General features: G+C 65.5%; 43 protein-coding genes and 2 riboswitches (1 of these 45 running past the window's edge). Of the genes, 16 read left to right on the plus strand and 27 right to left on the minus strand.

Going from position 1 to position 57,671, the window contains the following annotated elements:
* Positions 1 to 763 precede the first annotated feature (763 nt).
* A complete protein-coding gene (locus H0485_RS11735) occupies positions 764 to 2,065 on the plus strand; it encodes an enoyl ACP reductase FabMG family protein (protein ID WP_226935764.1) in 1,302 nt (433 codons plus the stop codon).
* A 168-nt stretch (positions 2,066 to 2,233) separates the two neighbouring features.
* Here H0485_RS11735 and H0485_RS11740 read toward each other — a convergent pair whose 3' ends face one another.
* From H0485_RS11740 to H0485_RS11760, 5 genes are read right to left on the minus strand one after another with little or no spacing between them, the layout of a single operon-like run.
* Positions 2,234 to 2,998, minus strand: coding sequence for a class I SAM-dependent methyltransferase (locus tag H0485_RS11740; protein WP_226935766.1), 765 nt, complete (start codon positions 2,996 to 2,998; stop codon positions 2,234 to 2,236).
* Positions 2,995 to 3,423 carry a pseudoazurin gene (locus H0485_RS11745; RefSeq protein ID WP_226935768.1) on the minus strand — a complete coding sequence of 143 codons (429 nt, stop codon included), beginning with the start codon at positions 3,421 to 3,423 and terminating at the stop codon, positions 2,995 to 2,997. Before H0485_RS11745 ends, H0485_RS11740 begins: the two co-directional genes overlap by 4 nt.
* The gene (locus H0485_RS11750) at positions 3,423 to 4,190 is read right to left on the minus strand and encodes an ABC transporter ATP-binding protein (protein WP_226935770.1); all 768 of its coding nucleotides are present in this window, start codon (positions 4,188 to 4,190) and stop codon (positions 3,423 to 3,425) included. The genes H0485_RS11745 and H0485_RS11750 overlap by 1 nt, the downstream gene beginning before the upstream one ends.
* The gene (locus H0485_RS11755) at positions 4,187 to 5,227 is read right to left on the minus strand and encodes a FecCD family ABC transporter permease (RefSeq protein WP_226935772.1); all 1,041 of its coding nucleotides are present in this window, start codon (positions 5,225 to 5,227) and stop codon (positions 4,187 to 4,189) included. The genes H0485_RS11750 and H0485_RS11755 overlap by 4 nt, the downstream gene beginning before the upstream one ends.
* Positions 5,224 to 6,246, minus strand: coding sequence for an ABC transporter substrate-binding protein (locus tag H0485_RS11760; protein ID WP_226935774.1), 1,023 nt, complete (start codon positions 6,244 to 6,246; stop codon positions 5,224 to 5,226). The genes H0485_RS11755 and H0485_RS11760 overlap by 4 nt, the downstream gene beginning before the upstream one ends.
* Before the next feature lie 170 nt (positions 6,247 to 6,416).
* Positions 6,417 to 6,627, minus strand: a riboswitch (cobalamin riboswitch).
* A 78-nt stretch (positions 6,628 to 6,705) separates the two neighbouring features.
* On the opposite strand from H0485_RS11760, the gene cobF reads away from it, so the two are divergent.
* Entirely contained in the window at positions 6,706 to 7,443 is a 738-nt protein-coding gene (cobF, locus tag H0485_RS11765; RefSeq protein ID WP_226935776.1) for a precorrin-6A synthase (deacetylating), read from the plus strand.
* On the opposite strand, the gene cobA is transcribed toward cobF, so the two are convergent.
* Genes cobA through cbiT form a run of 5 tightly spaced genes read right to left on the minus strand, consistent with a single transcriptional unit; the run spans position 7,440 to position 11,809 of the window.
* On the minus strand, positions 7,440 to 8,180 hold the full coding sequence (gene cobA, locus H0485_RS11770; protein WP_226935778.1) for a uroporphyrinogen-III C-methyltransferase: 741 nt from the start codon (positions 8,178 to 8,180) through the stop codon (positions 7,440 to 7,442). The genes cobF and cobA overlap by 4 nt on opposite strands.
* Positions 8,177 to 9,487: a cobyrinic acid a,c-diamide synthase CobB gene (locus H0485_RS11775; protein WP_226935780.1), complete on the minus strand. Its 1,311-nt coding sequence runs from the start codon at positions 9,485 to 9,487 to the stop codon at positions 8,177 to 8,179. The genes cobA and H0485_RS11775 overlap by 4 nt, the downstream gene beginning before the upstream one ends.
* A complete protein-coding gene (cobM, locus tag H0485_RS11780; RefSeq protein ID WP_226935782.1) occupies positions 9,484 to 10,257 on the minus strand; it encodes a precorrin-4 C(11)-methyltransferase in 774 nt (257 codons plus the stop codon). Before cobM ends, H0485_RS11775 begins: the two co-directional genes overlap by 4 nt.
* Entirely contained in the window at positions 10,254 to 10,652 is a 399-nt protein-coding gene (locus tag H0485_RS11785) for a cobalamin biosynthesis protein (protein ID WP_226935784.1), read from the minus strand. The genes cobM and H0485_RS11785 overlap by 4 nt, the downstream gene beginning before the upstream one ends.
* Entirely contained in the window at positions 10,634 to 11,809 is a 1,176-nt protein-coding gene (gene cbiT, locus H0485_RS11790; protein ID WP_226935786.1) for a precorrin-6Y C5,15-methyltransferase (decarboxylating) subunit CbiT, read from the minus strand. The genes H0485_RS11785 and cbiT overlap by 19 nt, the downstream gene beginning before the upstream one ends.
* On the opposite strand from cbiT, the gene H0485_RS11795 reads away from it, so the two are divergent.
* Positions 11,808 to 12,548, plus strand: coding sequence for a cobalt-precorrin-6A reductase (locus tag H0485_RS11795; RefSeq protein ID WP_226935787.1), 741 nt, complete (start codon positions 11,808 to 11,810; stop codon positions 12,546 to 12,548). The genes cbiT and H0485_RS11795 overlap by 2 nt on opposite strands.
* On the opposite strand, the gene cobJ is transcribed toward H0485_RS11795, so the two are convergent.
* The 7 genes from cobJ to H0485_RS11830 are packed head-to-tail and all read right to left on the minus strand — an operon-like array spanning position 12,527 to position 20,253.
* Positions 12,527 to 13,261, minus strand: coding sequence for a precorrin-3B C(17)-methyltransferase (cobJ, locus tag H0485_RS11800; protein WP_226935789.1), 735 nt, complete (start codon positions 13,259 to 13,261; stop codon positions 12,527 to 12,529). The two genes, H0485_RS11795 and cobJ, sit on opposite strands and share 22 nt — an antisense overlap.
* Positions 13,258 to 14,004 (minus strand): precorrin-2 C(20)-methyltransferase, encoded by a 747-nt coding sequence (gene cobI / locus H0485_RS11805; RefSeq protein WP_226935791.1) that lies wholly within the window; start codon positions 14,002 to 14,004, stop codon positions 13,258 to 13,260. Before cobI ends, cobJ begins: the two co-directional genes overlap by 4 nt.
* Positions 13,979 to 14,608, minus strand: a complete 630-nt coding sequence (locus H0485_RS11810) for a precorrin-8X methylmutase (RefSeq protein WP_226935793.1) — start codon at positions 14,606 to 14,608, stop codon at positions 13,979 to 13,981. The genes cobI and H0485_RS11810 overlap by 26 nt, the downstream gene beginning before the upstream one ends.
* Positions 14,592 to 15,710 (minus strand): ferredoxin-like domain-containing protein, encoded by a 1,119-nt coding sequence (locus H0485_RS11815; protein WP_226935796.1) that lies wholly within the window; start codon positions 15,708 to 15,710, stop codon positions 14,592 to 14,594. The genes H0485_RS11810 and H0485_RS11815 overlap by 17 nt, the downstream gene beginning before the upstream one ends.
* The gene (gene cobN / locus H0485_RS11820) at positions 15,707 to 18,886 is read right to left on the minus strand and encodes a cobaltochelatase subunit CobN (protein WP_226935798.1); all 3,180 of its coding nucleotides are present in this window, start codon (positions 18,884 to 18,886) and stop codon (positions 15,707 to 15,709) included. Before cobN ends, H0485_RS11815 begins: the two co-directional genes overlap by 4 nt.
* Entirely contained in the window at positions 18,886 to 19,902 is a 1,017-nt protein-coding gene (gene cobW / locus H0485_RS11825; RefSeq protein WP_226935800.1) for a cobalamin biosynthesis protein CobW, read from the minus strand. The genes cobN and cobW overlap by 1 nt, the downstream gene beginning before the upstream one ends.
* The gene (locus H0485_RS11830; RefSeq protein ID WP_226935802.1) at positions 19,903 to 20,253 is read right to left on the minus strand and encodes a DUF1636 family protein; all 351 of its coding nucleotides are present in this window, start codon (positions 20,251 to 20,253) and stop codon (positions 19,903 to 19,905) included.
* 119 nt (positions 20,254 to 20,372) lie between these two features.
* Positions 20,373 to 20,580: riboswitch (cobalamin riboswitch) on the minus strand.
* A gap of 35 nt (positions 20,581 to 20,615) precedes the next feature.
* Here H0485_RS11830 and cobO point away from each other — a divergent pair.
* Both cobO and H0485_RS11840 read left to right on the plus strand, forming a co-directional pair.
* Positions 20,616 to 21,242 (plus strand): cob(I)yrinic acid a,c-diamide adenosyltransferase, encoded by a 627-nt coding sequence (cobO, locus tag H0485_RS11835; RefSeq protein WP_226935804.1) that lies wholly within the window; start codon positions 20,616 to 20,618, stop codon positions 21,240 to 21,242.
* Positions 21,242 to 22,702: a cobyric acid synthase gene (locus H0485_RS11840; protein WP_226935805.1), complete on the plus strand. Its 1,461-nt coding sequence runs from the start codon at positions 21,242 to 21,244 to the stop codon at positions 22,700 to 22,702. Before cobO ends, H0485_RS11840 begins: the two co-directional genes overlap by 1 nt.
* A 99-nt stretch (positions 22,703 to 22,801) precedes the next feature.
* Here H0485_RS11840 and H0485_RS11845 read toward each other — a convergent pair whose 3' ends face one another.
* Entirely contained in the window at positions 22,802 to 23,416 is a 615-nt protein-coding gene (locus H0485_RS11845; RefSeq protein ID WP_226935806.1) for a class I SAM-dependent methyltransferase, read from the minus strand.
* A gap of 276 nt (positions 23,417 to 23,692) precedes the next feature.
* Here H0485_RS11845 and H0485_RS11850 point away from each other — a divergent pair, with 276 nt between their 5' ends.
* The 7 genes from H0485_RS11850 (at position 23,693) to H0485_RS11880 (ending at position 30,714) form a co-directional block, all read left to right on the plus strand.
* Entirely contained in the window at positions 23,693 to 25,669 is a 1,977-nt protein-coding gene (locus H0485_RS11850; protein ID WP_226935807.1) for an oxidoreductase, read from the plus strand.
* A gap of 60 nt (positions 25,670 to 25,729) precedes the next feature.
* Positions 25,730 to 26,812, plus strand: a complete 1,083-nt coding sequence (locus tag H0485_RS11855; protein ID WP_226935808.1) for an extracellular solute-binding protein — start codon at positions 25,730 to 25,732, stop codon at positions 26,810 to 26,812.
* 96 nt (positions 26,813 to 26,908) lie between these two features.
* Entirely contained in the window at positions 26,909 to 27,868 is a 960-nt protein-coding gene (locus H0485_RS11860; protein WP_226935809.1) for a LysR family transcriptional regulator, read from the plus strand.
* 324 nt (positions 27,869 to 28,192) lie between these two features.
* On the plus strand, positions 28,193 to 28,636 hold the full coding sequence (locus H0485_RS11865; RefSeq protein WP_226935810.1) for a hypothetical protein: 444 nt from the start codon (positions 28,193 to 28,195) through the stop codon (positions 28,634 to 28,636).
* Positions 28,637 to 28,647: 11 nt separating this feature from the next.
* Positions 28,648 to 29,229, plus strand: coding sequence for a hypothetical protein (locus H0485_RS11870; RefSeq protein WP_226935811.1), 582 nt, complete (start codon positions 28,648 to 28,650; stop codon positions 29,227 to 29,229).
* A 143-nt stretch (positions 29,230 to 29,372) separates the two neighbouring features.
* The gene (locus tag H0485_RS11875) at positions 29,373 to 30,065 is read left to right on the plus strand and encodes a L,D-transpeptidase (RefSeq protein WP_226935812.1); all 693 of its coding nucleotides are present in this window, start codon (positions 29,373 to 29,375) and stop codon (positions 30,063 to 30,065) included.
* Positions 30,066 to 30,147: 82 nt separating this feature from the next.
* Positions 30,148 to 30,714, plus strand: coding sequence for a L,D-transpeptidase (locus H0485_RS11880; protein ID WP_226935813.1), 567 nt, complete (start codon positions 30,148 to 30,150; stop codon positions 30,712 to 30,714).
* A gap of 254 nt (positions 30,715 to 30,968) precedes the next feature.
* On the opposite strand, the gene H0485_RS11885 is transcribed toward H0485_RS11880, so the two are convergent.
* Positions 30,969 to 32,330 (minus strand): ATP-binding protein, encoded by a 1,362-nt coding sequence (locus H0485_RS11885; protein ID WP_226935814.1) that lies wholly within the window; start codon positions 32,328 to 32,330, stop codon positions 30,969 to 30,971.
* Positions 32,327 to 33,004 carry a response regulator gene (locus H0485_RS11890; protein WP_226936028.1) on the minus strand — a complete coding sequence of 226 codons (678 nt, stop codon included), beginning with the start codon at positions 33,002 to 33,004 and terminating at the stop codon, positions 32,327 to 32,329. The genes H0485_RS11885 and H0485_RS11890 overlap by 4 nt, the downstream gene beginning before the upstream one ends.
* 158 nt (positions 33,005 to 33,162) lie before the next feature.
* Between H0485_RS11890 and H0485_RS11895 the strand changes: the two genes are divergently transcribed.
* The 3 genes from H0485_RS11895 to H0485_RS11905 all read left to right on the plus strand — a co-directional run bounded on the left by H0485_RS11895 (position 33,163) and on the right by H0485_RS11905 (position 36,551).
* The gene (locus tag H0485_RS11895) at positions 33,163 to 33,795 is read left to right on the plus strand and encodes a DsbA family protein (RefSeq protein WP_226935815.1); all 633 of its coding nucleotides are present in this window, start codon (positions 33,163 to 33,165) and stop codon (positions 33,793 to 33,795) included.
* Positions 33,796 to 33,870: 75 nt separating this feature from the next.
* On the plus strand, positions 33,871 to 35,748 hold the full coding sequence (dsbD, locus tag H0485_RS11900) for a protein-disulfide reductase DsbD (protein WP_226935816.1): 1,878 nt from the start codon (positions 33,871 to 33,873) through the stop codon (positions 35,746 to 35,748).
* Positions 35,748 to 36,551, plus strand: a complete 804-nt coding sequence (locus H0485_RS11905) for a TlpA disulfide reductase family protein (protein ID WP_226935817.1) — start codon at positions 35,748 to 35,750, stop codon at positions 36,549 to 36,551. Before dsbD ends, H0485_RS11905 begins: the two co-directional genes overlap by 1 nt.
* Positions 36,552 to 36,606: 55 nt before the next feature.
* On the opposite strand, the gene H0485_RS11910 is transcribed toward H0485_RS11905, so the two are convergent.
* Together H0485_RS11910 and H0485_RS11915 are read right to left on the minus strand one after the other, a co-directional pair.
* Positions 36,607 to 37,323, minus strand: a complete 717-nt coding sequence (locus tag H0485_RS11910) for a response regulator transcription factor (protein ID WP_226935818.1) — start codon at positions 37,321 to 37,323, stop codon at positions 36,607 to 36,609.
* The gene (locus tag H0485_RS11915) at positions 37,320 to 38,849 is read right to left on the minus strand and encodes a DUF4118 domain-containing protein (protein WP_226935819.1); all 1,530 of its coding nucleotides are present in this window, start codon (positions 38,847 to 38,849) and stop codon (positions 37,320 to 37,322) included. The genes H0485_RS11910 and H0485_RS11915 overlap by 4 nt, the downstream gene beginning before the upstream one ends.
* Positions 38,850 to 39,037: 188 nt before the next feature.
* Here H0485_RS11915 and H0485_RS11920 point away from each other — a divergent pair, with 188 nt between their 5' ends.
* Positions 39,038 to 40,933, plus strand: coding sequence for a potassium transporter Kup (locus H0485_RS11920; protein ID WP_226935820.1), 1,896 nt, complete (start codon positions 39,038 to 39,040; stop codon positions 40,931 to 40,933).
* 79 nt (positions 40,934 to 41,012) lie between these two features.
* Here the strand turns inward: H0485_RS11920 and H0485_RS11925 are convergent, their stop codons facing one another.
* The 5 genes from H0485_RS11925 to H0485_RS11945 all read right to left on the minus strand — a co-directional run.
* Positions 41,013 to 42,659, minus strand: coding sequence for a phosphoethanolamine transferase (locus H0485_RS11925; RefSeq protein WP_226935821.1), 1,647 nt, complete (start codon positions 42,657 to 42,659; stop codon positions 41,013 to 41,015).
* A gap of 333 nt (positions 42,660 to 42,992) precedes the next feature.
* Positions 42,993 to 43,640, minus strand: coding sequence for a response regulator transcription factor (locus tag H0485_RS11930; RefSeq protein ID WP_226935822.1), 648 nt, complete (start codon positions 43,638 to 43,640; stop codon positions 42,993 to 42,995).
* A complete protein-coding gene (locus tag H0485_RS11935; RefSeq protein WP_226935823.1) occupies positions 43,627 to 45,027 on the minus strand; it encodes a sensor histidine kinase in 1,401 nt (466 codons plus the stop codon). Before H0485_RS11935 ends, H0485_RS11930 begins: the two co-directional genes overlap by 14 nt.
* Positions 45,028 to 45,033: 6 nt before the next feature.
* Entirely contained in the window at positions 45,034 to 45,546 is a 513-nt protein-coding gene (locus tag H0485_RS11940) for a putative pterin-binding protein (protein WP_226935825.1), read from the minus strand.
* Positions 45,547 to 45,760: 214 nt separating this feature from the next.
* Positions 45,761 to 57,671, minus strand: the 3' portion of a protein-coding gene (locus tag H0485_RS11945; RefSeq protein WP_226935827.1) for a leukotoxin LktA family filamentous adhesin. Its footprint extends 5,309 nt past the window's final position; 11,911 of the gene's 17,220 nt are visible here — the last part of the coding sequence; its start codon lies beyond the right edge, outside the window — the gene reads right to left on this strand; the stop codon is at positions 45,761 to 45,763.

Raw genomic sequence — 57,671 nt, forward strand, 5'->3', positions numbered from 1 at the left:
TCATCGTCCGCCTGTCCGAAAACAGACTTCCTAGAGAGCCGATATGCTGCGTGTTAGACGCCGATTGCGCCCAAACCGCCCACATATCCCTTCATTTCCATCAATGTCAAAGAGCAGAGACAAAAAAATACAAACCCGCCAGTACTCTGGCTGATCCGCAACCTTGTCAGAATGTCGTTCCGGCAGCTTCCACCGCCTCCCTCAACCTCCCGCCGACGTTTCCGTCTGCGTTCCGTTTCGGTGAGCCGGTATCTAGGACCCAATCACAGAACCTGCAAGCACATAAATGTAAAAAAATGGCCACAGCCCAAACCAGACCAGCAAAATAAGGGAAATAAACGTGCGAAGGGCCCCGGGCGTCTCGGGATGACCCGCAGCTTATCCACAGCCTCCGGCGCTAAATGGGGATAAGATCAGCACAATCAGCGCGCTGCGATTCTTAAGCCCCCCGAATCCATCCCCTGGAAGACCACGCCGATTCTCCGAGGCGCCACACCCGGTCATAACCCTCGCGCGCGCAAGCTATATAATGCGGAGAAAACACATGAACCAGTGATGCAGGTCTCTGCTGTAATCCCGCCCGCTTTTCCTGTAGGGCTGGGGCGATGATGAGAGACAGTTTCAGCGCTGAAGCCAGGATGCGGGCCGATCTTTTCGCCCCCTCCCCGCCTGCCGTGGGTTTTGCCCCTGGCCGGAGCGGGGATCCCGGGCCTGAGGCCTCGGACTGCTCTCCCCTCCCTGTGAGCTCAGACGAAGGCGAACCATGAACGCAGCATCCGATCCCGGCACCCTCTTCAAAAAAGATGATGTGCTTGTCCTCTTTGGTGAACTCTTTGGCCGGGGCTATGCTTCGGGCGTGGTTGAGGCGGCAAAACGCGCCGGCATGCAGCTGATCGGTGTGACCGTCGGCCGCCGCGATAAGAACAACCAGCTGCGCGCCCTGACCGCAGAAGAACTGGCGACGGCCGAGGCCGGTCTCGGCGGCAAGATCATCAATGTGCCGATGATGGCCGGGTGTGATCTCGACGCGCCGGAAGGCCAGCCGACCCCGACCGATCTGCTGAATGAAATGACCATCGACACCTGGCAGGAGCACAAGCTCGACTGGGATTATATCGCGCAATGCCGCGAGATCGGCACCGCCCGCTTCAAGGCCGCCGTGACCGAGGCCATGACGCAGATCGATGCGCTGATCCCCGCGGGCAAGAATGTCATCTTCCTGCATACGATGGCGGGCGGCATTCCCAAGGCCAAAGTCTTCCTCGTGCTGGCCAACCGCATCTATAAGGGCCGCGGCGCAAGGCATATGAAATCGCAGGATCTGCTCGACAGCGATCTGGGCAAGTTCATCTTGCAGAATTTCGACGAGGTTTCCGCCAATACCTTTGATCACCTGCTGCAGGCCAGCGCTCCGATCCGCAGCCGGATTGAGGCCGCAGGCGGCGAGGTGCGCTATGGCGCCTATGGCTATCACGGCACCAAAGTACTGATCGATGGCGAATACCGCTGGCAGACCTATACCAATTATACCCAGGGCTATGCCAAGATGCGCCTGGAAGATTTCGCCAAGGCCGCATGGGCCGGGGGCGTGAAGGCCACTGTCTTCAACTGCCCGGAGATTCGCACCAATTCCTCGGATGTTTTCGCCGGGATCGAACTGTCGCTGCTGCCGCTGCTGAGCGCGCTGCAGCGCGAGGGGGCGGGCAGCTTCACCGATGCGATCTGGGCGCAGTCGGCGGCGCTGCTGAAAGAGGGCATTTCAGTTCAGGATATGCTCGACCGCGTCTCGGCCTATCAGGCCAGCGAAGCGATGCAGCCCTATTACGATTTCGCCGCCTGGCCAAAGCCGAACAGCGCCGATCAGGTCGAGCAGACCGTCGGCACTTCGCAGGATGTTTTGCAAATGCACCGGGACCCGAAAGCGCTGATCAGCGATCTGCTCAGCCAGCATGTGGTTTCGGCCACCGGCGCGCTGATCTTTGACAAGCTGGCCGCCCCGACGGCTCCGGTCGAATGGCTGAACCATGACGTGGTTGCGCGCCAGCTGGCCGAAGACAAGGCCTGATCTGCCCTGGCAGCAAGGCCCCGGTAAAACGGGCGGGTGCCAGGCGCGCCCGCCCGTTTTCTGTTCTGCTTCCCCCCCGGATCAGATCCGGGCGCGCGCTGGGGGTTCAAAACTCCTACCGGCACAATAGCAGGCGCCCTCCCCGGACAACGCCCGGAGGGCAAAGCGTCACGGTTTGCGCGCCGTCAGGATAAAGCGCTGGTAGACCCGGGTTCTGAGCCGGTTGCGCAGCCCGGTGACCCGGCGCTGCGCCCGGGCAATCGGCTCATGATCATGGCAGCGGATATCGGTAAAACCGGCGCTGTGCAAAAGCGGCGCGAGCTTTTCAAAGGTCAGCCCTGCGCCGAAGGGCAGCTTCTGCATGATCGCGGCATGGCGGCCGGAAAGCGCGCCATCGTAATCAGGATCGGGCGCGAGCCGGTCCCACCAGGACAGCAGCCGCGCCGCCAGACGACCAGAAGGGCGTGGCCCGGACCAGTCACCGTCATAGACCAGCAAAATCCCCCCGGGCCGCAGGATCCGCATCCAGTCGGCGAAAGCCTGCTCGGGCCGGGTCAGGGTCCAGACCAGATGGCGACAGACCACCGCATCATACTGCCCGGCAGGCTCCATCGTCGCCTGGGCATCGGCTTCAAGAAAGCGCAGCCCTGGCCTGCCTGCATGTTTGCGCCGCGCCCGCGCCAGCATAGCGGCGGAAAAATCCAGAGCGGTGAGCTGATACCCGAGATCCAGCAGCAATTGCGTTACCTCGCCGGTGCCACAGGCCAGTTCCAGAACCTTTGCCGGGGCTGCGGGCAGATGGCGGCGCATCGGCTCGGCCCAGGCCGCAGCCTCAGCCCCGGGCTGGATACGATGGCCAAAAGCCAGATCGAAGCTCTCGGAGCGCTTTGACCAATAGTCGCGGATCTCTTCGGTCAGATCGTGATTTCTCATGGGGCGATATCGGCCAGGATCGCCTCAAACCGCTCACGCGCGCGGGCGGGCAGGCTTTCGGGCAGCGCGGTCTCCCCGACCTCGCCGACATGGATCAGCATCACCATCCCCATAGCATAATGCGGCGAGCATCTGATGCCATAGGCACCTGGCAGGGTGAATGTCACGGTGAAATCCTCGTTAATCCCCGATCTGAAGGGCGTGGCGCCTTCTGGCAGCATGTCCTCAATCGTTGCCGCATTATGGCTGGGCTGGGTCGGGATGAAGCGCACGGAATCCCCCGGCGCGATGGCGAGGAAAGAGGGCTCATAGATCATCGGGCCGTTTTCCGAGCGGTTGTACATGCCCACCTCATGCACTTCGGCCAGAGCAAAACCCGGCACCAGCGCCAGGGCAATTGCAGCAAGACAGGGGTTCAGCATCATCAGCTCTCCAGGGCAAGAAATCGAAATTGTCCGGCCGCATCGGCCGGGTCGGTCAGACGGCGCGCGCCGACACGAAACACCCCGGCCAGCCTTGGCAGGGTCAGCACCTTTTCGGGGGGGCCGCAGGCGACCAGCCTGCCCCCCTCCATCACCGCCAGCTGGTCACAGCCCATCGCCTGGTTCAGATCATGCAGAGCAATGACCACCGTCACCGGCAGATCTGAGATCAGCCGCAGCAGGGCCAGCTGGTGGTGAATATCAAGATGATTTGTCGGCTCATCGAGCAGCAGGATCTGCGGCTGCTGCGCCAGGGCACGGGCCAGCTGCACCCTTTGCTGCTCGCCGCCCGAAAGGCTGCGCCAGCTCTGAGCGGCCAGATGCTCCACCCCCATCCGGGCCAGAGCCTGATCGCAGATCAGCCGGTCGCTGGCACTGAAGGGCGCAAGCGGCGAAAGCCAGGGTGTGCGGCCCAGCTCAACCACGTCGCACACTTTCAGCGCCTCGCTGGTCTCTGACTGCTGCTCGACAAAGGCGATCTGCCGCGCCACATCCCGGCGGCTCATCCGGGCCATGGCCTGATCCCCCAGCTGCACCGCGCCCCGGGCTTTGGGCTGCAATCCGGCCAGCAGCCGCAGCAGGGTGGATTTCCCCGAGCCATTCGGCCCGATCAGGCCAAGGGTGGTATTGCTCGCCACGCTCAGGCTGACATCGGCAAGGATATTACGCCCGCGGATGGTAAGCCCGAGATTTTGGGCCGAAAGTCTCATCTCTGTCCCCTTCCCCGGATCAGGATCAGCGCAAATCCGGGCGCGCCGACCAGTGCCGTGACCACACCAATCGGCACCACCTGGCCCGGGATCAGCAGCCGTGAGGCGACATCGGCGGCGATCATGAAGACCGCTCCGATCAGGGCCGAGGCCGGCAGAAGCCGCGCATGGCGCGGACCGGCCAGAAAGCGCGCCGCATGCGGGATCACCAGGCCCACAAAGCCGATCGCCCCCACCAGGCTGACCATGCATGCCGTCATCAGCGTCACCGCCGCGATCAGGGTCAGCTGCACGCGGCGCACCGCCACCCCGAGCGAGGCCGCGGTGCCAGTGCCAAAGGTAAAGGCATCAAGTGCCCGAATATGCCACAGACAGGCGATCAGCCCGGCAACCGCCACCGGAACCGCAAGGGTCACATCCGGCCAGCGCACGCCGGAGAGATTGCCCATCAGCCAGAACATAATGCCCCGCGCCTGTTCCGCATTGGCCGATTTCGCAATGAAGAATGAGGTCAGGGCATTAAAAAGCTGCGATCCGGCAATACCGGCAAGCACCATCTGCGCCGGTCCGCCCCCGGCGGCGCGCGCCAGCAGCGCCACCAGAGTAAAGGCCAGGGCCGCGCCCAGGAAGGCCCCGCCCGAAATACCAATCGCCCCTGCCCCAAGGCCCAGAATGGTCACCGCAACCGCACCGGCCGAAGCCCCTGCCGACACGCCCAGCAGATAGGGATCGGCAAGGGAATTGCGCACCAGCGACTGCAGCACCACCCCGGAAAGCGCCAGCGCCGCACCGCAAGAGGCCGCCACAAGCGTGCGCGGCACGCGATAGGACCAGATGATGCCCTGATCTATCGCATCCACCGGCCAGCCTGCCTGCCAGAGATGATTTGCCAGCGCCGCAAAGACCGTCCTGGCCGGGAGCGGCGTCTCGCCGAGACTGATCCCGGCGATGAGCGCGATCATGAGCAGCCCTGCCCCGAGGGACAGGCGACGCAAAAGGCCCAGCGTCTGTTCCGCCAGAGACAGGGAGCCGCTCATTTCAGATCAAGATCCGCGAGGGCCGCTGCAAGCGCCTCAAGCGCGGCAATATTGCGGATCAAAGGATCCATCGCATGTGCATCTATGATGACGATATTGCCGTTTCTGACCGCTTTCATCTGGCTGGCAACCGGGTCACTTTGCAGAAATGCGAGCTTTTTGAGATGATCATCCGCCTCAAACCGGCGCCGGTCCATCCGGGCAATGACGATCACATCAGGATCGGCGCGGGCAATCGTCTCCCAGGAGACAACCGGCCATTCCTCGGCGCTTTCAACCACATTGCGCAGCCCCAGCGAGGCCATCATCCAGGCCGGAGCGCCGCCATTTCCGGCCACATAGGGGTCGATATCCATCTCGGCTGAAGAGAACCAGAACACGGCCGAAGTGCCGTCCAGCTGCAGAGCTTCCGCCTGCGCCACCGCCGCGGCCTCGCGCTCCCTGAGGGCGGCAACCAGCGCCTGGCCCCGGTCGGTCACGTCAAAAATCCGGGCCAGCTCGGTAATGCCCTGATAGATCCCTGCCATATCATAGGGCTGAAGGCGCGTGCCGTCCGAGCCCGCGCTGTTATCCTTGCCGATACAATCTGAGGGCAGGATATAGGTCGGGATCTGCAGATCCGCGAATTGCTCGCGGGTGGCGATAATGCCCTGGGGGCCGATATGCCATTCATATTGCGCCGTCACGAGGCCGGGGCGCTTAGCAACGATGCTTTCAAACGAGGCATCATTATCGGCCAGCCGCTCAATCCCGGCATTCAGCCCGGCGAATTCCGGCAGCACTTCGGTAAACCAGACCGAGGTGCCGGTGACCTTCTCTCCCAGACCAAGGCTGTAGAGGATCTCGGTGCTCGCCTGGCCGGCGCTCACAACCGATTCCGGCGCGGCCAGGAAGGTCTGGGTCACACCACAATTCTCAAGGATCAGCGGATAATCCGTCTGCGCCAGAACCGGGGCGGCGGGCCAGAGCGCGATCAGGGCCGCGCCGGCGGAAAAGTAAAACTTCAGTCTGGGCTGCATCTGTGAGGTCCTTTGCGCAGGAGCAAGGGACCGGTCTCAGGGCTGCGAATTCGGCTGGGCGGCATACAGAACAACGCCGCAGCCCCAGGCTGCGGATCGTCAGATGCACTCCATTTCGGAACAGTCGGTCCGGCCACATATCTCGCCTCCCCGGACTTCCCCGCCCGGGTCAAGTTACAAATGTGCCGGCAGGTCTCCTGACTGACGGGTCACAGGTTCTGGCGCTGCCTTCCCATGGGTAAAACCCACAGTGGCCTGTCGCGCCCGTTCCTCGCCGCCTACAGTTGCGGGGGCAGTTCCGGTTCACCTTTCGCCTGATCAGGCTCGGGGTGACGGATTCCCTTTGAATTCCTCTCGGAAACCGACACCCGATCTTTGTCTGATCGCGCGGGCGAGAGCAATAGCTATAGCTCCGCCTTTCACACCGCAGTAAGAAAGCCGCCAGAGAAGGAGCCGGATATGCAGATCAGCCTGATTGGGATCGGTTCGGGGGATCCGCAGCAGCTGACCGGCGAGGCCGTCGCGGCCCTTAGCGCCGCAGATTACATCCTGATGCCGGTCAAATCGGGCGAGCGCAGGGAATTGTCGCACCTGCGTGAGATCATCTGCGCGCGTTTTGCGCCCGGGGCGCGGATCCTTGCTTTTGATATGCCCGAGCGCGATCCGCTGATCGCGGATTACCGCGCCAGGGTTGAGGCCTGGCATGATGAGATCAACCGGCGCTGGCTGGCGGCCCTCGATCAGGTGCCGGAAGGCGCCGGGGTGGCCTGTCTGGTCTGGGGCGATCCGGCGCTTTACGACAGCACTTTGCGCATTGCCGGGCGGGCCCGGCAGAGCAGGGCTTTCAGCCTGCGGGTGCTGCCCGGGATCATGTCGCTGCAAAGCCTGACGGCCGCGCATCGCATCACGCTCAATGAGCTGACCGAGCCCTTCCTGGTCACCACCGGCCGCCATCTGCGCGAGCAGGGCTGGCCCGCGGGAATCAGCACCCTGGTGGTGATGCTCGATGGTGAGAATTCCTTCATGAGCCTGCCCGCCGAGGGCGTCACCATCTGGTGGGGGGCCTATCTTGGCATGGAGGGCGAGCTGCTCGACCACGGCGCGCTGGCGCTGGCCGGGCCGCGCATCCTGCAAAGCCGCGCCCAGGCCCGGGCGGCCCGGGGCTGGATCATGGATATCTATATTCTGCGCCGCTAAGCCTGCCGTTCGGCCAGGGCGCCATAAAGGATCAGCGTCGGAGCCTCGCTTTTCGGACAGTCCCGCAGCCTTGCGGCCAGGCTCTGCACCGTCTCAAAGTACAGCCGCTGCTGAGGCGTCGCAACACCTTCGGCCAGCAGGGCCGGACAATCCCCGGCCAGCCCGGCGCGGAGCAGCATGGCGGCAAACTGCGCAAAGGTACCGCGCGCCATATAGACCGCTGTAACCGCCCCGGGATCGGCCAGGGCCTGCCAGTTCAGCTGCCCGGGCAATGCGCCGGTAACATCATGGCCGGTGACAAACTGCAGCCGGCGTGCCTTAAGCCGCCGGGTCAGCGGTATCCCTGCCGCCGCTGCCGCCGCCGAAGGCGCGCTCACCCCGGGCACGATCTCATAGCCGATCCCTGCCGCCGCCAGCGCGGTGATTTCCTCTTCCAGGCGGCCAAAAATCCCGGCATCGCCGGATTTCAGCCGGACAACCTTGGCGCCGGTCAGGGCGTGTTCCACCAACAACCGGCTGACATGATCCTGGCGCGGCGAGGCGCGCCCGGCGCGTTTCCCGACCGAGACCAGATCCGCTCCCGGCGCTGCCAGATCCAGTAATGGCCCGGCACTGAGATCATCATAAAGCACCACCTCCGCCGCTTCGAGACGACGCAGCGCGCGCAGCGTCAGCAGTTCCGGATCACCAGGGCCCGAGGAGACGAAGCTGACGAAAGGGGTAAGCTCACTGTTCATGACGCCTCGGCAATCAGATGGAAAAACGTGCCGCTGACCAGCCCACGGCAAGAGCCGGTCTCGGCAACCAGTGCCCCTTCTGCATCCCGGACCCGCGCCAGCGGCGCGTCGGGCTGGGCAAGGATGGTCGAGTAGTGAAACTCATGGCCGCGCAGCGACTGGCCCGGCGCATAGCCCGGCATGGCTTGCAGCAGTTCGGCCTTCCGGTAGCCCAGATGCATGCGCCGGGTCTGATAGCTGGTCTCAAGCCCCAGAAGCCCGGTCATCGCATGGCGCTGGCCCGAAGCATCGGTCAGCCCCGCGCCAAGCACCATATAGCCCCCACATTCACCATGCACCCGCCGCGTTCGGGCAAAGTGCTGCAGGCTGGAGCGGAACTGTGCGGCAGCAGCAAGTCTGCCGGCATGCAGCTCAGGGTAGCCCCCTGGCAGCCAGCACAGATCGGCCTCCGGCACCCTCTGATCTGCCAGCGGCGAGAAGGGCAGGATTTCGGCCCCGGCCGCGCGCCAGGCGCTGAGCTGATGCGGATAAAGGAATGAGAAAGCCTCATCGCGGGCAATCGCGATACGCTGTGCCGGTGGCGCTGGCATCCGGGGCGCGGCCAGAGGCCTGCCGCCGCGCGCTGCTGCAAGCAAAGCGGCGAGATCGACATTTTCGCCCAGGAAGGCCGCATAGAGACGGATCGCCGCTTCCAGATCGGGATGTTCCACCGCCTGAACCAGGCCCAGATGCCGTTCCGGCAGGGTCAGATCGCCACGCCGGGGCAGCGCGCCAAACACCGTGATCCCCGCCTCTTCCAGCGCGAGGCGGCACAGCCGCTCATGGCGGGGCGAGGCGACGCGGTTCAGGATCACCCCGGCCAGGGAAATATCCGGGCGATAGGAGGCAAGCCCCAGCGCCAGCGCGGCCACGGTCTGGGCATGGCCCGAAACATCCAGCACCATGACAACCGGCCAGCCGGTCAGTGCCGCAATATCGGCGCTGGCCCCGGTGCCGCAAGCGCCTTGGCTGGCCACGCCGTCAAACAGCCCCATCGAACCCTCGGCCAGGGCAAGAGCTGCTGGCGGCTGCAGCTGCGCCGCCAGCAGCTCCGGCGTCATCGCCCAGCTGTCGAGATTGCACGAGGCCGAACCGCTCGCGGCCAGGTGAAACGCCGGATCAATGTAATCGGGGCCGCATTTATAGGGCCGGATCTGCAGCCCGGCCCCGGCAAAACAGCGCAAGAGCCCCAGCATCACCGTGGTCTTGCCCGCCCCCGAACGCGGGGCCGAGATCACAAGACCCGGACTGGTCTTGCCCGGGATCATGGCTTGACCGCCCCGACCCGGCCCGCCCGGAACCGGCGGTCATAATCCCGGGCATAGAGGCGGCTATCCTCAAATTCCCCGGCACCCAGCCCGGGGCCAACAAAGATCAGCGCGGTGCGCTCCATCTCTGCCGGGACCAGCCCGGCAATCTCAGAAAGCGGCGCGCGCAGGATCTGCTCGCCCGGCCAGCTGGCCTGCCAGACCACGGCCGCAGGGCAATCTGCGCCATAAAACGGGGTCAGCTCTGCAACCAGATCCTCAATACGGTGCACCGAGAGATGCAAAGCGAGCGTCGCGCCGGTGGCGGCAAAACCGGCAAGAGTTTCACGCTCCGGCATTTTCGACGCCCTGCCGCCCATCCTGGTCAGCACCAGGCTCTGCGCCACGCCGGGCAGGGTCAGCTCCTGGCCAAGGCTGGCCGCCGCTGCGGCAAAAGCCGGAACCCCCGGGGTCACATCATAGGGGATCTGCAAGGCCCGCAGACGCCGCAACTGCTCGCCCATTGCCGACCAGATCGACAGATCCCCCGATTGCAGCCGCGCAATATCATGCCCCGCCGCATGGGCCTCGGCGATGGCGGCGATGATCTGATCCAGATCCATCGATGCGGTGTTGATAATCTTTGCGCCCGGCGGGCAATGCGCCAGCAGCGCCTCGGGGATCAGCGATCCGGCATAGAGGCAAACCGGGCTGGCGGCGATCAGATCGCGGCCGCGCAAAGTGATCAGATCGGCCGCCCCCGGCCCTGCGCCGATGAAGTGAACTGTCATGCCATAGCTTCCTGTCTGTCTTTCGGATGGTGCGGGACGGCCAGGGCCGCGGTGATATGTCCCTCGGGCGACAGCCGGCGCGTGATGGCAAGCTCGGCCCCGGGGCCGCAGGCACAAAGCGCGCAGGCCTCGGCCAGGCAGCCGGTGCCATAGAGGGCAAGGATCCGGTCACTCTGACTGGGCGTCACAACCCCTTTCAGCTGCACCGGATGCAGCGCGATCAGCGCATGGCCAGCCCGCCAGAGCCAGTCGGCCACCCGGTGGCTGGCGCGAAAGGCCGGCAGAGCAATCGCGGTTCCGGGCGGGATCTGCATAGCCGCAAGCAAAGCCTGTGCTTCTTCCGGGCTCGCCCTGAAATTCAGTCCGATGCCAAGGATCACAGCTGCACCCTCCACTGCGTCACCGGATAGGCGGCCTTCCAGGCATGACGCTGACCCAGCGTCGTGACCTCGGAAAGCCCGATCCGCAACAGATCGCCGCCAAAGCGCAGGCGGGCCGCGATCAGCAGGGCTTCGGTCTCCAGCGTCACCCCATGCGCCACCAGCCGGGTGCCAGGCGCCAGGATCGCGGTCAGGCGCTCCAGCAGGGCCTGATCTAGCCCCCCGCCGATAAAGACCGCGGCCGGCGGCTCCATCTGGCCGATCAGCGCCGCGCTTTTGCCCTCAATCAGCCGGTAATGCACACAGCCGAGCGCGGCAGCATTGCGCCGCGCCCGCGCCGCGCGAAGCGGGTCCTGCTCGACCGCAATCACCCGGTTGCGGCCCTCGGCCAGCAGCCATTCGATGCCGACCGATCCCGAACCCGCCCCCAGATCCCAGAGCAGCTCGCCGCCCCGGGGCGCGAGGGCTGACAGGGCCAGCGCCCGGATCGGGCGCCGCGTAATCTGTCCGTCATGCTCGAATATCTCATCGGGCCGGCCCGCCGCGTGGCTCAGCACCGGCCCCTCGCCCACCTCCAGCGCACAGCTGACCAGATCAGCGGTCACCGGCAGCGGATCGGCGGCCCGGAACAGACGGATCTGCTGCTCAGCCCCGCCCAGCCGTTCCATGACATGCAAAAGCGTATCGCCAAAGCCGAGGCCGGTCAGCCAGGCCGCCAACGCGGCCGGGGCCTGGCCATCACGCAGCGTGACAATCAGCCTTGCCCCGGGGGAAAGCGCGGGTCTGAGCCGGGCAAAGGGCGCGGCATGCAGGCCAAGGGCCGTCACCTCCTCAAGCCGCCAGCCAAGCGCCGCCGCCGCCAAAGACAGCACCGAAGGCGCGGGCCAGGCCCGCCATTCGCCCTGGGGCAGCTGATCGGCAATGGCCCCGCCCGCGCCATGCCAGAACGGATCGCCGGAAACCAGCGCCGCCACCTTTCTGCCGCGCAGCGCCAGCAAAGGCGCAATCGAAAACGGCACCGGCCAGGGGCGCTTATCCGCATGGGTCAGTTGCGCCAGAAGCCGGGGGCTGCCAAAAACCACCTCGGCCCGGGAGAGGGCAACCAGGCTTGCTTCCGCCAGACCCGGCAGTCCATCTTCGCCCAGCCCGACAACAGAGAGCCATTCAGCCATGAAGCCTGTCCTTTTGCTTGGCGGCACCACCGAGGCCAGTGCCCTGGCCCGGGAGCTTGCAGAGCATGGCATTGCCGCGATTTTTTCCTATGCGGGCCGGGTTGAGAGCCCGAAACCCCAGCCACTGCCCACCCGCACCGGCGGCTTTGGCGGCGCAGAGGGGCTGGCGGACTGGCTGCAGGCCGAGGGCATCAGCGCGGTGATTGACGCGACCCATCCTTTCGCCGCCCGGATGAGCCAGAATGCGGCCCGGGCCTGTGCCGGGCTGAATCTGCCGCTCTGCCGGCTGGAACGCGCGCCCTGGCGGCCCGGTCCGGGCGATCTGTGGCATCAGGTGCCGGATCTGAGCGCCGCACATGCCCTGCTGCAGGGACCGCCGCGCCGGGTGTTTCTGGCCATTGGCCGCCAGCATATCGGGCAGTTTCGCGACCTGCCGCAGCATCACTACCTGCTGCGGCTGATTGATCCGCCCGATGAGCAGCCACTGCCACAAGCGGAAATGGTGATTTCGCGCGGCCCCTTCAGCGTTGCAGAGGATCTGGCTTTGCTGCGCGCGCATCGTACCGGGATTATCCTGTGCAAGAATGCCGGGGGCAGCGGTGCCAGCGCCAAGCTCGAGGCGGCCCGGCAGCTGCAGGTGCCGGTGATCATGATCGCGCGGCCAGAGCTGCCCGAGGCCCTGGTGTTTCACCAGCCCGATCAGGTGATTGCCTGGCTTCATACCCGCCTCGGCGTATAGAGCCAGCGCCCGGCTTCGCGCGTCCGGGAGGAGCCGAGAATGACCAGGCTGCGCATATCTGCCATCTCCGGCCTGGCATCTTTCAGCGCCACAACGCGCAGCTGCTGCTGCGGGGTTGAGACCGCACGGGCGAAGAGGATCAGCCGCTCGGGTCCGGCCAGATCCTGCATCAGCGCCAGCGCCTCGGCGAACTGATGCGGACGCGCAAGCGAGCGCGGATTGTAGAATGCAGTCACGAAATCAGCCTCAATGGCGAGGGCGATCCGGCGCCGGATCAGCTCAAAGGGTTTGAGGTTGTCGGACAGGTTGATCGCGCAGAAATCATGGCCGAGCGGTGCCCCGGCCGCCGCCGCCGCCGCGAACATCGCGCTGATCCCCGGCAGCACCCGGATATCAAGGTCAAGCCAGGCGCGCGGCCCCTGCTCAGCCGCCTCAAAGACCGCAGCAGCCATCGCGAAGACGCCCGGATCGCCGGAGGAGACCACCACCACCTGCGCCCCCTCGCTCGCCAGCTGCAAAGCATGACGGGCGCGCTCAGTCTCGACGCGATTGTCACTCGGATGCAGACGCAGCCCCTCACGCGGTGCGATCCGCGCCACATAGGGGATATAGCCGATCACATCACTGGCCTGTTCCAGCGCCGCCCGGACCTCAGGCGTTACCATAGCTTCCGCCCCCGGCCCGAGGCCGGCGATCACCAGAGAACCGCTCATGGCCGGCGCCCCTCTCCATGCAACAACAGGATCGAGAAATAGGGCACCGGGCCGCTGACCTCGGTCAGGCGGCGGATCCGCTGCCCCGGCATGGTGCCATATTCAACCAGCCAGGCCTGCTCGAGCCGCCCCGCCAGGATCAGTGCCTGGCGCAGCTTTTCAAGATTGCGCCCGATCTTCATCACTGCCACCGCATCGCTTGTACGCAACCGCCCGGCGAGTTCTTCCTGCGGCAGGGTGGCGGGAAGAACAGTCAGGATATCATCGCCCCATGTCACCGGGCGCTGCAGCGCCCCCCAGCAGCCGACCATACCGGGGATACCCGGCACCACCTCAACCCGCTCGGCGGGCAGGCGGATCATCAGATGCATGAACGAGCCATAAAACAGCGGATCCCCCTCGCAGAGCACCAGCACATCGCCTTCTTGCGCCGCCGCCAGCAGCCGGTTGCTCTCGGTGGCATAAAAGGCCGAAAGCGCCTGGTTATAGCGCGGATCCGCCACCGGAATTTCGGTGGTGACGGGATATTCCATCGCAATTTCAGTGGCGCGCGGCGACAGGATGCCCTCGACCATGCTGCGGGCCTGGCCTCTGGAGCCAGCCTTGCGGAAATAGGCGACCCGCTGCGCTCCACGCAGCAGCCGGTCGGCACGGACCGACATCAGATCGGGATCTCCCGGCCCGAGGCCGATACAGATAATTTTGCCGCTCACGCTGTTATTCCTTTCGTGAGGCCAGCGCATTCACCGCCGCCACCGTGATGGCCGAGCCACCCAGCCTGCCCTCGGTGATGCACCAGGGCAGCGGATCATCTGCGGCCAGCGCCGCTTTGGATTCCGCCGCGCCGATAAAACCTACCGGGCAGCCAATGATCGCGGCCGGGCGCGGAAAATCAGGCTCCTGCAGCCGGTTCAGCAGATGAAACAGCGCGGTCGGTGCATTGCCGATCGCCACCACTGCGCCCTCAAGATGCGGACGCCACAGCTCGATTGCCGCCGCCGAACGGGTATTGCCCAGCCTGGCGGCCAGATCGGCCACGCCGGGATCATTCAGGGTGCAGATCACCTGATTGCCGGCCGGCAGACGCGCGCGGGTGATGCCCTCGGACACCATCCGCGCATCACAAAGGATCGGCGCACCATCCTCCAGCGCCCGGCGCGCCGTGACGGCGAAACCGGGCGAGAAGCGGATATGGCGGGCCAGCCCGACCTCGCCGCAGGCATGGATCATCCGCACCGCCACGACCTCTTCCTCGGGCGAAAAGCGCCGCAGATCGGCCTCGGCCCGGATCGTGGCAAAAGAGGCAAGATAGATCGCTGCCCCGTCTTTTTCATAGCTGTGCCGCATAGGGGCCTCGTATAAGTTCAGTGATTTCATCGGCTTCCAACCCCTGCCTGCGCGCAGGATCCGAGGCTTTTGCATTCTCAATCAGATCAAAGCAGCCCTCTCGCCCGGTCAGGGTCAGTGCGGCAGGGCCCGGATGGGCGCAGCCCCTGGCACAGCCCGAGATATGGATCTGCGCCCCTTCTTTGGGCAGCAAGGGCGCAAGCGCGCGCGCGAGGTCGCGCGTGGCCACACTCGCCGCGCTGCAGCCAGGCGCGCCGGTACAGGCGCTGATCCTCAGCACCGGGCTGGCGGGATCGCACAGCCAGTCAGCCGTGACCTCTTTCGGCAGGCCCTCGGGCAGAACCGCGCGCCAGGGGGTCAGGCGCAAGCCAGTGTCCAGCCCGGCCAGAGCGGCAGCCGTGCTCGCCCCGAAAGCCGCGAAGAGGAAAGGCTCGCGGCGCAGGAACACGGCAGGGGGCACCGGATCCGGCTTTGCAATCTCCTGGCGCAGCGGCGGCAGCTGGCCCCGGGCGACCAGATCGCGCATCCGCCTGGCGCCGCTCTGACGCGAAAACCAGTCCGCGATCTGCAAAGCCCGGCGGGCGGCGGTTTGCGGTTTGACCGCCTCGCCCCTTTCCATCCCATCCGCGCGCAGGATCAGCCCCTCGGGGCTTTGCTCAAGGCGCAGATCTGCCGATGCGTCCTGCAGGGCCGAAAACGGGCCGGTATCAATGGCAAAGCCGAATTTTGCCGGCAGATCCGGCCCGCGCCGCAGCCCTGTTTCAAGCGCCGACAGCAGATCAGAGCCCAGAGCACCCTCTGCCTCAAAGGGGGTGAGGATGATATTGCGCCGCGCCTCTGCCGCCTGATCCCCATCGAGCAGATCTGCCTCGGCCAGCGCCGCCTGCAGCTCTGGCAGGCGGGCCTCTCTCACCCCGCGCAGCTGCAGATTTGCCCGCGATCCCAGATCGATCTGGCCATTGCCATATTCAGAGGCCAGGTCCGCGATCAGCGCAACCTGGCTTTGCGACAGCCGCCCGCCATGCGGCCTGATCCGCAGCAGCAGGCCATCGCCCGCAGGCATGGGGCGCAGCGCGCCCGGGCACCAGCCGCGCCGGGTCATTGCAGCGCCTCATCGGCCCGGGCATTGCGCCGCTCAGGGCCGAGATAGCGTGCAAACACCGCCTCCATCGCCTGCAAAGCGCCTGGATTGGTCTCGGCGAGGAAGCTGCGCACCTCAGCACGCCCCAGCGTCGCGGCGTGACAGAGATCGAACAGACTGTCCGGCACCGCCCCCGCCCATTCGGCAAAAGCCGCCATATGCTCCAGCGTGGCCGCGATCTCGGCCGCGCCGCGAAAGCCATGCCGCATCATCGCGGCAATCCAGACCGGATTGCTGGCCCGGCCCCGCACGATCCGGGCAATATCCTCGCGCAAAAGCCGCGCCCGGGGCCGCTCGGGCCGGGTGTTATCGAGAATATAAAGCGGGACATTCCCGCCCCGGGCTGCGGCAAAGCCTGCCGCATGGGCGGCGTAATCCATCGCCAGCAAAATGTCTGATTCCGGCAGATCCTGGGTCAGGACAAAGCCATCACTGGCGGCAAGGCGCGCGGCCAGCGCCAGGGGATCCCCCCCGGCAGTCCCGGTCCAGGCCGAATGCGCCAGCCAGGCCTGCCCCGCCTCTGCGGCCGTCATCTCATCCAGGATACCGGTGCCATACCGGCCGGGAGCGGGCGAGAAGACCCGCGCGCCGCCACTGGCCGGATAGGGGTTCATATCCACCAGCTCATCGCGCGCTGCCAGGGCGGCGGCACCGGCCTCGAACAGGGTCACAAGCTCGGGGAAAGTATCGCGAAACAGCCCCGAGATCCGCAGCGTCACGTCAATCCGTGGCCGGTCCAGCAAGGCCAGAGGTGTCACCTCAAAGCCTGAAACCCGGCCGCTGGCACTGTCCCAGACCGGCGCGAGCCCGGCCAGGTGCAGCGCCATGGCATAATCCTCGCCCGCCGTGCGCATCGTCGCCGAACCCCAGAGATTAAGCACCAGCGCGCGCGGATAATCACCGTGATCCTGCAGATGGCGGCGCAGCACTTCCCCGGCCAGCCGGACCCCCTGGGCCCAGGCGGTCTGCGAGGGCACGGCGCGCGGATCAAGGCCATAGAGATTGCGCCCGGTCGGCAGCACATCGCTGCGCCCGCGCCAGGGCGAGCCCGAGGGGCCGGGGGCGATAAACCGGCCCGACAGGGCGAGGACAACCGATTGCCGCTCTGCCGCCAGCGAGGCGGGATCGCCGCGCAAGGTGCCGCTCTCATCCGGCCAGCCCCGGCCCCAGATATGCAGACCCTCGGCAAACTGACTTTCCTTCAGATCGCACAGAAAGCGGTCGATGGCGGTAATGGCCTCGGCGGGCGAGGCATCCGGGCCCAGATTGAGCTCATCCTCCAGCCCCTGGGCCCTGGCCTCGGTCCGGATCACTCCGGCCAGCCGCTCGCGCCGCGCCGGGTCCAGCCCCTCCGCCACCGAGAATTCATCAAGCAGCCCCTCCAGCCGCACCAGTCCTTCGGGCAAGGCCGCCGCCGCGAGCGGGGGCGGCAGATGGCCCAGCGTCAGCGCGCCAAGCCGCCTGCGGGCCTGGGCCGCCTCGCCGGGATCGCTGACGATAAAGGGATAAATCACCGGCAGGCCGGCGGTCAGCGCCTCGGGCCAGCATTCTGCAGACAGGGCCGCCGCCTTGCCCGGCAGCCATTCCAGCGTGCCATGCGCCCCGATATGGATGATGGCATCCACCGCCGCGCCCTGGCGCAGCCAGAGATAAAACGCGATATAATCGCGCGAGGGGGCGAGGCTCAGATCATGATACTCAGCCTCGCGGGCTTCGGGCTGGCCTCGTTCGGGCTGCAGGGCGATCAGCAGATTTCCCTGCCAGAATGCCTGAAACTGACAGGGGCCGGGGGCCGGGGCGGGACCGGGCTGCAAACCGCCTGGCAGGCTGGCCAGCGCCCGTTCAAAACCAGATCCGGGCCATGTAAGCCGGCTCGCCTGCAAAGAGGCCAGCAGCTCTTCCGGGGTAATCTCTTCGCCCAGCCCGGCCGCGATTGCCGCCGCCGAAGCAATGGCATCCAGCCCGACCGCATGGGCCAGGCGCCATTCCTTGCCGGGATAGTTCGACAGCACCAGCGCGACGCGCGCCCCTGCCCCCTTTGCCGCCAGCGCGAGCCAGGCCATCACCCGTCTGACCAGCGCCGCGATCCGCTCTGCATCGGGGCGGTGGCGCCGCAGGCGAAACTGCAGCTGCGGATCGGTTTCGGCCTCTTCCTTGAACGAGATCACGCCGCCGGAAATCCGGCCATCCATCTCGGGCAGGGCCACATGCATCGCCAGATCCGCCGCCGAAAGCCCGGCCTCCGCCTCCGCCCAGGCGGCGCGCGTCGAGCTGGCATGCAGGGCCTGAAACACCGGCACCCCGGCCAGATCGAGCACCGAACCACCGCTCTCGCGCCCCGAGAAGGCCGTGGTATTCACAATCGCCGCCGGGCGCAGCGCGGGCAGAATATCCCGCAGCCAGGCCGCAGCCTGATCATTTTTCAACCCCGGCAGAAAGGCCCCGACCGCCTGAAAGCCCTGGGCCTCAAAGGCGCGGATCAGCGCGCCGATCGCCGCCGTATCGGCAGCCACCGCCCAGGAACGGTAAAACGGGATCAGGATCAGCGCTTTGCTCTCATCGCGGGTGAAGCAGCTGAGCTGCCCCTGATCCGGATGCCAGAACCCGTGATTATCCAGCCGCTTCAGCCCCTGCACCGGCCCGGCATAAAGCCCGGCAGCCAGCGCCAGCTGCGCCAGTGCTGCCTGGGCTGCGATCTCGCCGCCCGCCTCACACAGCGCTGTCAGGCGGCGCAAAGTGGCGAGGGGCAGGGTAGAAAGCCCGTCAAGCTGCGGATCTTCTGCGCCATCCCCCGGCAGGACCGCAAGGGCGATCCCCCGCTCTCTCGCCAGCCGGCTGACCTGTTCAGCCCCATAGGACCAGTAGGATTTTCCGCCGATCATCCGGATCAGAATGCCCCGGGCGCCGCTGAGCGTCTGCGCCAGATAGGTATCGACCGAAACCGGATGGCGCAGCCGCGCGAGGTTCAGCAGACGCAGCGAGGGCAGCGCCTGCCGCCCCCGCTGCCATCCGGCCACGAAAGCGCCGAGGTCACTGTCGGAAAAGCTGAGCACCACCAGATCTGCCGGGCTCTGCCCGGGATCCTCCGGCACCGCCGTCTCTTCAAGACCATGACTTTCGCGAAACAGGACATGCATCAGGCAAGCGCCGCCCGGATCGCCTCAGGATTGATGTGGTCATGCTCTGCAATCACCACCAGACGCCCCTGGCGCGGCTGCGCCCCCCAGGGGCGGTCATACTGATGGCGCACCCGCGCGCCCACCGCCTGGATCAGCAGCCGCATAGGCCGGCCTGTTACCGCCACATGGCCTTTCACCCGCAGGATATTCTGGCTTTCTGCCAGCTGTTTAACCTTTGCAGCAAAGGCTTCGGCTTCCTGTTGCTCGGGCAGATCGATGACGATCGTGTCAAAATCATCATGATCATGATCCTCATGGCCATCATGATGCGAGGGCCGCGCCCCGAGACTGTCTTCAGCGGCAGCATTCAGCCCCAGCACCAGGCGGGCATCAATCACCCCTTCGGTAAGCGCGAGCATGGGCAAAGCGCGCGGGGCCGCGGCCAGGATGATCTCGCGGGCCCGGGCCAGGCCCGGCGCTCCGGCCAGATCGGCCTTTGACAGCAGTACCATATCGGCGCAGGCGATCTGATCCTCAAACACTTCAGACAGCGGCGTCTCGTGATCGGCCTCGCCGGTCTCGCCCGGCCGGGCCGGATCAGGGGCAAAACGGCCCGCCGCCACCGCTTCGGCATCGGCCAGCGCAATCACCCCGTCAATGGTGATGCGCGAGCGCAGATCCGGCCAGTCAAAGGCCTTGAGCAGGGGTTTCGGCAGCGCCAGACCTGAGGTCTCAATCACGATATGGTCAGGCTTCGGATCGAGGGCGAGCAGGCGCTCAATCGAGGGGATGAACTCATCCGCGACGGTGCAGCAGATGCAGCCATTGGTCAGCTCAACGATGCTGGCCTCCGGGCAGTTGCTGTCAGCGCAGGCGCGGATCAGATCGCCATCCACCCCGACATCGCCAAATTCATTGACCAGAACCGCCAGCCGCCGCCCCTCGGGATTTTGCAGCAGATGCCGGATCAGCGTGGTTTTGCCTGCACCGAGAAAGCCGGTGATGACGGTAACAGGGGTTTTTTCCAGTGACATTCAGTCCTCCAGCGGCGGGATACGGGCGATGGTGTTTTTGCGGATCACCTCCGGGCGCTCGCGCCAGGGCACGATCCCATCCGCGCTGGCCTGATAGGCCCTGGCAAAAGCGATCACCTCTTCCAGATCATGATCGGGATCGAGACCGCCCTGGACATAGGTCCAGCGCCCCGGCCCGCGTAAAGTCACCACGCAGCTGTTGCTGCAGGCCGAAAAGCATTCCTGAATATCATGGGCGACGCCGCGTTGCGTCAGCGCTGCCGAAAGCCTTGCGCCATCGCGCAGCTCATCCGGCAGCCATCCCTCGCGGCGACAGGTGGTACAGACCACCAGTCTTTCCTGTCCGGCCATATGCCCTCCCGGCATGCCAGGATGCGGAAATGAGGAAGCGGGACAGACTGCACGGAACAAGAGAGGCCCGCGCATGGCTGACCTGCGGCTCCTCCCGACCGCATCGATCCGCGCTGCGATAATCGCAACGCACGCTGGCAGGTCTCCCGGCTTGCGGATCCCGGGGTTTCCCCCTGCGGTCTTTCGCCCTTCCCGGGATTTCTCCCAGTGGCTTTCGAAAGACCTCTCCGGTCACGGTCGCGGGGGCGGCTGCGCTTCACCGGAACTCCGGCTATCGCATTCCCTCTTCGCCTGCCCTAAGCAGGAACCAACGATGGTTCAGCAGAGCCATGTTCCTGCCCGCATTGTCAAGGGAGCACACCATGGCTGACCCCGTTTCTATGGAAGCTGAAGCCGCCCGCCACGCTGCCAAAAAGGCAAAGATCAAAGCCGCGCGCGATAAAATCATGGCCGAGAAGACCGGCGAAAAAGGTCTGATCCTGGTGCTGACCGGGCCGGGTAAGGGCAAATCCTCATCGGGCTTTGGCATGGTGATGCGGGCGATCTCGCATCAGATGCCGGTCGCGGTGGTGCAGTTCATCAAAGGCGCCATGGCCACGGGCGAGCGGGATTTTCTGATCCGGCATTTCCCCGATCTGTGCCAGTTTTATACGATGGGAGAAGGCTTTACCTGGGAGACCCAGGATCTTGCCCGCGATAAAGCCGCCGCTGCCGCCGCCTGGGAAAAGGCCAAATCATTGATCCGTGACAGCAATAACCGGCTGGTGCTGCTCGATGAAATCAATATCGCACTGCGCTATGATTATCTCGATATTGCCGAAGTGGTGGCGTTTTTGCGCGATGAAAAGCCAGCGATGACCCATGTGCTGCTCACCGGACGCAATGCGAAGCCCGAACTGATCGAATCGGCCGATCTGGTGACCGAAATGACGGCGCTGAAACATCCGTTCCGCGCCGGGATCAAAGCCCAGCCAGGGATTGAATTCTGATGCCGGGGCTGATGATCCAGGGCACCGGCTCGAATGTCGGCAAATCGCTGCTGGTCGCCGGGCTGTGCCGGGTCTTCCGGCAGCGCGGGCTGAGCGTCGCGCCATTCAAGCCGCAGAATATGTCGAATAATGCCGCGGTCACTGCCGATGGCGGCGAGATCGGCCGGGCTCAGGCGCTGCAGGCCTGGGCTGCCGGGCTTGAGCCGCATTCGGATATGAACCCGGTGCTGCTGAAGCCCGAAAGTGATCGCGGCGCCCAGGTGATCGTGCAGGGCAGACGCCTGACCTCCACCCGGGCCCGTGATTATGCGGCGCTGAAGCCCCGGCTGATGGAAGCGGTCCTCGAGAGCTATCGCCGTCTCGAGGCAAAGGCTGATCTGGTGATGGTTGAAGGCGCCGGCAGCCCGGCCGAAATCAATCTGCGCGCCAATGATATTGCCAATATGGGCTTTGCCCGGGCGGCAGGCCTGCCGGTGGTGCTGGTGGGCGATATTGATCGCGGTGGGGTCATCGCCCAGATTGTCGGCAGCCAGGCGGTGATGGATCCGGCCGATAATGCGCTGATCCGGGGCTTTATCGTCAACCGCTTCCGCGGTGATCCCGCCCTGTTCGAGGATGGCTACCGCTATATCGCCGAACGCACCGCCTGGCCCGGCTTTGGCCTGGTGCCCTGGTTTACCGGCGCAGGTGCGCTGCCTGCCGAAGATGCCCTGGATCTGACGCCTTCCGGATCCGGGCCGGTGAAAATTGCCTGCCTCGCTTTCTCACGGATCGCCAATTTTGACGATCTCGATCCGCTGAAAATGGACCCTTCGGTGCGGCTCGAGATGGTCTGGCCCGGCAGGCCGATCCCCGGCGATGCCGCCCTGGTCATTCTGCCGGGCAGCAAATCGACCCGCGCTGATCTGGCCTTTCTGCGCCAGCAGGGCTGGGATATTGATCTCGAGGCACATCACCGCCGCGGCGGGCGTATTCTCGGGATCTGCGGCGGCTATCAGATGCTGGGCGAGGTTATTGCCGATCCGCTTGGCCTTGAGGGCGATCCCGGCGAGACCCGGGGCCTGGGCTACCTGCGGCTGCAGACCGTGATGTCGGCCGAAAAGACCCTCGCCCCGGTGACTGCCCGCCATGCCCGCACCGGGTTTGAGGTCAGCGGCTATGAGATCCATCTGGGCCGCAGCGAAGGGGCCGACACCGCCCGGCCCTTTGCTATGATCGCAGATCGCCCCGAGGGCGCCGTCTCGGCCGACGGGCTGGTCGAGGGCAGCTATCTGCACGGCCTCTTTACCGCCGATGCTTTCCGCGCCGCCTGGCTACAGGGGCTCGGGGCGCAGCCGCTGACCTTTTCCTATGCGAAAAAGGTCGATCAGACCCTCGATGATCTGGCCGCCCATCTTGAAGCGCATCTGCAGATTGACGCGCTGCTGGAGCTGGCCCGCCAGACCTCCCGCCCGGGCTGATATCCCTGCCCCGGTGCGGGCAGCGGCCCGGTGGCTAAGACGAGGCAGCGGCCGAGGATACGACTCAGGCCGCCGTCGATGCCCGGCAGAGTTGAGGTTTCAGCCCGGCCCGGCCTCGGCTGGCAGCGGGCTGATGAAGACATCATAGCGCGTTGATTTACCAAGGATCTGGTGCGAGGGCTTGCGGATGCCCTCGATATACGCGCCCTTCAGCGGCCATTTCAGCACCACACGTTTGCGCGCGCTGGCCAGCGCCACCCGCATCAGCTCGGGGGAATCGTCATCGCTGCCGACAATCTCCCGCACCTGGCGCAATGGCAGTTTCACAAGGGCCGAGCCTTTGCGCGCCGGATGCATCGGATCGACATAGATCACTTCCGGCGCCAGCTGCGGCAGCAGATCTTTCGCATCACCGCAGAGAAGCGTCATCCGATCTGCGATCCCGGCATATTCCCCACCCGCCTGGCGGCATTGCTCCAGACCCTCGGCCAGCATCAGCTGCATCTCTTCCGAGCGCTCGATCAGGGTGACCCGCGCCCCGAGCGAGGCCATGATGAAAGCATCCCGGCCGAGGCCCGCAGTCGCATCCACGACATGCAGCTCTTCTTTGCCCCGGATCCCGATGGCGCGGCCAATGGTCTGCTGGCGGCCCCCGCCATATTTCAGACGATGCGCCATCGCGCCGCTCAGATAATCAACGCGTAGGCTGCTCATGGCCTTGTCCTTTCACGAGAGCTTCCCGGCGCGTCCGTCATTGAACCGGCCTGCAGCACTCATAAATCTCCGCCCAATCCTGGACAAGCCGGGCATGTCCGCCTCTGGCCCCTCTTGCCCGGCCTCAGCCCCGGCTCTGCCCCCGGAAGATGGGCGCGGGATCGACCCGGTGCATTACCTGTGGTTATGCCTGGCTCACTTTTTGTGAGATACCCGCTCTGGTCCCACTCCCCTATCCTCCTCTCAAAGATATTTTCGCCCCGCCCGGAGGAAGAAATGGGTTCTCAGTCCTTTGAGAGGCTTTTCAGCCCCCTCACCATTCGCGGACATGTCATCCGCAATCGCATCCTGTCGAGCGGGCATCAGACCTATCTGGCGGAACAGAACCTGCCCGGGCCGAAGATGATTGCCTATCATGAGGCGCGGGCGCGCGGCGGGGCCGGGCTGATCATCACGGAATCGGCCCGTTTTCATGCCTCGAGCAGTTCCGCCGCCCCGGATCTGGTTATCCTGGAAGATGACCAGATCGCGCCTTATGCCGCGCTGGCCGAGGCCGTGCACCGCCATGGCAGCAAGATTATCGGCCAGCTCTCGCATTCCGGACGGGTGACCCGGCGCATGGCCCAGGGGATGCGGGGCGTGGTCTACGCCCCCTCTCCGGTGCCCGATCACCGCTTCCATACCCTGCCCCGGGAAATGCCCTCTGAAATGGTGGCCGAGATCATCCGAGCCGCAGGCGCGGGCGCGCGGCGCTATGCCGAGGCCGGCTATGACGGGGTCGAGCTCATGGCCAGCCATGGGCTGCTGTTCGCCCAGTTCCTCAACCCGCACAGCAATCTGCGCCAGGATCTCTATGGTGGCTCGTTCGAAAATCGTCTGCGGCCGCTGCGCGAGGCGCTGATCCTCGCCCGCCAGGCCATCGGGCCGGATAAAATCCTTGGGCTGCGGATTTCGGCGGCCGAGGATGAGATCTCGGGGCTTGAGGAAGATGAGGTCATCCGGATCTGCGCGGCCCTGAGCAGCGAGGGGCTGATTGATTATGTGAATACCAGCTATGGCAGCATGGCTGCGCTGGGTGCCTCGGTTCATGTGGTCCCACCGATGGAGATTGAGGCCGCCTATCTGGCTTCAAAATCCCAGGCAATCCGGGCGGCGGTCTCTGTTCCGGTCTTTCTGGCCGGGCGGATCAATCAGCCGCAGCTGGCCGAAGCAGTGCTCGCAGCTGGCCAGGCCGATCTCTGCGCCATGACCCGGGCCATGATCACCGATCCGGAGCTTGCGAATAAGGCCCGGCTTGGCAGGACCGACGATATCCGGGCCTGTATCGGCTGCAATCAGGCCTGTATCGGCCATTACCATGCCGGCAATCCGATTTCCTGCATCCAGAACCCAGTGACCGGGCGCGAAACCATTTTCGCGGCACCGCCGGTCAGGGCGAAGGTGGCAAAACAGGTTCTGGTGATCGGAGGCGGTCCCGCAGGGATGAAAGCCGCGCTGACAGCCGCCGAACTCGGCCATAAAGTCACCCTTGCCGAAGCCAGGGCGCAAACCGGCGGCCAGGCCCTGCTGGCGCAGCTTTTACCCGAGCGCGCTGAATTTGGCGGGCTGATCACCAATCTGCAGGCCGAACTGGCGCGTCACGCCGTGACCCTCCGGCTGAACACCCGGGTCGATGCGGCCCTGCTGGCCGAAATCGCCCCCGAAGCTGTCGTTCTGGCCACCGGTGCCACGCCTTACCGGCCGCAGATCGAGGGGGCAGAGGCCGGAGATCTGATTGATATTGCAGATCTGCTGAAGGGCGCGGCAAAGCCTGGCAAGCGGGTGGTGATCGCCGACTGGCGCTGCGACTGGCAGGGGATTGGCGCGGCGGTCATGCTGGCCCGCGCCGGACATCACGTCCGCCTCGCCGTTGACGGGATCTGCGCCGGTCAGAACCTGCAGCAATATGTCCGTGATCTCTGGGCCGGCAGGCTACATCAGCTCGGGATTGAGGTCATCCCCTATGCCCGGCTGTTCGGCGTGGATACCGACACTGCCTATTTCCTGCATGGGGCCAGCGGCCAGCCGATCATCCTTGAAGGCCTCGACAGCCTGGTGCTTGCCACGGGCCGCAGCCCACTGCTGGAGCTGGAGCCGGTGCTGCACGCCGCCGGATTGCCATTTATCACCATCGGCGATTGTGCAACGCCGCGCAGCGCCGAAGAGGCCATCTATGAGGGCCTTGCAGAGGTGAGCGCATTTTTAAGCGCCTGACGCGCCCGCAGGATCTGCGCTCACCAGATAAAGATAACGCCTTAAAAACGGGAGGATACTATGAAAAAATATATGAAAATCTCCATACTCGGCACCGCGCTTTCGCTGTCGCTCTCGGGCCTCGCCCGGGCTGAGCCTGTCGTCGGAGAAACGCCGGAAAACAGCCTCGCGGGCACCAGCCTGACCTTCGCCTCCTGGGGCGGCATTCTGCAGGAGGGTCAGATCGCCGCGCTCGGGCATTTCACCGAGCAGTCGGGGGTCGAACTGCTCTCCGATCCGGCCTATGAGATGAGCAAGCTGAAAGCCCAGGTCGAGGCCGGCACTCTGAACTGGGATGTGGTTCACACCAGCGAATATGACCCCTATGCCCATTGCGGCACCCTGGTGCAGCCGCTGGATCTGAGCATCATCGATACCTCGAAACTGCCCGGCGGCCATTATACCGAATGCGGCGTCCCGGCGCTGCTCTATGGTATCGTGCTGATGTATAATACCGAGAAATACGGTGATAATCCTCCGGCCTCGTGGAAGGACTTTTTCGATGTCGAAAAATTCCCCGGCACCCGCGCTATTCAGGGATCTTCCAGCCCCAGCGGCTCGCTGATCGAGGCCTCACTGCTGGCGCAGGGCGGTGAGCAGGCGACCATGCTGACCGAAGATGTCACGGCAGTGATTGATAAAGCGCTGCAACCGATCCGCGACAACAGCGAGTCCTTCATTTTCTGGACCACCGGCGCCGAGCAGCAGAATATGATGGAATCCGGCGAGGCCGATATGATCATGGCCTGGACCGGCCGGGCGATGAACGCGGTGAAAAACGGCGCGCCCTATCAGCCGGCCTGGAATCAGTGGCTGGTGGTCGAGGATTATCTCGCGGTCCCGAAAGGCGCGAAAAACCCGGCGGCTTCGAATGCGCTGATCAATGCCTATCTGGGCGCTGAGGCCCAGGCCATTTTTGCCGAGATGACCTCTTATTCTCCGGTGAATATCGATTCGAAACCGGCGCTGGAGCCCGAGGTCGCGGCTTTCCAGATTTCAACGCCTGAGCGTATCGCGCAAAGCTACCGCCATAACGTCAAGTACTGGGTCAGCCATTATGACGTTCTGCTGGCGAAATGGTCCGAATTCGTCGCGGGTTACTGATCCTGCAGTGAGAAACCGGCGCGGCCATCACAGAAAGCTGGTGGCCGCGTTCAGTTCTGATATCGGATTGCAGGATCAGCCACTGACCTTCATGCCATGACCTTGCGATCCAAACTGCCCTCGACCGGCGCGATCTTTATGTTCGAAGCGGCTGCGAGACATCTGAGTTTCACCCAGGCCGCCCGGGAATTCAACGTGACCCAGCCAGCCGTCAGCCGCATGATCGCCCGGCTGGAGGAGCATCTTGGCTGCGCATTATTCCGGCGCAGCGCGGGCCGGCTGGAGCTGACCGAAAGCGGTAAGATCCTGCTGCGCGGCGTCCGCTCGGGCTTTGATCCGATTGAAGCCGCGCTGGGTGAGATTGCCGCGCTGCATCAGGCGGAAAACACGCTCACCATCTCGGTCACATCGGCCTTTGCCATTCACTGGCTGATGCCACGCTTTGACAAGCTGCGTCGCGACCTGCCGGAACTGACCGTCCGGCTTGATCTGATCCATGGCGAGCCGAACGGACCGCTGGGGGCGGCTGATATCGGCCTGCGCTACAATATGACCGCCAGTGAGGATGCCGGGATCACGCTGCTGGCTGAAGAGATCATCATACCGGTCTGCAGCCCGGCCTATCTGCACAGCCACGGCCTGATCGACGCACCAGCTGGCATGGAGGGACATTCCATTGCCACTCTGACCGGTGCCCTGCGCCTCCCCTGGCAGATAGCCCTGCCCTGGCTGGGCGGAGACCAGCTGCAACAGGCCGATGAGATGGTGTTCTCAGATTATGCGCTGGTGCTGCAGGCGGCGATCAAAGGCCAGGCCGTGGCGCTTGGCTGGTGGCATGTGGTGGCGCATGAAATCTTCACCGGCGGCCTCGTGCCTGCGGGCGGGCGGATGCTGAAGACCGGCGCTTTTTACAACCTTATCACCCGTCCCGGGCCTGGAAAACGCCCGGCGGTGCGCAAGCTTTGTGACTGGCTGATTGCGGAATTTGCCGCGCTGGAGGCCGAACGAGACCGGCTGGGCCTGGAAACCGTGCTCAGAACAGGCTCTGCGCCTTAACGCCCACCCCCCTTGCCCGGCGCCCCCTGCAGGCTCGCCGTGAACGCGCCCTGCGCGACGCCTGCCGGGGTGAGAGCCCCCGCGCCCTCATAGCCTGAGCCTGGCATAATATAAGCAGATCGCGCCGCTTTAACGGCCTCAAACTGCAGGGCCGCTGTCAGCCGGACCGCTGCAAATAAGCACGGATTTCCGGCTCCGGTCGGTGATCGGGGCTGCATATTGCCAGCACCAGGCTTAATCGTGACAAAAATTTCCAGGGATCGGGCCATGTCCTGCGTCTGACATCTATAAGGATCGCTTTTCAGAACGGATTGGGTACTGCCGATGCAAATTTTGCGCAAATTCATTCTTCCGGGGTTCATAGCCGCAAGCCTTTCGGCCTGCGCCTCTGGCACCGGGCATTCGGACCGCTTTGTCGGCAAGCCCGTCGATAAGGTGATCGCCACCATGCCGAAATATGGCGCGCTGCAGGGGGTCGATGACAGGGGCCAGGCTTTCTATCGCTGGAATTTCGATACCGAGGAAACCGTCTCGGTTCAGTATTCACATGCCGCCTATACCGTGAGCGGGGCCCAGGTCTCCGGCGGGCTGAGCTATGGCAATGAGCTGCGGCAGCGCCGCTGCAACGTCACGGCCTATTATGACCCCGCGACGCGCCTCACCAGCCGGTTCGATGTTTACCGCACGAAAGGCGCAATCTGCGCCAGAATGGAAAGCTATCTCGATGGCAGCGCATTCCTGCCCACCGATTTCCCCGGCTCAAACTGAAAGTGCCTCACATGTCCTTTATATGCCGCCTTTCCCTCGCCCTGACCGCGCCCCTGCTCCTTGCCTCCCCGGGCGGGCTGCAGGCTGCCGAAGCGCTCAGATATGACTGTAGCCTGATGGCCGGAGACATCGGCGCCCCGGTCAGCGACATGACCGCCGCCCCCGATCACGGCTGGCAGACCGATGGTGAGGACGCGCGGCTCATCTGCTCATGGTATAGCCCGCCCGCCGCCAAAGCCGCCGGAGGCCAGGCGCTCAGCGGGGAGGATTACAAGGATGTCGGTGTCCTGACCGCACAGCTGGTGGTCTATGGAGCACCTCTGACGCGCGACGCGGCGGCGATGATGAACGCGGCTGCTGATCTGCCTGCCGGTCTGGCCCCGGATGCGGCCTGGCTTTTTTCGCTGAAGAAACCCGATCTCACCGCAACCCTGGGAGCCATACCGCCCGAGATCATGTTCGGAGAACTAGGCGTCTCGGTCGCCTATGGCAACAGCTTTGCGACCGATAGCGGCACCGGCAGCAGGCTGACCACCGGCTGGAGTGTGGAGGCCGCCGCCCGTATCCTCGCAGCCGCGGCTCAGGGCCGCTGAGCGTGCAGGCCTGACCGGGCCGGAGCCCCCCTGGCGCTCCGGTCCTGGCCGGAAGCGGGTCAATTTGCCCTGCCCCGGAGATCTGGACTTAAGCCCGGCTTAAGGCCAGCTGTGCAGGTAAGGCAAAAACATCGGAGAATCGCGTGCTCAGAGCTTTCAATCTTACGGCTGTCCCGATCACGCTCGCGCTTCTGGCCGCCTGCGTTGAGGTTTCTCAGCCCGTTGTGCCGCCGGATCCCGAACAGGCGCGGCGCGAGGCCGAGGAACAGCGCGCCTATGCGCCGGTCAGCGAGGCCCCGGCCAGCATGTATGCGGCGCGGGTTGACGGCGGCTTTGCCCTTGCCGCGGTCGATCCGGCAACGATGAACCCCGAACATATCCGGCAGACGGTCGACTATCAGACCGATGAGCTTCCCGGCAGCATCATCGTCGATCAGCAGGCGCGTTTCCTCTATTTCGTCCTGCCCGAGGGCAAAGCGATCCGCTACGCCGTCGGCGTGGGCCCGGCCGCACTGGGGTTTGACGGCGGCGATGCGGTGATTGACCGCAAAGGCATCTGGCCACGCTGGACCCCCACCGCCAGCATGGTTGAGCGCAACCCCGGTCATTACGGCAAGTTTAAAGACGGCGTGCCGGGCGGGATTGCAAATCCGATGGGGGCGCGGGCGCTGTATATGCAGAAAGACGGCCATGACACCTATTACCGGGTCCATGGCACCAATGATCCGAAGTCGATTGGCCGCGCCGTCTCGGCGGGTTGTATCCGGATGCTCAACCAGGATGTCATTGACCTTCACGCACGTGTGAAAACCGGTGCGAAAATCCTGGTGCTCTGAGCCTCCCGGTTTAAGCCCGGGTTAAGCCAGCCAGGTGAAACCGGCGCAGGGAGGCAAGATCTTCCCTGTAACGGAGAAAGACATGAGCACTATCGCAACGCGCCGCCGTGCCCTGATGCTTGGCGGAGCGGGTCTCATCACCCTGGCGACGCCCGCGCTTTTGCGGGCCGGGCCGGTGCAAAACCCGCGCCATAATGCCTCGGGCTTCCGGATGCAGAACTGGCAGGACCATTTCGACAGCCTGGGCAAAGGGGTGATCGTCGCCGATACCGAGTCGCGCGCCCTGCATTACTGGTCAGGAGATGGCAGCGACTACCGGCTCTATCCCACCTCGGTGCCGCTGAGCGAAGAGCTGACCAAGCGCGGCTATACCGAGATCGTGCGCAAGCGGGTCGGTCCGGACTGGACCCCGACCGCCGATATGCGCCGGCGCGATCCTTCGCTGCCCGCCTATCTGGCACCGGGGCCTGACAATCCGCTGGGCACCCATGCGATGTATCTCTCATGGCCTGCCTATCTGATCCATGGCACGCATGACACGCGCAAGATCGGGCGGCCCTCCTCCTCGGGCTGCGTCGGGCTCTATAATGAGCATGTGTCCGAACTGTTCGCCGTGGTTCAGGTCGGCACGAAAGTCCGGCTGATCTGAGCATCTTAGGCCGCGCTTAAGCTCAGAGCTGCACGAAAGGCCCGCTGTCCTGGAGGTGGCGGGCCTCTGGCAGTCCCCTTCAGGCCGGACGCTCTGCCCCTGAAGCACCGATGCGCGGCACCCCTGCCCCCGGGCAGCCGGACCGGTGGCAAAAAGCCGAAAGCCGAAAGCCGAAAGCCGAAAGCCGAAAGCCGCGCGCTATTAGACCAGGCCCCGCCCGGGCAAGGCTTCTGTGATGCCCTCAGCTTTATGGCTCAGCTGGCAGGCAGGATCAGCTCGGCCTGCTCGCCACCGCCCTCGCGGGCTGAAAGCTGCAGACGCCCGCCCATCCGCTCCATGATGGCGCTGACAATCGCAAGGCCAAGACCGCTGCCCTGGCCCGAGGGGCTGGCCGCCCCGCGCCAGAAGCGTTCGGTCACAAAGGGCCGGTCCTGCGCGGCAATGCCCGCTCCACGGTCCTGAATGCGGAAGATCACCGCATCGCCCTGACGCAGCAGCGCGGTTTCCACCACAGATCCTGCCGGTGCGGCAAGGATCGCATTCTCGAGCAGATTGCGCAGCGCCGGCGCAAGCTGCGCCGCCCGGCCGGTGCGCCAGGCCGCCGGCGCTTCGGGCAGGCTGATCGTGACCCCATGCGCCTGGGCGAGGCTGCCAAGGCTTTCGGCCACATCGGCAATCAGCCGCGCGCCCTCCTGGCAAGGGCCGCTGCGCTCCTGGCCATCGCTTTCGGCGGCGGTCATATCCAAGAGCTGGCGCACCATACGGTCGGTCCGGTCCACGCCGCCGGTGATCTGCAGCAAGGCCCGCTCGCGTGTCGCCGCATCGGGGGCCCTGAGCGCGATCTGCGCCTGGGTTTTCAGCCCGGCAAGCGGGGTCTTCAGCTCATGGGCGGCAAAGGCGGTAAAACTGCGCTCGCGCTCACGCGTGGCCTCGACCCGGGCGAACAGCCCGTTCAGCGCCGCGATCATCGGTTTAAGTTCAGTCGGCGTTTTTTGCTGCGGCAGCGGGCTCAGATCCGAGGCGGCCCGGCGCTGCAACACCCGCGCCAGCTGGTCGAGCGGCTGCAGCCCGCGCTGCAGCGAAAGCCAGATGATCGCCGCCAGCAGCGGCAGGATCAGCATCGCCGGGGCAAACAGCCCGAAGGCCACGCCATTGACCAGCGCATTGCGGATGGTGAGCGAATCTCCCACCATCACCCGGATATCCAGCTCGGGATCGACATGGCTATAGACCCGCCAGGTCTCGCCATTGACCTCGCTTTCACTGAAGCCCGAGCCGCCCTCCGCCAGCTGTTGCAGCGGCGCCCCCTCCGAGCCGCTTTTCAGCTCACCATCAAAGCCCCAGACCTGACAGATCAGCTGACGGGCATAGCTATGCGGGCCGGTATCGGGCAGAGCCGGGGCATGTTCCACCAGCCTGGCGCTGTCCGGCGCCACAATGCCGCCGTTGCGGGCAATGAGCGAGGCCACCATCTGCGCCGATTCCTGCAGGCGGCGGTCCAGAACCTGCGCCACTTCGGTGCGGGTGTAATATTGAATCCAGAGCACAGCCGAGAGCCAGACAATCCCGGTCGCGGCCAGCAGGATAGCGAAAAGCCGGGCACGGATCGAGGTCATGCCGGGCTCTTCACCGCTTCTGCCGCCAGCCGGTATCCGGCGCCGCGGATGGTCTCAATGAACCCCGCCCCCAGCTTGGCGCGTAATTTATGGATATGCACCTCGACCGTGTTGCTTTCGACCTCTTCCTGCCAGCCATAGAGGCGCTCTTCGAGCCAGGCCTTGGAGAGGATTGCGCCCGGACGCTCCAGCAGCGCCTGCAGCAAAGTGAATTCACGATGCGAGAAGGAGACCTCAGCGCCGCAGATCTCGCCGCGCATCCGTGCCGGATCGAGGCTCAGCCCGTTCCAGCGCAGCCAGCCTTCGGCCCGCCCCTGGCCGCGACGCAGAATGGCGCGCAGCCGGGCGGCAAGCTCCTCCAGCTCAAAGGGTTTGCCAAGATAGTCATCGGCCCCGGCATCCAGGCCGGAAACCCGGTCATCAAGCTGATCGCGCGCCGTCAGGATCAGCACCGGGATCCGGTTCTCGGCGCCTCGCAGCTCGCGCAAAAGCGTGCGGCCCGAACCATCCGGCAGCATCAGATCCAGCACCATCGCCTCAAACACCCCGCTGGCCAGGGCCGCGCGCGCATCGGCAAGGCAGGCCACGGCCTCAGGCGAGAACCCGGCAAGCCGCAGCCCGACCGCGAGGCCATCGCGCAATATATCGTCATCTTCGACAATCAGGATCCGCATCACATCCCTTCGGGCACCGCTCATTTCCGTTCAGATTGCAGCCCTGTCTTAAGCCTGGCTTAAGGCGGGTCTGATTGCACCCTGTCAGCAGCCATTATGCGCCGGTTTCGGCCGTGGCGCCATGAACGGCCGCTCAGATCAGGGTGAAGGAAAGCGATATGGCAATGATGAGCAAACGGCAGCTTCTGCATCTTGGGCTGGCCTCGGCCGGGCTGATGACGCTGGGCAGCCGTGCGGGCTTTGGCCACGATAATCCGATGCCGCCCGAGCTGCGCGAGGCGATTGAGCGCCAGGCCTTTGCCCCGGTGCTGGGCAATGCGAAAGGCGATATCACGCTGACCGAGTTCTTTGACTACAATTGTCCGCATTGCCGCACCACCATGCCGGTGATGAAAAAGCTGATCGCGGCAGACAGAAAACTGCGGGTGGTGTTTCGCGAATGGCCGATCTTTGGCGAGGGCTCGGCCTTTGCTTCCCAGGCCTCGCTGGCAGCACTGAACCAGGGCAAATACTGGCCTTTGCACGAAGCGCTGATGAAAATCAAAAGCAAGGTTGGTGAGGCCGAGGTGATGGCCGTGGTGCGCAGGCTGGATCTGGACGAGGCCCGGCTGAAGCGCGATATGGAAAGCGAGGCCGTGCTGGGCCATATTGATCACTCGATGCAGCTTGGCGATCATCTGGGCCTGGCCGGAACCCCGACCTTCATCGCCGGCCATGAAGGCCTGTTCGGGGGCCAGGATCTGGCGGCACTCTCCTCGCTGGTTGCAACCGCGCGTGAGGATCTGCTGTAAAGCTCGCGCTTTTGTGTTCTGCGCGGGCCGATCGCCTTAAGGCGGGGTTAAGCCGGAGCCGGGAACGGAATGATTATGATCGACAGACCCCGTTCCCGCACCCGCCCGCTGCCGCATCTCGTGATGCTGCTGCTGCTCTCGCTGCTGTCCATGGCTCCGGCCCTGGCCCAGAACTTCAGCTTTCCCGCCCGCACTGGCCAGCCGCTCGATCCCGAAGCGGCGTTCCGGATTGAAGTGCTCGATAGCGCCGGGGGGCGCATCAGCCTCGGCTGGCAGATCGAGCCCGGCTATTATCTCTACCGCGATTATATCCGCGCCGAGACCGCCGCAGGTCAGGCGCTGACAGTTGAAACCTTCCCCGGCCAGCAGAAAGATGATCCGACTTTCGGTCCGGTCGAGGTCTATTACAACGCCGCGAGCGCAATATTGCCCCGGGCAGGCGGCGAGATCCGCGTGATCTGGCAGGGCTGCCAGGAAGATGGCATCTGCTACGCCCCGGTCACCAGCAGCCTGACACTGCCGGTCCTGGCGGAGGCGAGCCCGGGCGCGGCCCAGCTCCCCGGCCCCGGCGGGGCCACCCCCCGGACCGACCTGCAGCCGGAGCCGCAGCCGCGACCGCAACCGGGGCTGCAGCTGGCCGGGGATCAGGGGCTTCTGGCCGCTCTCGCCGGGCGCGGCGGCGTCGCGCTGGTGCTGCTCGGCTTTTTCGGCTTCGGCCTCATGCTGGCGCTGACGCCCTGCGTTTTTCCGATGGTGCCGATCCTTGCCGGAATGCTGGCCCGCCAGGGCGAGGCGCTGACGCCCGCGCGCGGCGCGGCGCTGTCGGGGGCCTATGTGCTCGCCATGGCCAGCGCCTTTGCGCTCATGGGGGCGGTGGCGGGCTGGTCCGGGCAGAATCTGCAGATCCTTCTGCAATCCCCCGCGGCCATTGCCACGGTGATCGTGCTGTTCATTGCGCTGGCTTTGTCCAGCTTTGGGCTGTTCAGCCTGCAGCTGCCCTCCGGCCTTACCGCCCGTCTGTCTTCGGGCCAGCGCGGGCGCGGCTCGCTTGGCGGGGCAGCCGTGCTGGGCTTTACCTCGGCGCTGATCGTCGGACCCTGTGTGACCGCACCTCTGGCCGGGGCGCTGCTCTATATCGCGCAGACCGGCGATCTGGCGCTCGGCGCAGCCGCTTTGTTCATGCTGGGCCTCGGCCAGGGCGTGCCGCTGTTTCTGGCCGGTACGTTCGGTGCCAGGATCCTGCCCAAAGCCGGGCCCTGGATGGAAGCGATGCGGCGGATCTTTGGCGTCGTGTTTCTCGGCATGGCGATCTGGCTTTTTGAGCGGCTGATGCCCGGGCCGGGCATCCTTGCGCTCTGGGCGGTGCTGCTTGCGGGCAGCGCCATTTTCCTTGGTGCGCCCGACCGGCCCGACCCCGGTGCCGGGCCGGGTCAGAGGCTGCGCCAGACCGGCGCGGTGATGATGCTTTTCACCGCAGGCCTCTTGGGCTTTGGCGCCGCCCTCGGCAGCTCTGATCCGCTGCGCCCGCTGGCGCCTTTGCTGGCTGCTGCCAGCAGACCGGGGGCCGAAGCCGGAACCGGAGCCGCGCCGGGGCTGGCTTTCACCACAGTCACAACCGCTGAGGGGCTGAGCGCTGCCCTCGCCGGAAACCAGGGCAAAGCGATGATTTACCTGACCGCCGACTGGTGCGTCACCTGCAAGGGGATTGAGCGCAGCATTCTGCCCGACCCGGTTGCCACAACCGCGCTCAGAGATCTGCGCCTGATCAAAGCCGATGTCAGCCAGACCGGGGCCGGGGCCAATGCGCTGATGCAGATGATCGGGGCTGCGGGCCCGCCGACCATGATCTTTCTCGACCCTGAGAACCGCGAAACCCCGGGCAGCCGGCTGATCGGAGCCATCGCAGCCGAAGACATCCGCAATTCGGTGGCAATGATCGGGGCGGCGCGGTAATGGGGGGCTTTGCATTCGGGCCCTTTGTGCTTTCGGCCGAGCGCGCGCCGGTCATCGCCGGGCTTTTCGTTCTCTTGCTGGTCACCGGGCTGATTGCCCGCAAAACCGGGCCTGCCATCAGCCTCTGGGCCAGCGGCGCCGCCATCGGGGCGGCGCTCAGCGCCAGGCTTGGCTTCGTGCTCCAGCATGGAGCGGTGTTTCTGGCCGAGCCGCTGACCATCTTTGCCTTCTGGCAGGGGGGGTTCAGCCCGTTCTGGGGCATTGCCGGTTTTGTGCTGGTAAGCGCCTGGCATCTGTGGCGCCGGCCCGGGCTGCTGCTGCCGCTGGCCGGCAGCGCGCTGATCGCCTGTGCGGCGGGGAATCTGGTCTTCCAGCTGGCGCGCGGCGGGGATGTGAGCCTGCCGCAGCAGGCGCTGCTGTTCTCGCTGAGTGGCGAGCCGGTGGAGATCGAAGCCTGGCAGGGCCGCCCCCTGGTGATCAATCTATGGGCGAGCTGGTGCCCGCCCTGCCGGCGCGAAATGCCGATGATGGCCGAGGTGGCCGGATTGCAGACCGGCGCCGCTCTGCATTTCGTCAACCAGGGCGAAAACGCCGCAGTGGTCCGGCGCTACCTGTCGCAATCGGGCCTGCTCATCGCCCCGGTGCTCGATCCCGGATCGCAGCTGATGCAGCATTTCGGCGCCATGGGGCTGCCAGCCACCCTGTTCATCGATGCCAGCGGCAAACTGCGCGCCGCGCATATGGGCGAGATCTCGCGGGCGCAGCTGCTCGACGGCATTGCCGCGCTGACAAAAGCTGACTGAGGCGCCCGGGCCTTTTCAGCCGCCCCCCGGGCCTGCGGCCCCGGAATGGCGCACGCTATGGCTGATCACCGCTGTCAATATTGCGCTTCGGCATCAGGCGATAGCCGATGCCAGGCTCGGTCTGGATCTGCACCGCGCTCTGCGGCCCAAGCGCCAGCTTGCGGCGCAGCTGGCCGATGAACACCCGCAGATAGGCAAGATCCTCAACATGGGCCGGGCCCCAGACCCGCTCCAGCAGACTGCGATGCCTGACAATGCTGCCAGGAGCCTCGGCGAGCAGACGGATCAGGTCAAACTCCCGCCGGGTCAGCCTGACCCGCCGGCCGTCAATTTCAGCTTCGCGGCTTTCGCCGTCCAGACCAAAGCCCTCAAGCCCCGCCATACTCTCAGGCCGCAGGGATTTTGACCGCCGCAGGCAGGCCCGGAGCCGGGCCAGCAATTCACCGATCCCGAAAGGTTTGGCGATGAAATCATCTGCCCCCAGATCGAGCGCCATAATGCGCTGCATTTCCTGATCATGCGCCGACAGCACGATGACCGGCAGGCTCAGCTCCCGGCGCAGGGTCTCAATCACCGCTTTGCCATCCATATCCGGCAGGCCAATATCGAGGATGACCGCATCGAATGCCTCGCTCTGCAGCACCCTGAGCGCCTCCTGGCCATGGCTGGTCTGAACCGTCGCATAGCCCGAAGCCTGCAGCGCATAGGTCAGAAACCGCAGGATCTGCGGCTCGTCATCCACGATCAGGATTTTGGGCTGTGAGGCGCTCATAGCGGGTCCGGTGCGGCTGGTGCGGCGGCAGAGGCGCCGCTTTCTGCCGCTGTAGCCGCGGCACCGGCAACTGAAAAGACCAGCGTCACCGCGCGCCCCCCCGGGGTCTCCTCACTGCGCAGCTCGCCGCCAAGCGCGGTCGCAATCGCCCGGCTGACCGGCAGGCCAAGGCCGGTGCCCGAGGCCACTGCCCCGGGACCGCCGGGCCTGCCTGCCCCGCCCGGCAGCCCCGGCCCCGACCCCTGATCGGCAATCGTCAGCCGCACCCGGTCCCCATTCTGGTCGCAGCTCAGGCTGATCTCACCGCCGCCATGGCGGATGGCATTGTCGAGCAGATTATAGATCGCCTGTTCCAGCAGCACCGCATCAGCACGGATCAGAGCCGCTTTGCCCGGCCGGTGCCGGATCTGCGCCTCGGGCCAGATCTGGCGCAGACGCTCTTCCGCGGCCCCGGCCACAGCGCTCAGCGAGACCAGCTGGAATTCCGGCGGGCTGCCCGATTGCAGCCGGGTCAGCTGCAGCAGATTTGTGACATAGGCGGCAAGACGGCGGGTCTCGGCCTCAATGCCGATCAGCAGTTCGCGCCGGGCCCCGGCAGAAAGATCCGCGCCCAGCTCATTGATGGTGGTGACACTGCCCAGAATGCCGGCCAGAGGAGAGCGCAGATCATGCGACAGCGAGCTGAGGAGTGCCGCGCGCAATGTCTCCATCGAGGCCCTTTCACGTTCCGCAGCAACCCGGTCACCCAGATGCAGCCGCTGCAGCGCCAGCGCAGAATGCTGACACAGCACTTCGACGGCAGCCTCCTGATCGGGCTGGACGCGCCAGCCCGGCAGCTGCCGCAGAATGCCCAGCACGATATCGGACGATCCGGTATCCGTCCCGGCATCACCCATGCGGACGGGCAGAAATGTATAGGCGGCGCCGTTCCAGCCCGGGGCGGCCGCCGGTTCGGGCTGACCGCGCGCCAGGGCCAGCTCAGCGGCATAAAGATCTGCATGCTGCGGCGGTGGCGCCGCCTCGCTTTGCAGGATCAGCGCCAGTTCGCTCTCGTCTTTGCGCTCCATGACCACGACCGCGCGCCCGGTCAGCGCCGCCAGAGCATCGCGGGTGATCGCCAGAACCGCTTCGCGTGTCTCGGCGTTGTGCAGCTGGCCGGAGGCGGCAGAGAGCAGCTGCAGCGCCCGGGCATGGGCCCGGGCCGCATCCCGCTGCTCGCGCAGCTTTCCGGCAAGGATGCCGGTGGTCGCCGCGACCAGAAAGAACATCAGCAGCGTCAGAAAATCCTCGGCCTGTGCCACGACAAGGCTGAAATGCGGCACGGCATAGAGGAAGTTCAGCAGCCCCACCGCGCCGATGGCCGCAATGAAACCAGGCCAGACCCCCAGCCAGGCCGCCGCGATCAGCACCGGCGCCAGATAGACCATGGTCAGCCGGGTTTCCCCCAGATTGCGGGCGAAGATCAGGCTGAAGGCCGAGGTCAGCCCCAGCAGAGCCAGCACGATCAGCGCATCAGAGAAGCGCATGCCTCCGCTGCCCCGCCCCTGCCCCTCAGCGGGGCGCAATATTGCATCTGCTGCCACGACATCCCTCCGCCCGGGTTCAAAGCTGCGCAGGCGCATCTTTACGCGATCTTTATAACCGTTCTGGCAATCCCTGTCGCATCTTTACGCCGCCGCCCCGAGAATAGGCCGGGACTGCAGCGGAGATACCTATGACGACTGAATTGGCGGGCACGGCCAGGCAGGCGGGCCCCTCAGGCCTGCCCATGCTGTCGCTCGCGGCACTGGGGGTGGTATTCGGCGATATCGGAACCTCACCGCTCTATGCCTATCGCGAGGCCCTCAGGGCGGCGACACCGGCGGGCCAGGCGGCTGAGGCCGGCCAGATCCTTGGCGTGCTCTCGCTGATCCTATGGGCGCTGATTCTGGTGGTGGCGGTCAAATATGTGCTGCTGCTCCTGCGTGCTGATAATGAGGGCGAGGGCGGCACGCTGTCCCTGCTGGCGCTGTGCAACCGTGCCCTGCCCCGGCCCGCCCCCTGGCTGATCCCCATCGGCCTGATCGGCGCCGCTATGTTCTTTGGCGATGCGGTGATCACCCCGGCAATTTCGGTTCTGTCCGCGGTTGAGGGCCTCGTGGTGTTTGAGCCCGGGCTCAAAGACTGGGTGATGCCGATCGGCCTGCTGGTGCTTTTGCCGCTCTTTATCCTGCAAAGCCGGGGCACAAGCGCGGTGGCGCGGCTGTTCGGGCCGGTGATGCTGGTCTGGTTCGTGACCATTGGCCTCGCCGGGCTGATCCAGGCGGCCCGCGTCCCCGCGGTTTTCGCCGGGCTGAGCCCGGTCTATGCGTTGCAGTTTCTGGCCTCAAACGGGCTGACCGGCCTGATGGTGCTGGGGGCGGCCTTCCTCGCTGTGACCGGCGCCGAGGCGCTCTATGCCGATATGGGGCATTTTGGCCGCAAGCCCATCGTCAGAGCCTGGATCTTCATCGCCTTTCCCGCGCTTTTGCTGAATTATTTCGGCCAGGCGGCGGTGGTCCTTACCAATCCTGCCGACAGCGTGAACCCTTTCTTCAGATTATTCCCCGAGGATTACCTGCTGCCGGTGGTCTTCCTTTCGGCTGCGGCCACGGTGATTGCCAGCCAGGCGGTGATCAGCGGCGCCTTTTCGCTGGCCCGCCAGGCGGTGCAGCTGCGGCTGCTGCCGCGCCTGCGCATCCGCCATACCTCGACCGAGCAGGAGGGGCAGATTTTTGTGCCGGTGGTGAACACTTTGCTGCTGCTCGGGGTCACGCTTCTGGTGCTGAGCTTCGGCTCCTCCGAACGGCTCGCGGCCGCCTATGGTATCAGCGTCACCGGTTCGATGCTGGTCACCACGCTTCTCGCCTTCGTGGTGGCCCGGCATCACTGGGGCTGGCCCTGGCGGCTGGCAATTCTGGCGCTGGGGGGCTTTTTCATCCTGGATCTGATCTTCCTCGCCGCCAATCTCATCAAGATCCGCGATGGCGGCTGGCTGCCGCTGATGATCGCTATCGCTCTGGTTTCGGTGATGCTGAGCTGGCGGCGCGGGGTGCGGCATCTGACCGAGCAGGATGAAAAATCCATGGTGCCGGTCTCTGTCCTGCTGCGGCAGATGGACTCGCCTTCCGTTGCGGTGATCCAGGGCACCGGGGTCTATCTGACCACCAGCCAGACCATCACCCCAAAGGCGCTGCTGCATTGCCTGAAGCATTTCCGCGCGCTGCATGATCAGCTGATTTTCGTCCAGGTCCGCACCGCAAACCAGCCCGTCGTCGCCCCCTCTGCGCGCCTGGAGCTTGAGAAAGTGACTGCCCGCGTGACCCGGATCACCCTGTTTTTCGGCTATATGGAAACACCTGACGTGCCGAAGGCGCTGATCCAGCATTTCAGGGTCGAGCGCGGCTTCAGCATGATGACCACCTCATTCATTCTGTCGCGCCGCCGCCTGCGCCTGGCCGCAACCGGCACGATCCCGCGCTGGCAGGCCCGGCTCTTCCTCTGGTGCTCGCGAAATGCGGCCGGCCCGACCGATTACTTCCGCATCCCCGCAGGCCGTGTGGTCGAAATCGGCACCCAGGTGAATCTCTAGTCTCTGGCGGCGGTCTGTCTGCGCCAGGCGTCACGGCCCCAGCCGGGCCGTGACACAGTTGCAGGGCATAGCCAGCCCGTTATGGCAGCCGGTCGCGGCAGCCTGCGGTCAGATCCAGATCCGGGTTGCGCACCGTGGTGGTGATATCCATCAGCCCCAGCATGCTCGAGAACAGATTGTCTTGGCTGGTCGGAGCGCCGGTCCGGCTGCGCAGACAGGCCTCATCCAGCCCCATCAGCGTTTCAAACCTGGGATCAAGCCACATTACAAAGGGCACGCGGGTCTGCTCTGCCGGCGCCATAAACACCGGCGAGGCATGGAGATAGACCCCGCTTTCCCCCAGCGACTCGCCATGGTCCGAAAGATAGACCAGCGCCGGGGTCACCCGATCTGACGCGGCAAGAATGTCGATGCTTTTTGCCAGCACATAATCCGTCTCATGGATCGCATTATCATAGGCATTCACGATCTGCTCATCGGTGCAATCGGCAAATTGTGCGCTGCGGCAATCGGGCTGGAACACCGCGCGCTCCTGCGGATAACGCATGTAATAGGCCGGTCCGTGATTGCCGATCATATGCAGCACCAGAACCGTGTCCTCGGTGATCGTCTCGGCGGCATTGCGGATGATCGGCAGGAAAATCTCATCGGTGCATTCGGTGGCGCAGGCGACCGGATCAAGCGTCTTGTCGACCATGGCCCAGCCATTGCGCACAGCAACATTCTGATCGCCGGAATTATTCTCGTACCACTCCACCTTCACCCCGGCATGGCCCAGCACATCCACCAGATTTTCCCGGGCCAGCCCCGCCTCGCGCGTGAAATTATCCTTCCCCAGACCCGAGAACATGCAGGGCACCGAACGCGCGGTTGAGGTGCCACAGGAGGTGGTCCCGGTGAAAGCGATCACATCGCGGCGGGCAAGTTCCGGGGTGGTATTGCGGGCATAGCCATTCAGGCCAAAGCTCTGCGCCCGCGCCGTCTCGCCAAGGAAAAACACCATCAGAACAGGTTTTTCAGCGGCGGAGAGAGAGCTTCCCTTCCTGGCGTCACGGCCATAGGGCGCGACCTCGACACTGGCACCGCGCATCTGTTCAAGCCCGTAGCGAAACACCGCTTTCACCGTTGCGATCGGCTGATGCGCTGCGACGGGATCTCCGGCCTCGCGCATCATCGCTGAATAATCCTTAAAATACATAAACATCGCACCTATGGTCAGGCCAAGCGATGCGATGACGGCAAGCGGCCAGCGCCAGAGCTGATGCACCAGCCCCACCCGCCGCACCTCTGGCCAGAACACCAGCAGCGCCGGGATCACCCCGGTCAGCAGAATTGCGGCCACCATCCGGGGCGTCACCATATGGCTGGCCTCGGTGTAATTGGTTTCCACAATGTTGCGGACCATATCCTTGTCCATCAGCACGCCAAAAGCGCGCTCGTAATAGCTGGCGCCGGCTGAGGCCAGAATCAGCAGGGCCAGCACCGGCTTTTGCAGCCGGCCCGGGCCGAGCAGTTCCTGAATGAAGACGCTCGCCGCCAGCACGCCGAAGCCAAAAACAATCGTCCGGCTGTCGAGCAGCGGGAAATGACCAAGCAGCCTCTCCCAGAACCCCGTGCTCAGCACCAGCAGCATATAGGCGCTGGCACAGAGATTCAGCTGAAGATGCGAGAGCCGGGGCCGCCAGATCCGGACCGGAGCGGGAGAGGACGCAAGGGTAGAAGTCATTCGCCTGTCTTTTCTTGGACCGAGGGTGGACAGCTTCAATCTGATCCGGTCGGGAAGGAATTGCCTGAGTGCATCAGCGGGTCTCTGCCCGACGAACCTTGCGCTCAGCTTGCAATCTCAGGACTTTGGCTTTTTTTGGTCATCCCCCCAAACGGCCCCCACGTCCTGCCCCATGATCGCAGTTCTGTCGCATATCTGCCTCAGGCAGGCCCGGACCCGCCCTGCGGAAAAGGCGATACATCCGCCCGCAACAGGCCGGAGGACGGCAGGCAGGCCTTCACGAAAAGCCGGGGCAGGTCATGTCAGGGTCTCGGCCAGCGGCGGCGGCCGCGCTCAGACCAGCATCAGCCCGATGGCGATCCGTGCCGCCTCGACCCGGCTGGTGACGCGCAGCTTGCGATAAAGATCCTTGGTATATTGCCGCACGGTATGTTCCGAGATCGACAATGCCGTCGCAATCTCGCCCGAGCGCCGCCCCTGGCCAAGCAGGGTCAGCACCTCGGTCTCGCGCCGCGACAGCTGCGCCAGCAGATCCGGGCGGATCCCGCCCCCCCCGGGCAGCGGCTGAGGGGCGGGGCGCATATCCTGCAGCCGCTGCAGCCGGTTCTCCAGCGTCAGCTGCAACAGCGACAGATCCACCGGCTTGAGCAGATAATCATCGGCCCCGACCCGCAGCCCGCTGAGCATATCGTCGCGCCCGACCAGCGCAGTCAGCAACAGGATCGGTGCGCCCTTGACCAGCGCCGGATGGGCCCGTAGCCGCCCGACCATCTCCAGCCCCGACAGGCCCGGCAGCATCACATCGCAGATCACGCAGGCCATGCTCTCCGGCCCCATCCCGTCCAGCAGCGCCAGCCCCGCTTCGCCACTGGCCACGCCGCTGGCCTGATAGCCAAGCGCCACCAGCTCTTCGACCAGCTCGGTGCGGAAATCGGTTTCATCCTCGATGCACAGGATACGCAACAGATCAGGGCGCGGCATGGGCAGGCTCCAATGGCAGACGAAATGTGAAAACCGAACCCTCGCCCAGCACCGAGCTGAAGCTCAGCTCGCCGCCATGCAGCGCCAGAACGGTGCGCGACAGGCTCAGCCCGACCCCGGTTCCGAACAGATTGGCGACGTTAGAGCCACGGTGGAACCGCTCGAAAATCCGCGGCTGATCCTCGGCGGGAATGCCGATGCCCTGATCCTCGACCGCGCCACAGAGCCTGTCGCCCTCGATGGTCAGCCGCAGGGTGATCGGGGTCTGCGGATCGGAATATTTGATCGCATTGCTGAGCAGGTTCTCGATCACCTGCGCCAGCAGCACCGGATCGCCACTGCAGCCGGGCAGATTGGCCGGGGCCTCAAGCGTGATGGCGCGGGCATAGCCGAGGCGGCGCATCTCACCGATCACCCGCGCGCAGAGCGCCACCAGATCGATGCTCTCGCGGTTCTCACCGATTTCCAGCCGGTCGATCAGCGCGGCGCGATTGACGCTGGTCAGCAGCTCGAGCAGGCGGGCGGTGGCGGTGGTGACATTCTCGGCCTTTTGCTGCACCTGCGCCGGGGTGAACTGATGCGCCCGACGGGTCAGCCGCTGCCCGACCATATTGATCACCGCCAGCGGCGTGCGGAACTGATGCGAGACCGTGGTGATGAAACTGCGATAAATTTCCTTGGCATGGCGCTCGGTCGCCAGGGCCTCATGCAGGGCGCTGGTGCGCTCGGCCACGATACGCTCCAGCCCCTCCTGGTGGTCGCGCAGCTGCTCGGACACCCGGCGCTGCCGCACCAGCGATCGCAGCAGCCATGAGCCGAGGCCCAGCCCCACAGCCATCACCGCCAGCGAGGCGGCAAGCAGCCGCCCGCTGGCCTCGCGCATCGTATCATATTGCAGCCCCAGCCGGTCGCGTTCGCGCAGCATGCTGGCATTGGCCAGCGCCGAGCTGGCATTGGCCAGCTCCTCCATCTCGCGGGCCAGCCCCGCCCGGCCGGCCACAGGCTGCCCCTGCGGACCGGCCAGCAGGGCGGTACTCAGACGCTCCGCGGTGACGCGGATGGCGTCAAAGTCCTGAGCCAGACCATTGCGGGTGAAAAAGTCATATATCGGCGGCTCAGAGATCACCCTGATCCGGCTCTGCAGCATGTCGAGCCGGAAGGCCAGCTCCTCCGGCGCCGCGTCACCGCGCAGATCGCGCTCGGTCGCCAGCGAGACACGCATCGCCTCACGGGTGAGCTGCGACACCATCCAGACCATGTTTTCGCCGGTATTATCAGAGAGTTGCCGCACCATGGTACGCAGCTCCCCAAAGGACAGCACCATCAAAACCAGAAAACTGGCCACGCTGGCCAGAGCCAGCAGATAGATCCCCGCAATGTGCCGCATATCAGATCACTCGAGGGTGATTGCTGCCAGCTGCCAGGCCCAGCGATGGTCGTAACGCTGATCGATCAGCTCTGGGAAATCGTCGCGCGGATAGACCAGCCAGAGCGGGCCTTTACCGCTGCGCTCCATCGGCGTGCCATCCATCGAACGGGCCAGCAAGGGATTGAAAATCAGGCAATCCTCGGCCGGGATGCTCACCTCATAATCGTTCAGCGCCAGCAGGCGCAGTCTGCGCCCGCTCAGATCCTCCTGCGCCAGGCCCGCCGCTTCCAGCAGCGCGCTCAGCCTTACTCCGTCAAAGCGACGGGGGCCGGCGGTCCAGGCGGTATGGGTGGTCAGCGCAGTTTGCGGCAGGCTGGCGAATTGCTGCTCGGTGAAACCGGTGCTGCCCCCGGGGTGCGTGACACGGATCAGCAGCGGCTCTGAAGCGGCCCGGGCAAAAGACGCCGGGAAGGGAGTACAGGCAGCACTGGCAAGAAGCAGAAAGCGACGGCGTGGAATAGTCCGGAACGTATGCAATTTAGTCTCTTACTTGGCAGCCGCAGGACCTGCGGTGCGGGTCTTCCTTCGGGCATCCCCCTCTTTGCGGCGCAGAGGACAGGAAGGGGCCGGTCGGCCAGTGCCCGGCAGGATCAGCGCCCTGCTCCGACAGCTTTGCACAGATCAACCAATGGGCGAAGTAAAAATGGCGGGACAGAGCCCGCCATTTTCAGGTTTGCAGCAACAGGGCGGCTCAGCCCTGCTTTGTCGCCGTCACCAGCGCGCCAAGGATCAGCGGCACCCGGTCGAGGCCGCGACGGAAGTCCGGCCAGTGCGGAGCAAGGCGGAACTGCAGCAGCGGCTGCTGATCGCCGGTCCGCGTGCCCTCATTGCCAAGCTCTGACAGGCTGCGCAGATTATACACCCCGGCGAGGCCGAGACGCTCGACCAGACCGCGCGCGGTCTCTTCGACCAGCACTTCGGTGCCATTGAGCATGAAGCCTGCGCGGCGGGTTTCCAGCGCCAGCACCGGAGCGGCGCTGACATCGGGGCCCTCTCCGAGCACGAAGCTCAGCCGCACATCCGCGGGCACCCACAGCTCGAGCTGGAACCTGCCATCGATCCCCGAGAAGTTCCGGCTGATCCGCAGGCTCTCTTCGCCGCGCCAGATGCCCTGATCAAGCTGAACATCCTGATCACCGAACTCGACCCGGTTGCCGCGATGGATCAGCACCGCATCCTGGCTGACCGGCCCGTTGAAGGTGATCGAGCTCTGATCGCGCAGATTATAGTCGAGGCCCGCGCGCAGATCGTCGATGCTGCCCGCAGTCGGATCGCCGACCGGCTGGCTGACCACGGTTTCAATGCGGACCACCGGGCCCACATTATCGCCATTGTCACGCACCGTCGCATCGATATGCCCATCCGGCTGCAGCGTGGTCAGGATGGCGTCGACAGAGTCAGAGGTTATCTGCACCTCCCCGCCCCGCGCCAGCCCCAGACGGACAGAGCCCTCTGCGGTCACATCGATCAGCCGCGCCGCCTCCAGATCATGGCGGCCATAGGCCGGCTGCGCCGACAGGCCAAAGCCCGCCTGATCGGCGCCGGTCACAGAACCGACCCCGATCGCGGTGACGCTGACATCGCCCGCGGCGGTCAGATGCACCAGATCGCGGCCCTGCAGCGCCCCCGCCGTCAGATCGCCCTGCGTCGTGGACAGCCGCAGTTCGGTACCGGCGATGGCATAGCGGATGTTCAGCCCGCTGTCGCTGCTCAGATCCACCCTGCCCGAGGCATAGGCGGTCAGGCTGCCGAGGGTTGCGCCGGTGATCTGGCCGCTGCCGCCCGCCAGCCCGCCGATATTGCCGCCAAGGGCAAAGAGCTGCAGCTCGCCCGCCGTGACCGGTGCGGCCCCGATCAGGAGATTGCGCTTCGCCGTCATCACCACCTGCGAGGCCCGCAGGCTGCCGCCCAGCGTCAGATCGTTCAGCACCAGCAGATCCAGCACCCGACCTGCGCCGAGCGCCTCGGTCAGCAGATCACCCGCATCCGTCACATGCAGCTCGCCCCCGACCGTGCCGGTCAGGATGCTGATCGCGGTCTCCAGACGGTCGGCGCCCGCGCCGACATCGCCCGCCGCCGTCAGACGCAGCCGCGAGCCGGTGACATCGGTGCCGGTCGCTGCCGCCAGATCCAGCGCCGCGCGCAGATCGAGATGCAGATCCTCGGCGCCGAAGCGGATCACATCCGCCCCGACCAGCGCCAGATCGCCAAAGGCGGTCAGTGTGCCGCCGCTCGCCAGATCCATCGCCGCCAGCCGCGCGTCGGTCGTCAACCCGGCATTCAGCGCGCCAAGTGTCGTCGTCAGGCGGATCAGGCCGGTGCTGCCGGTCTGGCTGATCTGCAGCGGCGCGGCCAGCGTGCCAACCCCGGCCGCCGTCAGCGTCAGATCGGCAGCGCTCAGATGGCCGCTGGCCTGCGGGCCCTCGACGCTGAGATCGCCGGCGACATTCACCTCCAGCGCACCGGGCGTCACCACCCGGCCAGCCAGCGCCAGATCATTATCAGCGGTGATCGAGATATCGCCGCTGGCCTCTACAGCCGCGATCCGGGCCTCTTCATAAAGCGCCACCCGCAGATCGCCGCTCAGCGCCGCCAGGTTCAGCGTGCCAAGGCTGCCGTCCGTGCCGCGTTCCAGCTCCATCCCCAGGGCCTGGGTCAGGGTGCCGATCGAGCTGCCCGAAAGCAGGATATTGCGGGCGATGACCCGGGGCGTCGCGCTGCTGAAAGCATCGGTGATCGCGCCGCTGGCCCGCAGATCGACAGTGGCCCGCGAATAGACCTCGGCAAGGCTCAGTCCGCCGGTGGCATCGAGCCGGATATCGCCTTCGGCGCGCAGGTTGGCAACGCCGCCCGCGCCCACCGCCACGCTCAGGCGGCGCTCCGCCGTGCCCAGGCTGCCTTCGGCGCTTTCCAGCACCAGATTGCCCGCGCTGCGGATGTCGGTGCCACTGGCAAGGGTGCCGGTGATGGCTTCTTTGGCGCGCAGAGTGACGCCGCCCTGCCCGCTGACCGAGCCCAGACGCAGCCCCTTATCGGTGCCGATCAGGATATTGCGGCCCGCAGTCTGCGAACTGACGTTCAGCACGCCATCATTCAGCCCGGTGACCGGATTGAGCCCGCCCAGCATGGTGATGTTCAGATCATCAAAGCGGCGCAGGCGGATCAGCCCGGTCTGGGCATCCTGGCTGACGTTATGCGCCAGGGTACGGCTCAGCAGCAGCAGCTCCTCGTTGCTCAAGGGCCCGGTCAGATCCAGCACGACATCGTCCAGATCCTGGCCGACGCCATCGCGGGCGATCAGGGTGATGCTGCCAAAGGCCGTGACATTGCTGCCCTCATTATCATCCTGGCTGGAGGTGGTGCGGCGCACCACATCGGCCGAGATCGAACGCAGCATCTGCGCCTGGTCGAACAGCGCCGCCCCGGCAATCCGGTCGCGCTCGGTGCTATCAGCCTGATAGCGGTACCCGGCAGCATAGCCGGTCTCGGTATCGAAGCTGCGCCAGAAGGCCTGGCGGCTTGCGGTCCAGTCGGCGATTTCCGCCTCGAAATCATCGGTGCTCAGACCGCGGTCCAGCAGGACCTGGCGCTGCGCCTCCCAGGCGGCCAGGGTTTCGGCATCCGGGGTGAAATCGGCGGGCAGTGCTCCGGCAGCCTCGCGCGCGATCCAGTAGTCGCGGTACATCCGCTCGCGCTCGGCCTCATAGGCGGCGATCATCGCCTCGGTCCGGGCGCCGTCTTCGGTCAGCCCCAGCTCGTTGCGCCAGATCTCCACCAGCTCCTCATTGGTGCGGAAATCGCTTTTCGCATCATTCAGCCCGTCGAGGATCGCGCCATCAGGCGCCCGCAGCGTGACATTGCCGGCCTGCGAGCTGACCGCTGCCACCCGCATATCGCCCGCGGTCTCGGTCACATCAATATGGCCCGAGGCCGTGGCCGAAAGCCGTCCTGCGCCCTGCAGATCGATGCGCAGGCTTTCCGTCCGGCCGATCTGGCCGGTGGCCGATTTCAGCGTGATATCGCCGCCACGGATCACCGTCCCGGCCTGCTGCACCAGATCGCCCCGGGCGGAAAGCGTGATCGCCCCCACCGAAGCGACCTGCGCATCCGAGCGCGAGGTGGTGATATTGCCAACCCTGAGATCGCCACGGGCCGAAGCCAGATGGATCGAATCCGCCGCCGAGGCGGTCACCGCCTGGCCCTCGGCCAGCGCGAGGCTCAGCGCCTGGCCTGCGGTGCCGATGCTGCCCTGAGCGGCGCTGAAGCTCATGCCCTGGCCCGAAAGCACCACATTGCTGTTGCCTGCGGTGATCGAGCCCTGGCTGGAGGTCACCTGCGAGGTGCCGCCATAATTGTTGACGATGCCGCCGAAGATCACCGAACCGGCGGTGTTGATATTGATGGTCTGCGCCCCGGCAATGGCATCCGAGCCGCTGAACACGATGTCGATGGCGTAATCCGCCTTCACCCGGTGGTTGAACTGCTCAACCGTGGTATGGGTTTCGGTCCAGGTGTAGTGGCGATAGCCCGAGCCGAGCTTATACCATTTGACCGAGTCATGCGTCTTCTTCTCGGCGCTCTTATTGGTCTCGCTGCGGTCCAGCAATTTGCCTTCCACTGCATAGGCGTAATCCGCCCCGCCAAGGCTGCCGCTGAGATAGGGGGCCTGGGCCACCACGGTGACCGAAGGCACGGTCTCATTGGTGACCTTGGTCACAGTATTCTCGCGGTCGACCACGCCGCCGACCAGGATCAGCTCCTCGCGGCGTTTGGTCACCACGGTGGTGGTTTCGGTCACATTGGTGAAGATATAGTCGCGATCCGCCTTGGTGGCATAGCTGTACTGACGGGCATCCCCGGCATTGCGGGTATATTCCGTCAGCCGCAGCTGCTGGCCGACCGGCAGCGAATAGTCATAATCCCAGAGCGAGATCTTGCCGGTGGCGCCTTTGGCCACGCCATTGGCATCCAGCTCGCCGCCGATCATGATCCGGCCCAGTTCCATTGCATAGCGCGAGCCGCTGTTCACCGTCACCGCGCTGAAGCCGTCCAGCACCTCGATCTTGCCATTGCCGGTCGAGAAAATGTCACCAACGATCGTGACATCGCCGCCAAGCGCCTCGATATCGGCAACCACGATGCGCTTCGCCACCGGATCCCAGGAAATCGCAGCATTGCTGCGGATATAGGCCAGGGCCGAATCGAGGCCCTTCCCGGTCAGCGGATCATAGAGCAGAATATTCGACGCACCGCCGAGACCCTGCAGCACCTGATCCAGCCCGGCGCCCAAGCTGATATCATAGGCGCCCACCCCGGCCCGGATGGTGCTGTTAACATTCACCATATCGGCCGAGATGAAGATGCTGGAATTGGCATAGATCCCGCCGGTCTGGCTGGCCTCGGCCGGACGGAAAGCCGGGATCACCAGGCTGCCGGTGCGGTAGGTCTTCGTGCTGCCGACGCTGCCCGAACGCACCGCGCTGCGGATTGAATTCTCGACCCGGGTGAAATAGGCGCCGTAGCTGTCTTCCGGGTTGGCACCGCTGGTCGAGCGCACGCCCGGGCGGTATTCCATCGAGACCGAGCGCGCGCCTGCCACATGGATCTCGCTGGCCCGCATCTCGCGGTAGATCGAGATATCCTTGCCCGAAGACCAGACCTGGCCGCCGAGGTTGAACACATCACCCTGATGCAGCAACCGCCCGTTGGCCGTGCCGGCCTCGACGCGGATCACCGGCTTCGCCGGATCGGTTTCAGCGCTGACCATGGTCAGGCTCTGTGCGCTGCCGCCGTTGGAAAGCCCGGCCAGCATGGCGCTGTCGGTCACCCGGGTGCCGTTAAAGCTGATGGTGCCGCCGGCGTAATTCTCAATCGTCAGATTGCCGACCGCCAGGGTGGCGGTGCTGCCCTGGGTGGCTTTCACCTCGATCAGCGCATCGCCCGGGGCCACCAGATCGCCATTGCCCGAGACATGGGTGCCGCGCAGATGGATATTGCCCGCCGAGGCGCGGATATCGCCCACGGTGATCTGCACCCGGCTGGCATCGCCACGGATCTCGTCGATCGCCGCCAGCAGGCGCCCGCGTTCCATGGTCCAGGCGGCTTTGGCGATCTCATTCGAGGCAAAGGCCGGATCATTCAGCCAGCCATTAACCTCGGCCAGACGCTCGCTCAGCGCTTTGGTGGCGGCGCTGCCGGTGCCCTTGTCCCAGTCGGTCTGGGCATGGGCCAGCGCATCATCGGCATAATCACCGTAATGGGCATTATTATCGGCATCAAAATACAGCACCTGGATATTGCGTGCCCCGGCACGCAGATTGCCGTTCAGCACGAGCCCATGATTGCCTTTATCGGTCGAGCTGCCCGATTTGATATCGAGCGAGACCGGATCCCCGCCGAAGATCCCCGAGATCGCCGAAGCAATCTCGGCCAGGACCTGGCGGTAAAGGTCAGTGCCGCGGCCAAAGCCACGCACCAGCCGGTCGCCGCCCTCGGCCGCCACGATAATATCGCGCACCGCCTTGACGTCGGCCCCGGCATCGATCTGCACGCGCGAGATGTCCTTCGCGATGGCATCCGCATCCGGCTTGGTCACGATCGGCGCGGCGGTCTTGTTGTAAAGCCGGGTCTCGGCCTGCAGATCGAAGCCCTGCAGCTGGCCCCGCACATAGCCCGCCAGCAACGCCACATCCTGTTCGGCAAACAGTCTGGCCCCCGCACCGATAGTGACCAGCGCGTTGCCGGTGAAATCGGCCAGGCTATTGCCCGAAGCTGCCCCCGCCAGACCGGTGGTCGAGACATTGGCATAGGCGAGGATCTTCACCTGATTGCCCGCCGAGAGCCGCAGCCCGGCCCCCGAGTAAAGCTCGGCATTTTTGATGCTGAGGATCGCGTCTGAGCGCTCGGCAATCACCTTCAGATCGGCTTTCGGAATGGCGATACCGCCATCGGCATGCAGCTCTGCACGTTCCAGAATGTTGTAATCATTATAAGCTGCCAGCGAGAAGACGGAATCCAGCCCTCCCGCGCCGCCCATCTCCATGATCGCGCCGTCATTCACCGTGAAGCGGTTATCGACATTGCTGCGCAGGGTCGAGGCCACGGCCGCGCCGCCCGCCAGACCGCCCGAGCCGCCATAGATCGTCGCCTTGCCATCCAGCGCGCCGCTGGTGATGCCGGTGGCCGAGGCCAGATCGGCACTGCGCTGCGCGCCGATGAAGGCGCCGGTGCCGATCTGCATGTCCTGGCTGATGGTGACGCGGGCCTTCTGCCGCGCCCCCGAGGCACCGGCCAGATTGGCGGTGGTCGAGCTGACATAGGTCAGCAGATCCGGCCGGGTCGCGGTCAGCATCGACAGATCGCGCGCCGAAAGAGTGAAGGCCCCGGTCCGGGTTCCGAACAGCGCCGAGGTGGCGAGCTGGGCATTGGTTTCGGCTTCGGCAGCCGAGCCGGCGAACAGCCCCTGCGATCCGGCCGAGACCCGGGTGGTATAGCCCGGCGCGTTCAGCGTGGTGATCTGCACCTTATCGCGCGCCAGCAGCAGATCTCCGGTTTTCAGCCCGTCGAGCTCCAGACTGACCCGGCCCTCCTGGCCCGCTGCCTGTCCGGCAAAGGCGGTGACCGCCCCGGCGGCGACCACGCCACCGGCCTTACCGTCGCCGCGCGCGTCAAAGCGCAGGTTTTCGGCCATGGTCTGAATGGTCAGATCGCCAGCCGAAGCGACAAAATCACCGCGCAGACTGGCCGAGACCAGATAGCCGCCGGTGGCGGTGGCATCCGCGCCGCCGCCCGCCCCGATGCCGCCCGCCGAAGAGCTGGCGCTGGCCGAGGCCCCCTTGCCGCGCAAAGCAGTGTCGATCAGGATCGACGAGGCGCGGATCACCCCCTGGAAATCGGCGGTAACTTTGGCCGAAAGCTCGGCTTTGGCCAGTGATACCCCGGCCGCCACCGCGCCCAGGGCCTTGCCCGTGGCCGTGGCGCTGACATCGGGATTGGCCTCGGTGACCAGCTGCACCTCACCGCCGGTGATGGTGACGCCAAGCGCCGTGGTCTCGGTGACCGAGGCCGCCCTGGCACGGGCATCCACCCCGTTCAGACCGTAATAGACCCCGCCCGCCCCGGCCTCGGCCGTGACCGATTGCCGGGTGACGCTGCGGCTGGTGATCTTCACCGCGCCGCCCAAAAGGCTGGTTTGCTGGCCGGTTTTGCCGATCTCGACCCTGACCTTGCCGGTGTCGCTGACATGGGCCACTGCGGCGCCGATGCCGACCATGCCGCCCAGGGCATAGTTCTGAATCTCCAGCCGGGCCGCCAGATCGCGCAAAGCCGAGATTTCCAGCCCCTCGCCGCTGCCTGCGGCATTGCCGCCGCTCAGCTGGCTGCCGCCACCGACCACAACCCCGGCCGAGCCGGTGGTCTCGACCCGCGCCACGCCAACCGCCAGCGCCGCCAGGCCACCGCCCGCCAGCGTATGGGCCACCGCATGCACGCCCTGCGCCCCCTGGCCCTCATGGGCCGAAAGCTGCAGCTTCTTGCCTGCGCTCAGCACGCTGTTCTGGCCAACCGATACCAGGGCCCCCGCCCCGGCATGGATCAGCCCGGTGCCGCTCGCGGCGCCGGCAAAGCCGCCCACGCCCAGGGCGCCGGTGCTCTGCCGCACATCGGTCAGGCTGGTGGCGGCCAGCCGCACATCGCCCGCGCCGCTGATGCGGGCATTCTCGCCGATCACCACCCGGGCGCTGTCGGCACCAAGCGCGCCGTCCAGGTTCAGCCCGCTTGAGCGCGCCAGGCCATCGGCCTGGGCATCACCCGCCCCGGCCGCTTTGGCCAGGGCATCAGCATTGCTGTCACCACTGCCCGCCAGCGCAGAACGGGTCTCGGCCAGCGCCGAATCCTTGGCCTTGCGCTCATCCTCATTCTCCGAGGCCAGCGTGCCGCCGATATCGACCGAGCCGACCGCCGCGGTGATCCCCAGCAGCCCGGCTGCCGAACCCGCCGCCACGCCCATGGTGATATTGCGCGACGAGGTGGCGGTCAGCGCCACATTGCCCCCCGATTGCAGCACGACATTGCGCCCGATACTGACCTCAGCCGCAGTCTGGAAGCGCTGCAGATCGACCGCAATCCCCACCGCCGCCAGCCCGGCGGCGCTGATCGCGCCGGTCTGGGTGGTGCTGGTCACCCGGTCACTGGCGCCGATTGCCAGATCGCCCTTGCTCTCCAGGGTCTGATCGGCGTCGATCTCCACCCGGGCCGAGGATCCTGCGATCAGGGTCTGCGCCACGACGGTGACGCCGCCCAGCAGGCCGCCCGCGCCGCCGATCGTGTCGGCGGTGATACGCAGCTCGTTATCGGCCTTCATCGAAATCGCGCCGCCGCTCAGCAGATTGCTGTCGAGCAGCACCGTCTCGGGGCCGGTCATCGCCTCATTGGCGACATCGCCCCGCAGGCTGCCAACCCGGATCCGGGCATCGCTGTCGGTCTGGGTCACCGAAACCGCACCGCTGCCGCCAACCGCGGCGGCGCTGAAGGCGCCGGTCTTGGCAGAGTTCACCGCCAGGGTTTTCGCGCTGACGCTGAGATTGCCACCGCTGCCGCTGCTGCGCGGCAACAGATCGGTGCCCAACAGATCGACGCTGGATTTCGCGGCAAAGAACCGCGTGCTGACAGTCGAGGCCCCGGCCCCCACGCCTGCCGCCGCGCCCGCCGTGGCGCCGCCGATCCGGTTTTCGCTCAGCGAAGACAGGATCACATCCTTATTCGCACCAAGCACCGCGCCCGCCAGACGCAGCTTCGATTCGTTCTCAGCCACCACGACCGAAATGGCCGCGCCGCCCGCCCCCAGACCGGCCGCAACCGCGCCGACATGGGCATTTATCTCGGAATGGCTGTCAGCCGTGATCACCGTATTCTGCGCGGCATGTCCGGCCTCGGTTGAGCCGGCATCATAGCCCAGTTCGGCACGCATTTCGGCATCGGCCTGTTCATTCAGCGCGACCCGGCCGGTCGAATGGCCGTTCTCGTCCAGATCACCGATTTTCACCGAGGCCAGATCCTGCAGCACCACGGTCGAGATCGCCCCGGTGCCCGCCCCGATCCCGGTGGCGGCCATCACCGTATAGCTGTTCACATCGGCCCGGCTGTCGGCGCTGATGGTCAGGCCGCGCGGCGCCGTAACACCGAGACGACCGTCGACCCCCAGGGCCGCCAGACGCGAGCGGTCGCCGATCCGGGTTTCGGCCTTGCCCTTGAAGACATTGACCGCCACCGCAGCGCCTGCGCCCGCCAGCCCGCCTGCCGCCACGCCGCCGCTGATCGCGCCCGCTTTATCGGCATCGCCACCATCAATGGTGACATAGGCCGCCAGATCCGAGGTCACCTCCAGATTGCCACGCGCCAGCAGATCGGCCCCGGTCAGCTGGGTGATGACTTCGGATTTCGAATTATTGGCAATCGCGGTGCCAACCACCGCCACCGCACCGGCCGAAAGCCCCACCGCCAGACCGCCAAAGCCGGCGGTGGCGCTGCTCTCGATCACGCCATGACCGCCCAGTCGGGCGGTCAGCCCGTCATGCTGCGAAGTGACCTTGACCCCTGCGGTATTGATCGAGGTGGCCAGGCCGATCCCGGCGAAACCGCCGCTCAGCACGCCGGAATAGGCGGTGAAATACCGGTCGCCCCGGGTGATGATGTCCAGATCACGGGCAAAAATGCTGGTATTGGTGCTGCCGTTCGACACTTTGCCGGCGCCGACATTGACCACGATCGCGCCGCTCAGTCCCGCTCCGGCGGAGACGCCCGCGCTGGCCGCCGAGCTGGTCACATCGAGATCTGAGGTAGCGCTGAGCGTCACTTTGCCCGCGCGGGTCAAATCGGCAATGCCGGTCTCGCGGGTGTCGAAGGCCACATTCGACACCGCCGTCGCCACGCTGTCATTGATATAGCTGACCGAGATGGCCGCCGCGACCCCGGCGGCGCCGCCAAGCGCCAGGACGCCGCCGATACTGTCGACCTCGCCGGTCTGGGTCGCCGCCACGGTGACATTCCCGGCATTGGTCGCGAGCGTCGCGCCATTGCCCTTCAGCTCGGCCAGGAGGCCGCGCTGCATCACATTGACATTGATCGCCCCGGCCACCCCGGCCGAGCCACCGCCGCCAAATGCATAGGCATGGGTATTGATGGTGCCGGTCTGCAAAGCCAGAACCGAGACGCTGCCGGTCAGGCTGCGGCCCTGGGCCAGCTCCAGCCCGGCTTTGGTGGCGCCAAACATCAGATTGACCGTCACACCCGCGCCAACCCCGGCGGCGCCGCCAGCGGCGGCCGAGCCCGCCAGCGAGGCGATGCTGGCCTTATCCTCGGCGCGCACCAGGATGGTGCCGAATTCGCCCGCCTTCTGCAGCCGCAGCCTGGCCTCGGTCACATCATCGGCGATGCGGTTATTGGCGCTGCTCAACGAGCCATCCAACCGGCCATCGCCCGCCGCCGCAGCATTGGTGCTCAGCTGCGACAGAATATCGGATTTCGCCGCATTGGCATCCGCCCGGGCACTGTCGGTGCTGCTGCCCTGACCCTCGCCCGCGGCAGTGTCAAAGCGATGAGCCTCGGACAGGCCCTCGACATTGCTTTCGCGCCCGATCATCGAGAAGACCAGCGAGGCACCGACACCGGCGCCGCTGCCGCCGCCGACCCCGATGGCCGCCGCCTTGATCGCGCCTTCTTTATAGGCGCTCACGCTCAGATCGCCCGAGCGGGTCAGATGGCTGGCATCCAGCCCGGCATAGGTGGTGTCATGGATCATCGCCAGTGAGACCGCCGCCCCCACGCCGGCGCCCCCGGCGCCGATGCCGGCCGCACCGCCAAGGATGTCGATCCTGCTCTTGTTCGAGGCATTGACGGTGATATTGCCCGCGGTCTCGACATTGGTGTCGAGCGTCGCTTCGGTGCGATTACCGATATCGCCCACCGCCGCCGAAACCCCGACGCCGCTGCCGCTGCCGCCCGCCACCGTGGCGCCGATGGCGGCGATGGTCGCCGAATTGGTCGCCGAGGCGCTCAGATCCGGCGCGCCCTGACCGGTATAGCCATAGCTGCCCCTGGCATAGGTGTCTTGGGCGATCACATTGGCCGCAATCGCCACGCCGACGCCCGCCCCGCCGGTGCCCACGGCGGCATTGCCCGCCAGCACCTTGATCGACTGATTATCGGTGGCCAGCTGGCTGACGCTTGCCGCCTCGCGGATGGTGCCGCCGGTAATATCAGCGCGGGTGCTGCCGGTGATCACATTGACCGAAACCGAGCCCGCCACTGCCGAGCCGGTCGAGGCACCGATGGCCACCGAGGCCGAGCGGATCTTGCCTTCGGCCTCGGCCTTCACCGTCACCGCCGAGGCGGTGATATCGCTGTTGGTGATCTGGCTGGTGGTGTCATTGCCAAGGATCAGGTTGACCGCCAGCGCCGCCCCCGCCGCGCCCTTGCCGCCCGCCGCCGCCGCCCCGGCGATGCTCTGAATATTGCGCTTCGAGGTCGAAACCGCGCTGAAATCACCGGCGCCGCGCACCGTGCTGCCGCTCATGCGGATACCGGCATCGGCCACGATGGTATTG

Origin of the sequence: Pseudogemmobacter faecipullorum, assembly GCF_020539525.1 — a bacterium.
Taxonomy (GTDB): domain Bacteria; phylum Pseudomonadota; class Alphaproteobacteria; order Rhodobacterales; family Rhodobacteraceae; genus Pseudogemmobacter; species Pseudogemmobacter faecipullorum.

Bases quoted from the DNA above. Each gene is read 5' to 3' on its own strand.
- H0485_RS11795 (WP_226935787.1), top strand. From the start codon at position 11,808: ATGAAGCCTGTCCTTTTGCTTGGCGGCACCACCGAGGCCAGTGCCCTG.
- H0485_RS11885 (WP_226935814.1), bottom strand. From the start codon at position 32,330: ATGACCTCGATCCGTGCCCGGCTTTTCGCTATCCTGCTGGCCGCGACC.
- H0485_RS11815 (WP_226935796.1), bottom strand. From the start codon at position 15,710: ATGACCCGGCGCGGCTGGTGCCCGGGCGCGCTGCGCCCCATGCCTGCG.
- H0485_RS11845 (WP_226935806.1), bottom strand. From the start codon at position 23,416: ATGAGCAGCCTACGCGTTGATTATCTGAGCGGCGCGATGGCGCATCGT.
- H0485_RS11760 (WP_226935774.1), bottom strand. From the start codon at position 6,246: ATGCAGCCCAGACTGAAGTTTTACTTTTCCGCCGGCGCGGCCCTGATC.
- H0485_RS11775 (WP_226935780.1), bottom strand. From the start codon at position 9,487: ATGATCCCGGGCAAGACCAGTCCGGGTCTTGTGATCTCGGCCCCGCGT.
- cobA (WP_226935778.1), bottom strand. From the start codon at position 8,180: ATGAACAGTGAGCTTACCCCTTTCGTCAGCTTCGTCTCCTCGGGCCCT.
- cobI (WP_226935791.1), bottom strand. From the start codon at position 14,004: ATGCGCTGGCCTCACGAAAGGAATAACAGCGTGAGCGGCAAAATTATC.
- H0485_RS11810 (WP_226935793.1), bottom strand. From the start codon at position 14,608: ATGCGGCACAGCTATGAAAAAGACGGGGCAGCGATCTATCTTGCCTCT.
- H0485_RS11870 (WP_226935811.1), top strand. From the start codon at position 28,648: ATGTCCTTTATATGCCGCCTTTCCCTCGCCCTGACCGCGCCCCTGCTC.
- cbiT (WP_226935786.1), bottom strand. From the start codon at position 11,809: ATGGCTGAATGGCTCTCTGTTGTCGGGCTGGGCGAAGATGGACTGCCG.
- H0485_RS11915 (WP_226935819.1), bottom strand. From the start codon at position 38,849: ATGCGCTTCTCTGATGCGCTGATCGTGCTGGCTCTGCTGGGGCTGACC.
- H0485_RS11755 (WP_226935772.1), bottom strand. From the start codon at position 5,227: ATGAGCGGCTCCCTGTCTCTGGCGGAACAGACGCTGGGCCTTTTGCGT.
- H0485_RS11880 (WP_226935813.1), top strand. From the start codon at position 30,148: ATGAGCACTATCGCAACGCGCCGCCGTGCCCTGATGCTTGGCGGAGCG.
- H0485_RS11735 (WP_226935764.1), top strand. From the start codon at position 764: ATGAACGCAGCATCCGATCCCGGCACCCTCTTCAAAAAAGATGATGTG.
- H0485_RS11920 (WP_226935820.1), top strand. From the start codon at position 39,038: ATGACGACTGAATTGGCGGGCACGGCCAGGCAGGCGGGCCCCTCAGGC.
- cobW (WP_226935800.1), bottom strand. From the start codon at position 19,902: ATGTCACTGGAAAAAACCCCTGTTACCGTCATCACCGGCTTTCTCGGT.
- cobM (WP_226935782.1), bottom strand. From the start codon at position 10,257: ATGACAGTTCACTTCATCGGCGCAGGGCCGGGGGCGGCCGATCTGATC.
- H0485_RS11895 (WP_226935815.1), top strand. From the start codon at position 33,163: ATGGCAATGATGAGCAAACGGCAGCTTCTGCATCTTGGGCTGGCCTCG.
- H0485_RS11925 (WP_226935821.1), bottom strand. From the start codon at position 42,659: ATGACTTCTACCCTTGCGTCCTCTCCCGCTCCGGTCCGGATCTGGCGG.
- cobO (WP_226935804.1), top strand. From the start codon at position 20,616: ATGGCTGACCCCGTTTCTATGGAAGCTGAAGCCGCCCGCCACGCTGCC.
- H0485_RS11935 (WP_226935823.1), bottom strand. From the start codon at position 45,027: ATGCGGCACATTGCGGGGATCTATCTGCTGGCTCTGGCCAGCGTGGCC.
- dsbD (WP_226935816.1), top strand. From the start codon at position 33,871: ATGATCGACAGACCCCGTTCCCGCACCCGCCCGCTGCCGCATCTCGTG.
- H0485_RS11750 (WP_226935770.1), bottom strand. From the start codon at position 4,190: ATGAGACTTTCGGCCCAAAATCTCGGGCTTACCATCCGCGGGCGTAAT.
- cobJ (WP_226935789.1), bottom strand. From the start codon at position 13,261: ATGAGCGGTTCTCTGGTGATCGCCGGCCTCGGGCCGGGGGCGGAAGCT.
- cobN (WP_226935798.1), bottom strand. From the start codon at position 18,886: ATGCATGTCCTGTTTCGCGAAAGTCATGGTCTTGAAGAGACGGCGGTG.
- H0485_RS11830 (WP_226935802.1), bottom strand. From the start codon at position 20,253: ATGGCCGGACAGGAAAGACTGGTGGTCTGTACCACCTGTCGCCGCGAG.
- H0485_RS11905 (WP_226935817.1), top strand. From the start codon at position 35,748: ATGGGGGGCTTTGCATTCGGGCCCTTTGTGCTTTCGGCCGAGCGCGCG.
- H0485_RS11840 (WP_226935805.1), top strand. From the start codon at position 21,242: ATGCCGGGGCTGATGATCCAGGGCACCGGCTCGAATGTCGGCAAATCG.
- cobF (WP_226935776.1), top strand. From the start codon at position 6,706: ATGCAGATCAGCCTGATTGGGATCGGTTCGGGGGATCCGCAGCAGCTG.
- H0485_RS11745 (WP_226935768.1), bottom strand. From the start codon at position 3,423: ATGATGCTGAACCCCTGTCTTGCTGCAATTGCCCTGGCGCTGGTGCCG.
- H0485_RS11865 (WP_226935810.1), top strand. From the start codon at position 28,193: ATGCAAATTTTGCGCAAATTCATTCTTCCGGGGTTCATAGCCGCAAGC.
- H0485_RS11910 (WP_226935818.1), bottom strand. From the start codon at position 37,323: ATGAGCGCCTCACAGCCCAAAATCCTGATCGTGGATGACGAGCCGCAG.
- H0485_RS11850 (WP_226935807.1), top strand. From the start codon at position 23,693: ATGGGTTCTCAGTCCTTTGAGAGGCTTTTCAGCCCCCTCACCATTCGC.
- H0485_RS11855 (WP_226935808.1), top strand. From the start codon at position 25,730: ATGAAAAAATATATGAAAATCTCCATACTCGGCACCGCGCTTTCGCTG.
- H0485_RS11860 (WP_226935809.1), top strand. From the start codon at position 26,909: ATGACCTTGCGATCCAAACTGCCCTCGACCGGCGCGATCTTTATGTTC.
- H0485_RS11930 (WP_226935822.1), bottom strand. From the start codon at position 43,640: ATGCCGCGCCCTGATCTGTTGCGTATCCTGTGCATCGAGGATGAAACC.
- H0485_RS11890 (WP_226936028.1), bottom strand. From the start codon at position 33,004: ATGCGGATCCTGATTGTCGAAGATGACGATATATTGCGCGATGGCCTC.
- H0485_RS11740 (WP_226935766.1), bottom strand. From the start codon at position 2,998: ATGAGAAATCACGATCTGACCGAAGAGATCCGCGACTATTGGTCAAAG.